Source organism: Burkholderia reimsis (genome assembly GCF_003294055.1).
In the GTDB taxonomy this organism is placed as follows: domain Bacteria; phylum Pseudomonadota; class Gammaproteobacteria; order Burkholderiales; family Burkholderiaceae; genus Burkholderia; species Burkholderia cepacia.
On record NZ_QMFZ01000011.1, the window covers coordinates 1 to 57,671 of the forward strand.

Consider the following 57,671-nt stretch of genomic DNA (forward strand, 5'->3'; position numbering starts at 1 on the left):
GATATACTAGACTTACATGGTGCATTTTGGGCATTTATTAGTTCAATCGAATTTGATTATTTAGTTTATATTCTAGTTGCTTTCTTTTTAATCTCGTTCACGTGCCGGCGGTCAAGGAGCTTGATTATGTCGTCGACATGGGATGTGTCGACTATTACGAAACCGATGCGAACGGCAATGCGGTCCTCGACGAATCGACGCATGAACCAATACTCAACCCAATGGGGAATTCCCACGCGAAGTACGATATCGAGTACTCGCCTGCGACGTCGACGTTGACGGCGACCGTTCGCATCAAGATCCATTTGAAGGACCAGCATGCGGTCAAGTATGGCGCGGACGTGTTCGACAAGAAGACGGGCAAACGACGTTCGATACCGTTTAACAGCAACGGGCCGGCGCTGGGAGTCATTCTGACCGTGGTTGATCGTCCGGGAGAAATGAAGGACCCGCAGGGCGTCAAGAAGCTGATTGAAGATTGTCTCAATCGTAATGGCTACACTATGCGGCCGAAACAGTGCCCGCTTGGCAAGGCATGTACCTGCGTTGTCAAGGTGAGGGCAGAGGTGGAGTTCGTCAAGGACGGGCGGTTCCATGAGGAGGTCAATCTGTTTCCGATGGAATCGAGAGCGGATTCCGGAAACTGGGGCGAGCAATCGGTCATATGGGACAACAAGGTCGGAGACTATGTACCGGACGGCACCGTGAACGTGCGAGCACACGAAGTCGGGCATCTGTTCGGCTGGCCGGACGAGTATTTCGAACAAGGCGGCTCGGTGTACGGGAAATACATCAATTCCAAAAAACTTGTCGACGTGAAGATGAAGCAGCTCGTCGACAATTGGCAACGCACGACGGCCACGAACCTGATGGGGCAAGGTCTCGATAACCCGGTGTCGCTCGTGCCGAAGTACTATTTTTATGGTTTCCGTGATTGGTTCAACAGAAAAACGAATATCGACTGGGAGGTGCTGGAATGAGGCGATGTACGTGGGTCTGGTTGATATCGGTTTTTCTATTCGGGATAACGGAAATGGCATTGGCTGAAACAAAGGCAGACTACTTCACGATCGCAAGCAGCCCCGGGCAGATCAAGCCTGCGCCTCCGATGGCTTTCGCGTTCGACGGCAATCGTGCCGTCTACTATTCGCGTGGGCTGGATCTTGATCTCATGCCGCCGGCGAAGTATGTGGGAATCGGAAAATACACGGGAGAACTGAACGATCGATATCGACCGGCGATCGATCAGATCAAGCGAGTTCTGGCCAATCACGAAATTGCGTCGGTCCCGGGGCGGAATATCGGATCGGTCCTGAGATACTCGTTCGAGCAGGGTGGGACGCGTTACCAAGGCACGCTTCAGTTTCGATTCAACGACGAGATCACCGAGAAGCTGTCGTTTTTTTATGAACTTGCGGAAGATCTGCTTCAGCACGGCACGCCGGAAATCAATCTGCATCCGGAGCTCGCCGTGCATTCCGAGTCGGGAAATCTGGTGGTTGACCTCGTGTTAAAGAATGATGGGGTACAGGATGTCGTCATTGACGGTCCCGAGAATTGGTCGCCGCTACTTGTCCGCTCGAACGTGCAATACGTCCAGGTCGGCGGACTCAGCGACTCCGGTGTCGGGTTCGAGGTCAGACTGGACGAGAAGTATCTGAGTGCCGCTTCCCGACCCTATGCGTCGACGATTGCCGTCAAACCAGGAGCGCCGGTCAAGGTCAAATTCGTCGTGCCCTACACGGCGCTCACGTTCGATCCGGGTTCGTCCGCGCGACAAGTTCATTCGGGCACGTACCGGATCGTAGGCACAGCCAACTTCAACATTCAGTCGCCCGACGAAATGAAGGGCAAGGTGTTTACGCGGATGGACCTGCTGCCGGCCGTCGAACTGACCGAGCGGTAATACGGGCTTCGGGCATCCCGAAAGCCTTGATTAGAAACACCACCCCCCGCGAACCCCGAACCCACCCATCATGTCGACCCAATCTGACCTCATCCAGGCGTTCTTCCGCGGCTGGTCGCAGCACGACCGGTTTCTGTGGCTGACCACGCCGCTCGGCGCGGACAAGCTCGTCGCCGAGAGCCTGCACGGATGGGAGTCGCTCGATCGCGGCGGCTTCCGGTTCCAGGTCACCGCGCTGACCGAGCGTCCCGACGTGCCGCTCGACAAGCTGATCGGTGCGCCGATCCTGATCGAATGGCAGGCTGCCGACGGGCAGGACGCACGGCGCCCGTTCCACGGCCATGTGATGGCCGCGGAGCTCGTCGGCTACAACGGCGGGCTCGCGCGCGTGCAGCTCGTCGTCGAACCGTGGCTCGCGCTGCTGCAGCAGCGCGTCGACAGCTACAACTTCGTGAACGCGAGCGTGGTCGAGATCAGTGAACAGGTTTTCGCGCACTACGCGCGTGGCGCGGTCGCGCCGGCCTGGCGCTGGGCGCTCGCCGACCCCACGCGATATGCGAGCCGCAGCCTGACCGCACAGGCCGGCGAATCGGACTTCGCGTTTCTCGAACGTCTGTGGGCGGAAGAGGGCATCTTCTACTGGTTCGAACACGAGGGCGACGCGCAGTCGACGAACCTCGGCAAGCACACGCTCGTTCTCGCCGATACGAACCAGCGTTTCGACCCGGCTGAACCCGAGGTCGTCGGGTTCCACCAGACGAGCGACGGCGATCCGCGCGGCGGCATCCGGCACTTCCTGAACGCGCGCCGCTGGCGCATCGGCAGCGTCGCGCGCGCCAGCTGGGATCATCGAAGCCTGTCGACTCGTCCATCCGGCGTGCGCGCGAACGGCGCGGTCGTGCCGGGCGAGGATCGCGACGTCGCCGGCCCGTACGCGTTCCAGACCACCGGGATCGGCGAACAGCGCGCACAGCAGCAACTCGACGCGCAGCGCGTGGCGGCGCTGCAGGCCGAAGGCAGCGGTACGCGTCGTGATCTGCGGCCGGGGCTGCACTTCGCGATGTCGCAGCATCCGTCGCTCGATGCATCGCGCACGTTCGTGTGCCTGCGTGTCGAGCACGACGCGCGTGCGAACGTGGGCGCCGACGTGCACGGTGCGATCGCGCAGCGACTGGGCGAGATTCCGTCGATGCCCGACGCCGCACCCGGCGAGGCAGTCGGATACGGCGGCGCGCAGGCGCTGCATGCGGCAATCGACGCCACGACGCACGCTGGCGGCGCGCTCGTGGACGGCAACGAGGTGTACCGGAACTGCTTCGCCGCGTTGCCGTTCGACCAGGCCTATCGGCCGCTGGCGTCGAACGGGCACGGTGCGCGTGTGCATCCGGTCGCGGTGATGCCGGGCGCGCAGACAACCGTCGTGGTCGGCGCGGGCGATCCGGTTCACACCGAACGCGATCACCGGATCCGGATCCAGCATCACGCGCAGCGTGGGCAGAATTCCGCGAGTCGCGAAGCGCATCCGCGCGCGGCGAATGCGCCGGCCGATCGTGGCGCCGGCACCTGGACGCGCATGGTGACACCGGTCGGCGGCGACAACTGGGGCGGCGTGAGCGTACCGCGCGTCGGCCAGGAAGTCTGGACCGAGTGGCTGGAAGGCCAGCCGGACCGGCCGGTTGCGGTCGCTGCGCTGTACAACGGGCGGGGCAACGCCGACGCGCAGCACAATGCGCTCGCGGGCGGCCCGAGCGGCAGCACGGCCAATGCGGCGGCCTGGTTTGCCGGCAACGAACATGCGGCCGTGCTGACCGGCTTCAAGACGCAGGACATGAGCGCGAGCCAGACCGGCGCGGGCGGCTCGCGGCAATTCATGCTCGACGATACGGCGGGCCAGTCGAGTGCGCGCCTTTACACGACCGATCACGGCAGCGGCCTGACGCTCGGCCACATCAAGCAGGTGCAGGACAACCGGCGTCTGGCCGATCGCGGCTACGGCGCCGAATTGTCGACGCAGGCGGCCGCTGCGCTGCGCGCCGGTGCAGGCCTGCTGATCAGCACGGCGCCGGGCGTGAACCAGATGGACGCGAGCACGGCGAGCCAGGTGCTCGCGCAGCAACGCGAGATGCTGCAGGGGCTCGCGGATTTCGCGCGCAAGCAGGGGGCGGAGCCGGGTGTGAGCACGGCGCAGCCCGGTGTCGCGAGTGCCGGCGCGAGCGCCGCGTCACCGCTCGCGGCGATCGACGGGCTGCAGCAGAGCGAGGCGTCGATCGGCGCGACGCGTGAAGGCAATGGCGCGGGCGGTGCCGGCGGCGGCGGTGCGGTAGCGTGGCAGCATCCGCATCTCGTCGCGCACGGCGAGGCCGGCGTCGTCGCGATGACCGCGCGAAGCCACGTGTGGGCATCGGGCACGCAAACCGCGCTGAGCGCAGGACGCGACGTGCAGGTTACGGTCCACGGCAAGTCGAGCATCGTCGCGAAGGAAGGCATCGCGCTGTACACGCACGGCACCTCGGGCGGCAGCCGCCCGGTGCCGGCCGTCGGCATCGCGCTGCACGCGGCGACGGGCGCCGTCACCGTGCAGGCGCAGAACGCCGGGACGCTCGACGCCAATGCGCAGCGCGCGGTGACGGTGTCGAGCGCGCAGGCGAGTGTCGCGCTGCAGTCGCCGAAGCGGCTGCTGCTGACGGCCGCCAACGCGTTCCTGAAGATGGAAGGCAACGACATCGTGATCGGCGCGCCCGGCAAGGCGACGTTTCATGCGGCCCAGCACACGCTGGCCGGGCCGCGTTCCGCGAACGTGCAGTTGCCGTCGATGAACAAGCCCGCGTGCGTCGAATGCATGCGGGATCTCGCGCATCGCCACGAAGCGATCGCCACGCGCGGGTGACGCCGATGACAACGCTGCTTCAGACCTGGGAAACGACGGCCGCCGCGGAGCACACGGCGTTTCCGGATACCCATCGCTATCTGCTGGCCGATGCTTCGCAACTGCCGATCAATGCGGCGCCGTGGCGCGAGCTGATCGCGCAAGGGCAGGTTCACAACCTGCTCGCCGGTCAGCCGGAAGCGAGCAACCCGGAAGTCTGCGCGCTGGTGTGCGACTATCGTGCGCCGCACGTGTCGGCGTTGCTCGAACGGCAGTTCGCGCGGCGGCCGTTCGCGTTTCTGTCGCTGGTCAGCATCTATCCGCTCGACGAACTCGCGCCGAAACTTGGTATCCGGACGCGCGTGACGTTGCCCGACGATCGCGACGGCCTGCTGCGGTTCTACGATGCGGCGGTGTTCCAGACGCTGGCCGGCGCACTGTCCGGGTCGCGCTATCAGGCGCTGTTGTCGCCGTGCGTGTCGTGGACCTGGGTGTGTCGCGATGGAACCGTCGGTACGGTACGGCATCCTCGCCGGCACGAGCGGATCTTCTACGCGCGCGTGGACGCCCGCGAGCTCGACGCATTGCGCCGCGGCAGCCGGCCGGACGCCGTGCTGGCCGAGTTGCGGCGCAACGGCCGGATCCCGGCCGACGCGGATCCGTTCGACACATACGCGCGCATGCTCACACTGTTCGGCATGCTGGATGCACAGGGGCTGAACGACGACAGGCTCGCCTACCGGATTGGCGCGACGCTCGCGATGGTCGGCCACGTGCGGCTCGACGATGCGAGTGTCGCCGAGTGCATCGCCGCGCATCGGCACGATCACGACGCGTTGTGCGACGCATTGCTGGATCGCCTGCTCGAGCACGGCGAGGCAGCGAATGCCGCGACGGAACAGGAGGCGCAGCGATGAACGTGCCCGCGCTGTTTTCGTTGCGCGGCCGGGCCGGGCGCATGCAATGGTGGAGCGTGACGGTGCCGTTGCTGGTCGCCGGTTCGGTGTTCGACGCGCTCGCCGATCTGCCCGCCGCGCAGCGTGCGCAGACGATCGTCGACCTTGCCGGATGGGCATTCGCGATCGTGATGATCTGGCTGCTGGTCGCGGTGTCGGTGCGGCGCTGGCACGACATCGGCAAGTCCGGGTGGTGGACGCTCGTCCATGCAATTCCCGTCGTCGGCGCGTTCGTCGCGATCGCGATGAACGGGTTCGTCCGTGGCGACGACGTACGTAACCGGTTCGATCCGCCGTCGCGCGGTGAAGGCAACAACGACGCAAGTTTGCGAGGGTATCGATGAAATTCAGGGCAGGGATGCACGTTTTGGCGCTCGTCGGGCTCGGTGTGCTCGCCGCATGCAGCAAGCACGGCGTCGACGTGTCGGCGGAGCCGCATAACGTGTGCGTCACCGGATACAACGAGTACGGCCGCAAGCTGCACGAATTCTGGCTCGACAACGAGCACAAGTCCGGGTGCTTCGGCAATCCGGCGGCGCGCGAGGACGGCGAGGCATTCGGCGGCGGCGGCGGCTTCGCGTGTGGCTGCAAGGTGACGCCGGGGCAGAAGGTGAAGCTGTACTGGGAATTCGCGCAACCGCTGGCCGACATTCAGCGCGGCATCCAGCCGGAGCGCAAGACGATCGACGTGACCATTCCGCAGCCGGAATCGCCGACGTCGCGCTATCTGCGCGTGTATTTCCGCAAGAACGGTACCGCCGAGCTGCAGTGGGTCGACGACATGAACGCACCCGAGCTCAAGCCGACCCAGGAGAAGTGAGCGCCATGGCCGAAATCAACCTGAAGAAGGATGCCGCAAGCGCGGAGACGGATCGCGTCAAGGCGGAAGCCGAGCAGATGTGCCCCGCATGCGAGCACATGCTGTGGGTCAGCTTCTATTTCGACGGATTCGGTTTCGGCGACAAGGAAGGACCACGAACCAATATCCTGAAGCTGTTCAACGCCGCATACGACAAGAAGAACAAGAACATGCGGCGCTTCTACTATCCGGGGCTCGGCGCCGATTTCGACCCGGAAGCCGGCGTGCTTCGGCAGGTATTGAAGGACAAGGCGCTCGACACCGCCGGCGAAAAGGCCGGCGACAAGCTCAAGGAGATGACCGTCGACAAGGCCAAGGAGAAGGGCATGAAGACGGTCGAGGACGCGTGGAAGCAGAGCGGCAGGAAGGGAAATTCCACGCTGAGCGGCCGCGTCGGCGACACGGTCGGCACGGTGTTCGACAAGGCGAAGGAAGGCGTGGGCGACGCACGGAAGCGGCTCGAGCGAGCCGTCGCGCGGCCGGGGGCGGAAAAGAACCGCGCGTTGCGTTACCTGAAGCGCGAATGGCGAGGGTTCTGGCGCGATGTCGTCAAGTATCCGTACCGGATTCCGAAGACGGTCCTGAAGGAGGTCGGCAAGGAAACGCTCGGCGCGCTGGCCGAGTCGTTCCAGCTCTCGCGCGACACGAAGCTCGGCGCCGCGCTGTTCAATACCGGCGTCGATACGCGCCTGAAGGCGGCGGACGAGGATTTCAAGGCGGCCGTGGCGGGCGCGAAGCAGGCGGGCACGATCAACAAGATTCATGTCGCGATCTTCGGGTACGACATGGGCGGCGGCCTCGCGCTGGCCTTTGCCAAACGGTTGCTCGAGGAAACCTGCAAGGGCGGGAAGTACGACGGCGTGGCGGTCAAGATCAAGTTCATGGGCCTGTTCGACTGCGTGACGAACCGTTTCGACGACAACCTGCTGACGGGCTACATTCCGTTGAGCAACGCGGTGTCGTCGGATCTGATCTTGTCGCCGGACATCGAGAAATGCGTGCACTACGCGGCCGCGCATGAACTGCGGGTGTACAAGCCGTTGACGATGCTCGGCGTCGATCCGGCCGACATGCGCGGCAGGCGGCAGGAGCGCCTCTTTCCCGGTGCGCAGGTGGACGTGGGAGGCGGCGCGATCGAAGGCGAGGACGGCATTTCCGACAAGCTTGCGCGCGTGCCGCTCGAGATGATGTACCACCGCGCATACGGCGCGGGCATTCCAATGCCGAGCCTGACCGCGCTGGCGAACGAGGACGGCGCACTATATCAGCAGATCGTCGCGCCGCAGGAGGTCCAGGCCTTCCAGCTCGACTACCGGGTGACCGTCAAGAAGCTCGTGGCGACGACGCGCGAGATTCCGCCGCTGTCGCCGCTGTCGCCGCTGGGCGCCGGCATCGGCTATCCGTCGGCGGCGCCCAGGCCGTCGACCGGGCCGCTCGATTTTCTCAATCCGAAGCCGCTGCCCGACATGACGGACGGTTGCCGTGTACCCGACCGGACGCCGCCGCGCCCGGTCGTCGTGACCGACCTGCCGAAGGACATCCAGGGCGAGCTCAAGGGCCACATGGTCGTGTACATCCAGTGGCTGCGCATGTGGTACGACCGGGCCGAGAATCGCACGGCCGCGACACAGCGCAAGCCGGGGTGGCTCGGTGGCGCGGCGAATCCGCTGGCGTACGGCCGTTACGAGAAGCTGGTGCGCGAAATCGACTACCAGAAGCAGCACGGCACGCGCCCGGGATACGGGTTCGATCGGAAGCAGGCGATGAAGCAGCTCGGCGGCGAGTTGCCGGCGTCGATGTTCAATACCGACCCGCAGGCGCAGGCGCTGTTCTGGCTGTGGAACAATCCTGGCGAGCGCCTGCCGCAAGTCGAAGCGATGTATCCGCTGTTCGTGAAGCACGTGCACGACAGCATGGCCGAGAGCGATATCGAGGCCGTGTGGAGCCACCTGGTGTCGATCAAGAACTACATGAATACGCGGGCGATGCAGAAGATCGCGACCGCGCCCGACAAGTCCTTCCTGGATCGCGTCGCGGACGTGTACCACTCGCTGGTGTCGACCGTATCCGCACCGTCCGGCACGACGGTCGTTCGATAGTCGGCCGGCCGCCGACCCACGCCGGCCGCCGACGCGCGGCCGGCCCGTGCGTTACTTCGAGATGTACCAGAGCGCGTCGGTGCTGACGCGCGCGGCCGGCTTCGTCGTGGACGGCACCTGAGGCGTCGCAACGGGGGGCGGCGTGTTCGACGTCACCGCGGTGGGCCACGTCGCCGGCGTAGTCGACGGGGGCGATGCCGTCGACGCATTGGCGGTACTCGCGGTCGGTGCCGAACCCGACGTCGACGCCGTGTCGATGTACCAGAGCGCATCGGACGATGCGGTCCGCCTGGTCGACGCATTCGCTGCCGCCTGTTTCGCAGCCGGCGCGGCGGCAGCCGTTGCCGCCGTCGCGCCCGAACGCGGCGTTCCCGCCGCAGCCGTTGCCTGCGCCGTCGTCCCGGCTCCGCCACGCTGCGCACGCGCCTCGAACGGCCCGAGCTGGAAGATTAACGTTTGCGCGGGACGCGTCAGGACGGCATACGGGAACTGCAGCTCCCACGACATCAGCACGCGGCCCGACGACGTTTCGGTGAAGATCGCCGGCAGGTGCTTCATGTCGCTGAACTGCACGTAGACCCGTGCGCCGTCGTCGAACACCTGGGTCGGCTTGGCCTGGTCGGCCCCGGTGACCGTCCAGCCGAAGTTGTACGTGCCGGCCGGGCCGGCGGGGCCGCCCTGCGGGGGCGCCGGCGGCGGAGCCGACGAGATCGTGCGCGGGCGCGTGACCTGCTGCGGGGCGGACACGCTCAGGCTCGCGAACGGGTTGTACGCCTGGGCCTGTTGCGGCGGCGTAAAGGACGGTGGAAGGATGGGCATGGGAGTATCCGGCGAATCCGGCATGGTCCGGATTGCATCATAGACCTTGCGCGCATAGGCGAGGCGCTTGTCGGGCGACGCGGAGTTGTACGCGCCGATCGCGTTCCAGTTGGCGCCGAGCTGGCGGATGTTCTGCGACAGGATCCACGCGCCGACATACGCGTTCGTGCACGCATCGAACAGGCTCTCCCGCGTGATGCCTTCGCGCGCGAGCGTCGGCAGCCAGGTGCTGTTGATCTGCATCAGCCCGATGTCGACCGTGCCGTTCGTGTTGGTGTTGACGGCGTTCGGGTTCATGCCCGACTCGACCTGTGCGATGCCACGCATCAGGCTGACGCTCACGTGCTGGAACGCGGCCGCGTCGTCGAGGCAATCGGCCCGCGCGACGCCGTGCAGCGCGCACGACAGCGCAATCGTCGAGGCGATTTTCAGCGTTTCTCGGCTGATCGAACGGGTGGTCTGACGCGGCATGGCAGGATGGGGCGGAATCCGGGCGCCCGGTGCAAGGAAATTACGCGAGACGCGAAGTTTGCCATAGCGAGCAGGCAAATGGCTCGCGTCAAACTTTCCTTTGCATTTGCCCATGCGCCCGACACGCCTTTTTATCGTGTCCGATCACGGCGTGCGGCGAAGCATTATCGGTAAATATGGCCGGATTTCCCGGTGAATGGCGGGGCAATGGCGGCGCCGGAATACTGACGCATCGCGTCATTCGTCCCGGGAAACCGGTGCTGAATCAACCCGGATGAAAATCGGCAGGCAGCCGATATCCGCGGTGAAACGGGCGATGAAAAGGCGATCGGGAAATACGCCGGCGGCCGGTGCCGCCGTATCGGTCGATGCGGATTCGGCCGGCCGCACGGTGGGCAGCCGGCCGTTCTGCATCAGAAGCGGTGACGCAGGCCGAGGTTGACCATCGTCTGCGAGCTCGTGCCCGCGTAGCCGTACGAACCGATCGACGCCTGCGCGCCCATCGAGCCGCCGTTGCCGTCGCCGGTCCGGCCGCTTGCGTGCTGGTACGCGGCGGTCAGGTAGACGTCGGTGCGCTTCGACAGGTTGTAGTCCGCGCCGGCCGATACCTGGTGATAGGTGGCCGACGTGTCGCCGCCCGAGCGCGTATAGCTGTAGCCGAGGCCGACCAGCAGCGCGTTCGTCGCCTGGTAGTTCACGAAGCCTTGCCCGGTGTTGTAGTGCTCGTTCGAGTTGAATACCGAGCTCGCATCGCGGCGGTACTGCGCGTTGCTGTAGCCGACGCCGAACGTGAACGGGCCGGCGACGTACTGGCCCGCGATACGCGCGATGCCGATCGAGTGCGCGCTCGCATAACCGTTGTTGATCGGGCCGTCGAAGGTGCCGTCCGACGAGCTGGTCCAGCCGTTGCGCAGCGTGTTCGACGCGGGGCTGTTGGTCGCGTGGAAATACCCGCCCGCGACGCTGAACGGCCCGTTGTTGTACGACACGGCGGCCGAATACGATTGCGCGGCGCCGGTGCTGCCGGCGATGCCGCCGAACGAATACATCGCGGAGAACTGCAGGCCCGCATAGACGGCCGACGTGTACTTCACCGCGTTGTCGACGCGGAAACTGTTGTCGTAGTTGTCGACGTCGCCGGGCGTCGCGAACACGCTGCCGAGATAATTGTCGGCGGTGATGCCCTGCACGAGATCGACGAGCGGATCGTACTGGCGGCCGAACGTGAGCGTGCCGTAGCGGTCGCTCGTCAGGCCGACGAACGCCTGCCGGCCGAACATGCGGCCGCCCTGGCCCTGCCGGCCGTTGCTCGGGTCGAAGCCGTTCTCGAGCTGGAACAGCGCCTTCAGCCCGCCGCCGAGATCCTCGGTGCCTTTCACGCCAAAGCGGCTGCCGGCCAGGTTGCCCGCGCTGCTGTTGCCGAGCATCCACGCGTTGTCCTTGCCCTGCGCATGGTTCACGTAGGTGATCGACGTGTCGATCACGCCATACAGCGTGACGCTCGACTGCGCATGCGCGACGGGTATCGCCGCGAATGACGCGATCGAAATCAGCGAGAGGGTCGTGCGTTTCATTTCATCTCCTTGCGCATTGGCTTGTGTTCGTGATCCGGAATGGCAGGAGACTACCGAGTGCGATTAAAACGGAAAAACGAAATTCTCTTTTGTGGCTTGAGGCAGACAGGGATGTGCTCCAGTCTCGACGATCGAGGGATTTGAATTATTGAAAATTACGTATCAATTGATTGTCATTTCGCGATTTGGCCATTTCGGCTTGCATATCCCGCGATAATTTCGACCGATTCGACGGGGAGTCGAGGTGGCCCGGATATTGTTATCGATCCGTCAAATAACTATTTAACGAATCGATTTGGCCGCGGTGTAATGAATGTGTTAACGACGCATCGGGCGACGGCATCGCGGCGGCGTCTCCCTTCCTGTCGCGTTGTCGTGGCGCGCGTGGCACGCATGACACGCCGGTCGTCGACCCGGTTTTGTATATAATAATCATTCTCATTTACAAGATCGTTGACGCCTGCGCACCCCGGAACCCGGCCATGTCTGCTGACCAGCTGTCTCTCCATCGAGAAATCGACGCCCTCTATACCGGCCACCACGCGTGGCTGCGCGGCTGGTTGAGCCGGAAGCTCGGTTGCGCGCACCGCGCGGCCGACCTGGCGCACGACACCTTCATGCGCCTGCTCGCACGCGACGAGCCGATCGGCGCCGACGAGCCGCGCGCGTTCCTGACCACGGTCGCGCAGCGCGTGCTGAGCAACCACTGGCGGCGCGAACTGATCGAGCGCGCGTATCTCGATGCGCTCGCGCAGCGCCCCGAAGCGTATGCGCCGTCGCCGGAGGAGCGGGCTGTCGTGCTCGAGACGCTGCTCGAAATCGACCGGCTGCTCGACGGCCTGCCGCTCGCGGCGAAGCGTGCGTTCCTGCTTGCGCAACTCGACGGGCTCACGCAGGCCGAGATCGCGCGCGAACTCGGCGTGTCGCTCGCGACGGTGAAGCGTTATCTCGTGAAGGCCGGCACGCAGTGTTTCTTCGCGATGGCGGCCTGACCGATGGCCGCCCCGGGAGCGCCGGCGGTGCCGCCGCAGGTTGCGCGTCGCGCGGTCGAATGGTGGGTCGACCGGCAGGCCGGCCGCACCGGCGAAGCGTTCGACGCCGCGCTCGCGCGCTGGCGCGCGGAGGATCCGGCGCACGACGCGGCATGGCGCCATATCGAAACGATGCAGCAGAGGTTGGGCGGGCTCACGGCCGGGCTCGACCCGCAGGCCGCGCATGCGGCGCTGCTGTCGCCGCGTGCGGGCCGCCGCCGCGCGGCCGTGAAGGCGCTGGCCGTGCTGCTGTTCGCGGGCGGCGCGGCATGGATGGCCGAGCCCGCGCGGCGCGCGGCGATCTGGCCGACGGACCTGCGAACGGCGGTCGGCGAGCGGCGCACGGTGACGCTCGCGGATCGCACGGTCGTCGTCCTCGATACCGACACGGCGCTCGACGTGCGCTTCGACGCCGCCGCGCGCGGCCTGCGCCTGCTGCGCGGCACGATCATGGTGACGAGCGGCCACGACGATCGCGTGCCCGCGCGGCCGCTCGTCGTCGCGACCGCGCAAGGCGAGTTGCGGCCGCTCGGCACACGCTTCGCGGTGCGGCAGCGCGACGGCGCGACGCGGGTCGAAGTGTTCGCCGGTGCCGTGCGTGTGCAGCCGGACGATGCGGCGGCAGGCACGCGCGTGATCGCGGCCGGGGAGGGCACGGATTTCACGCGCGATGCGATCGACGTGTCGGCACCGCTCGATGCGTATGCGTCCGCGTGGACGGGCGGCATGCTGGTCGCGTCGCGCATGCGGCTGGCCGACCTCGTCGCCGAGCTCGACCGCTATCGCCGCGGCAGCCTGCGCTGCGATGCGGCCGTGGCCGACCTGCGCGTGTCGGGCACCTATCCGCTCGACGATCCCGCGCGTGTGCTCGACACGCTGAAGGCGACGTTGCCGATCGATGTGCACTACCTGACGCGCTACTGGGCGACGGTCGTGCCGGCCCGTTCCTGAGCGTGTCGAAAAAAATTTCCGCCGACCTGAGCTGTTTCTCGATGTTCGCGTGACATGGGTAATGAAAGCAGCACTGGCCCATCGTCCACCGACTTCCCGATCATGGTTTCCATCCGTCTCACGTATCGGCGCCGTCCGGCGCCCGACCGACATCTGCCGCGCGCCGCGCGCCCGGCCGCACCCGCCGCGCCCGGGCACCTCGCGCGCCGGCTCGCCGGTGCCGTGCTGGTGTCCGCGCTGCTGCCGCTGCCCGCGCTGGCCGACACCGGCACCGATGCGGCGCCGGCCGCGCAGCGCGCGGCACGCCGTGCATTCGACATTCCGGCCGGGCCGCTCGAAGCGGCGCTGAACCGGTTCGGCCGCGACGCGGGCATCCTGCTCGCGTTTCCGGCCGAGCTGACGGCCGGCCTGACGAGCGGCGGCGTGCAGGGCCGCTTCGACGTCGACGGTGCGCTCGACCGCCTGCTGGCAGGCACGGGGCTCGTCGCGTTGCGGCAGCCCGGCGGCGGCTACACGCTCAAGCGTGCGGACGGCACGGTCGCGCGACCCGTGGCGGCCGGCGTGGCCGCGGGCGCCGAGTTGCCGGCGATCACGGTGCGCGACAGCGCGCTGCGCGCCGAAAGCTATCGCGCGCCGAAGGAGGCGGGCGTGCTGCGTTCCGACATTCCGCTGCTCGACACCGCGCAGGCCGTCAACATCGTGCCGGCGCAGGTGCTGCGCGACCAGCGTCCGCGCAATCTGGACGACGCGCTCGGCAACGTCAGCGGCATCACGCAGGGCAACACGCTCGCGGGCACGCAGGACACGATCATGAAGCGCGGCTTCGGCGGCAATCGCGACGGCTCGGTCATGCAGAACGGGATGCCGCTCGTGCAGGGGCGCGCGTTCAACGCGGCGGTCGACAGCGTCGAGGTGCTGAAGGGGCCGACGTCGCTGCTGTACGGGCTGATGGACCCGGGCGGCGTGGTCAACGTCGTCACGAAACAGCCGCAGCTCGTGCGCTACAACGCGATCTCGCTCGGCGCGTCGACGTTCGGGCACGGCAAGAACGGCGGCAGCGCGACCTTCGATTCGACGGGGCCGGTCGGCGATTCGCGGCTCGCGTACCGGCTGATCGTCGATCAATCGAACGAGCAGTACTGGCGCAACTTCGGCGAATACCGGCAGACCTTCGTCGCCCCGTCGCTCGCGTGGTACGGCCGCGATACGCAGGTCGTGGTGTCCTACCAGTACAGGACCTTCCATTCGCCGTTCGATCGCGGCACGGCGCTCGACCCGCGTACCAACGCGCCGCTCGACATTCCCGCGCGGCGGCGCCTCGACGAGCCGTTCAACAACATGGACGGCGAATCGCACCTCGCGCAGCTGAGCGTCGATCACCAGTTCAACGCGGACTGGAGCGCGCATCTCGGCTACAGCTACAACCGCGAGACCTACGACGCGAACCAGTTGCGCACGACGGGCGTCGATCCAGTGAAGGGCACGCTGTCGCGCAGCAACGATGCGACGCACGGCTCGCTCAGCACCGACAGCTACGGGATCGGCTACGTGAACGGCAAGCTGACGCTCGGCGGGATGCGGCACGACGTGCAGGTCGGCTTCGATACCGAATACCGTCGCATCTACCGCAAGGACATGCTGCGGCAGGCCGTGAAGACGCCGTTCAGCTATGTCGATCCCGTCTACGGGCTGCTGCCGCCGTCGAGCACCGTGTCCGCGAGCGACAGCGACCAGACCGACACGCTGCACGATGCGTCCGCGTTCGTGCAGGACACGATCCACCTGACCGACAAGTGGATCGTGTCGGGCGGGCTGCGCTACATCACGTACAACCAGGTCGCGGGACGCGGCCGGCCGTTTACCGCGAACACCGATCTCAGCGGCTCGAAGTGGCTGCCGCGCGCGGGCGTCGTCTACAAGTGGACCGATACGTTCTCGCTGTACGGCAGCTATTCGCAGTCGCTGAAGCCGTCTTCGTCGATCGCGCCGATGACGGGCTACATCATCGACGGCGCGACGCCGCCCGAGGAAGCGACCGCGTGGGAAGTGGGCGGCAAGCTCGACCTGCCGGGCGGGATGACGGGCACGCTGGCATTCTTCAACATCGACAAGAAGAACGTGCTCGTGTCGCAATACAACGATGCGACCAAGCTGACCGACTGGCGCACGTCGGGCAAGGCGCGCTCGCGCGGGATCGAGCTCGACGTGTCGGGCCGGATCGGCGAGCGCGTGAACGTGATCGCGAGCTACGCGTACATCGACGCGAAGACGACCGAGGATCCGCTTTACGCGGGCAACCAGCTGTGGAACGTCGCGCGCCACACGGCATCGCTCGCGGCCGTCTACGATTTCGGCACGCTGGCCGGCGGCGACGACCTGCGCATCGGCGCGGACGTGCGTTACGTCGGCGCGCGGCCCGGCGATTCGGCGAACAGCTTCACGCTGCCGTCGTACGTGCTCGCCGACGCGTTCGCGACCTACGACACGCGGATCGGCAAGCAGAAGCTGTCGTTCCAGCTCAACGTGAAGAACCTCTTCAACCGCACCTATTACCCGTCGAGCGCGAACCGTTATTTCGTCGCGATCGGCGATGCGCGACAGGTGTCGCTGCTCACCACGCTGCAGTTCTGACCACGCAATCGCCGCGCGGCCGTCACGGCGGTGCGCGGCTTCGGAGAAGATCCAGATGAACCGGAACATGAAAACGGGCGCTGTGCGCGCCATTGCCACCGGTGTCGCCGGTGTCGCCGGTGCACGGCGCCGCGCGATGCGCGCGATCGCGGGCTCGGTGCTCGCGATCGGCGCGGGCCTGGGCCTCGGGGCAGGGGCGGCTGCGCCCGCGCGGGCGGCCGATGCACCGCAGGCCGTCACGCGCGTCGCGATGCTCGTGCAGCTGCGCGGCCCGAACCTGAAGGTCGACGAACGCATCGGCCAGCATCTCGGCGAACGCGGCTACGCGGTGCGCCTGATCGACGAGTCCTCGACGCCCGACGCGGCGCGCGACGCCGACCTCGTCGTGATCTCGTCGACGGTGTCGTCGAAGAACGTGCGGCCCGGCTGGCGCACGCTCGACAAGCCGCTCGTCACGTGGGAAAACGACCTGCTCGACGATCTCGCGATGACGGGCAAGCGTCATGACGTCGACTTCGGCGAAACGGGCAAGGAGCGCTACCTGTGGCTCGTCAATGCGCCGCACCCGATCTCGGCCGGGCTGCCGGCCGGCGCGACGAACGTGTACGGCAAGCGGGCGCCGATGAGCTGGGGCAAGCCGGGGCTCGGTGCGATCACGATCGCGACCGTGTACGGCCAACCCGACAAGGCCGCGATCTTCGCGTACGAGAAGGGCGCGACGATGGACTACGAAGCGCTCGCGCCGGCGCGCCGCGTGATGTTCTTCCTCGACAACGACACGTTCGCGAACCTGTCGCCGGCCGGTGTCGCGCTGTTCGATGCGGCGGTCGACTGGGCGGCCGGGCGGCGCTGACCGACGACGTCGGCGTTATGCCGCCTGCGGCGGCGCGTGCCGTCGTGACGCCGCTTCGATCAGTTGCGCGAGCTGCTGCGCCGGCTCCGACATCGTCCGCCGCGCGCGGTGCACGAGCCCGATGTCGCGGTGGAACGTATGGTGTCCAAGGTCGATCGCGCGCACGCCGGCCGGCCAGCGGCGATAGACGGCGGTCTGCGGGACGATCGCGACGCCGACGCCGTTCCCGACCAGCTTGACGATCGCGTCGAGTTCGTCGAGCTCACACGTGTCGCGCACCGCGAGGTGCATCTTTCTCAGGAAACGATCGACCTGGCGCCCGCCGAACGATGCGCGGTCGTAGCGCACGAACGGTTCGCGCGCGAGCAGTTCGGCCCAGTCGTTGCCTTTCACGCCACGCGGCACGATCAGCCGGAACGGTTCCTGCGCGAGCGTCGTCCAGTGCAGGTCGCTCTGCAGCGAAAACGGCGGCCGGATGATCGCGGCCATGTCGATCTCGCCCGCGTCGACCCGGTTGACCAGCTCGATCGACAGCCCCGGTATCACGCGCGTGCGGCACGCGGGATGCCGGCGATGGAAATCGGCGAGCGCGGCCGGCAGCAGTGCGCTCTGCACCGACGCGATCGCGCCGATCGTCACGCGCACGGCGGCCGGCGAGCCGGGGGCCGTCGAGCTCAGGTTCTCGTACAGGCCGAGCAGCGCCTGCGCCTGGCCGAGCACGTGATGGCCCATTTCGTTGAGCCGCGCCGACCGGCCCTGCCGGTCGAACAGCGCGAAGCCGAGCTCGGCTTCGAGGCGCTGCATCTGCGCGCTGACGGCCGCCTGCGTGAGCCCGATACGGTGGCCGGCCGCGGCGAACGTGCCTTCCCGGGCGACGGCGACGAGGGTTCTCAGTTCGCGGATCATTCATCAATTCCGTTTGTGAATGACGAAACTATATATTGATTTAATTTTCGCTCGACCTTGACTACCATGGTGCCGTCCTCGCGCCACGCGAGCGTTCCATCACGAGGCAACCATGAGTCTTTCCCCGTTTCACCTGGCGATTCCGGTCTACGACTTGCCGGCCGCGCGCGATTTCTACGGCCGTGTGTTCGGGCTGGCGGAGGGGCGTTCGAGCGCGCAGTGGGTCGACTTCGACTTCTACGGGCATCAGCTCGTGATCCACGAGCATCCGAAGACCGCATCGCAGGAAGGCGCGCATACGAACGCGGTCGACGGTCACGACGTGCCGGTGCCGCATTTCGGGATCGTGCTCGACTGGGCGAGCTGGGAAGCGCTGGCCGAGCGGCTGGGATCGTTCGGCGTGACCTTCGTGATCGAGCCGTATGTGCGCTTCCAGGGGCAGGTCGGCGAACAGGCGACGATGTTCCTGTTCGATCCGTGCGGCAACGCACTCGAATTCAAGGCGTTCCGCGATATCGGCCAGTTGTTCGCGAAGTGACCGGCGGCGTTGTCGGCACCGATTGAAATTGGGTGCGAGAATGCGGCCTTCGGGCCGGCTGCGCACATGCCCACCTGCGCACCGGCCGGCGCCGCGCCGCACGGCATCCGTCCGTGCGCGCCGTTCTCCAGGGAATCCGTATGGACAGTCACATCGCTCCGGTGGAGCTGAAGAAAGCCTACCGTCTCCTCAACCACGGCCCGACCGTGCTCGTGTCGGCCCGCCACGACGGCGTCGACAACGTGATGGCCGCCGCGTGGGCGTGCGCGCTGGACTTCCTGCCGCCGAAGCTGACGGTCGTGCTCGACAAGTCCGCGAAGACGCGCGAGCTCGTCGAGCGCAGCGGCACGTTCGTGATCCAGGTGCCGACGGCCGCGCAACTGCAGCTCACGCACGCGGTCGGCAGCCACAGTCTCGCCGAGCGTCCGGACAAGCTGCGCGAGGCGGGCGTCACGCTGTTCGACGTCGAAGGCCACGACCTGCCGTTCGTCGCCGGCTGCTCGGGCTGGCTCGCGTGCAGGCTGGTTCCGGAGCCGCACAACCAGCAGACCTACGACCTGTTCATCGGCGAGGTGGTCGCGGCGTGGTCCGACACGCGCGTGTTCCGCGACGGTCACTGGTATTTCGAATCGGCCGATCCGGCGCTGCGCAGCCTGCACTACATCGCGGGCGGCAATTTCTATGCGATCGGCGAATCGCTGCACGTCGATCCGGACGCGCAGTAAGCCGAACCCGGCATCACGCGCGGGCGGGCTGTCCCGATCCGGGCGCGCGGTTCACGCGCGCTTTTTCAATTCCGTCAGCATGGTTTCCGCGAACGCCTGCGCGACGCGCGGCAGCGTGCGGCCGCGCTTCGTGACGAGCGCGATCGGCCGCACGAACGCGGGATCGTCGATCGGCTTCGCCACCAGCTCGGGCTCGGCGCGTACCTCGCGCGCGGTCGCGGGCAGGATCGTCACGCCGAGCCCGCCGCGCACCATCGCGACGGCCGTCATCATGTAGGTCGGCTCGCACGCGATGTCGGGCGTGCAGCCGGCCGCGTCCAGCGCGGCATCGACGACGCTGCGCACGCTCGTGCCCTGCGCGGTGAGCACGAGCGGCACGGCCGCGACATCGGCGGTGCTCACGCGGCGCTTGCGCGCGAGCGGATGATCCTTCGGGCACACGGCGACGAGCCGGTCGGCGCCCGCATACAGCACCTCCAGCGACGCATCGAACGTGTCGCCGCCCGTCAGTCCGAGATCGGCCTCCTCGTTGCGCACGAGCGCGGTGACGAGGCTCGCGACGCCGTCGCGGATCTCGAAGCCCGCGCGCGGCACGTCGCGCCGGAACGACTGGATCAGCTCCGGCAGCACGCTGGACGCGAAGGTCGGCAGGCACGCGAGCCGCACCGTGCCGCTCGTGCCTTCGCCGAGCGCGCGCGCGTCGCGCAGCACGCGCTCCATGTCGTCGAGCGAACGCTGCAGCAGCGGCAGCAGCTCGCGCCCGGTCTGCGTGAGCGCGACGCTGCGGCTGTTGCGGTCGAACAGGCGCGCGCCGACGATTTCCTCGAGCCGGCGGATCTGCACGGTCAGCGCCGGCTGCGACAGGTGCAGCCGCGCGGCGGCGCGCGTGAAATTGCCGGCGTGCGCGACGGTGACGAACGCGCGAATGTCGCGAAGATTCAGATCCATAACGGTTCGTGATTGCTGCGATCAAATCATTTCAATTGTGCTATCGCTGCGCCGACCTTACGCTCGTCTCCAACAAAAGACAAGGTAGGAGACACGGATGCTGCCGTTACTCGGGCTTGGCACGATCGTCGTGCTGCTGGCCGCGATTCTGTCGAAGCGGATGTCGCCGCTCGTCGCGCTGATCATCGTGCCGATCGCCGCATCGCTGATCGGCGGCTTCGGGCTGCACACCAGCAAGTTCGTCGTCGACGGGCTGAAGGGCCTCGCGCCCGTGGTCGGCATGTTCGTGTTCGCGATCCTCTATTTCGGCACGATCACCGACGCCGGCACGCTCGACCCGATCATCGACCGCATCCTGCGCGCGGTCGGCACGCGGCCGACGCGCATCGTGATGGGCACGACGCTGCTCGCGCTGCTGATCCACCTCGACGGCTCGGGCGCCGTGTGTTTCCTCGTGACGATTCCGGCCGTGCTGCCGCTGTGCGACCGGCTGAAGATGGACCGGCGCGTGCTGGCCGCCGCGGTGTCGATGGCCGCGGGCATCAACTTCCTGCCGTGGACGGGGCCGATGATCCGCGCGTCCGCTTCGCTGCATCTGCCGGTGTCGGCGCTGTTCAATCCGCTGATCCCGGTGCAGGCGATCGGGCTCGTGTTCGTGTTCGGCGTCGCGTACTGGCTCGGGCGGCGCGAGGAGAAGCGGCTCGGCCTGTCGCGCGACGATGCGTCGATTCCGTTGCCGACCCGCGAGCTGACGCCCGACGAGCAGGCGCTGCGCCGGCCGCACCTGTTCTGGTTCAACCTCGTGCTGACGTTCGTCGTGCTCGGCACGATGGTCGTGATGGGCGAGAAGATCCCGCCGGCGATCATGTTCATGGTCGGGCTGTGCATCGCGCTGATGGTGAACTACCCGGACGTCGACATGCAGAGGAAGCGCATCGACGCGCATGCGCGCGCGGCGCTGATGATGGCCGGCATCCTGCTCGCGGCCGGCGTGTTCACGGGGATCATGCAGGGCAGCGGGATGCTGAAGGCGATGGCGCAGGCGGCGGTCGGCTTCGTGCCGCCGTCGATGGCCGGCCACATCCCGGTCGCGCTCGGCCTCGCGTCGATGCCGCTCAGCATGCTGTTCGATCCCGATTCGTTCTACTTCGGCGTGCTGCCCGTGATCGCGGAGGTGGCCGGCCAGCTCGGCGTGCCGGCCGTGCAGGTCGGGCAGGCCGCGCTGCTCGGCCAGATGACCACCGGTTTCCCGGTCAGCCCGCTGACGCCCGCGACCTTCCTCGTCGTCGGCCTGTGCGGCATCGAGCTGGCCGAGCACCAGAAGTTCACGTTTCCGCTGCTGTTCGGCGCGTCGATCGTGATGACGGTCGCGTGCGTCGTGCTGGGCATCTTTTGATTTTCACCGGCGGCGCACCCGCCGGACGACGACGGTATGGACATGACAGCAAAGCAACCTGAACGGCGCGTGCGCATCGGCGCGGGCGCCGGCTACTCGGGCGACCGGATCGAGCCCGCGGTCGAGCTGGCCGAACACGGGCAACTCGACTATCTCGTCTTCGAATGCCTGGCCGAGCGCACGATCGCGATCGCGCAGCAGGCGCGGCGCCAGGACCCGTCGCTCGGCTACGACCCGTTGCTGGACGCGCGGATGCGCGCCGTGCTGCCGGTTGCCGCGCCGAAGGGCGTGCGCATCGTGTCGAACATGGGCGCGGCGAATCCGCGTGCGGCCGCACGGCGCACTGCACGGATCGCGCAATCGCTCGGCGTCGCCGGGCTGAAGGTCGCGGCCGTCGAAGGCGACGACGTGCTCGACGTCGTACTGCGCGGCGCGTTCCGCTTCGAGGAATCGGGCGACGACGTCGCCGCCTATCGCGACCGCATCGTGTCCGCGAACGCGTACCTCGGCGCCGCGCCGATCGTCGACGCGCTCGCGGCCGGCGCGGACGTCGTGCTGACCGGGCGCGTCGCCGATCCGTCGCTGTTCGCCGCGCCGCTGATCCACGCGTTCGGCTGGCGGATGGACGACTGGGACACGCTCGGGGCCGCGACGGTCGTCGGCCACCTGCTCGAATGCGCGGGGCAGGTGACGGGCGGTTATTTCGCCGACCCCGGCTACAAGGACGTGCCGAACCTCGCGCGGCTCGGGTTTCCGATCGGCGAAGTCGCGGCGGACGGCTCGGTCGTGATCACCAAGGTGCCGCACGCGGGCGGCCGCGTGAGCGCGGCGACCTGCAAGGAACAGCTGCTCTACGAGATACACGATCCGGCGCGGTACCTGCAGCCCGACGTCGTCGCGGATTTCACGCAAGTCACCGTCGCCGAGGAGGCGGCGGACCGCGTGCGCGTGACGGGCGGGCGCGGCACGGCACGGCCCGACACGCTCAAGGTGTCGGTGGCGTATGTCGACGGCTGGATCGGCGAAGGCCAGATCTCGTATGGCGGCCCGGGCGCGCTCGAACGCGCGCGTCTCGCGCTGGGGATCGTCCGCGAGCGGCTGGCATTGACCGGCGTCGCCGCGACCGAGCTGCGCTTCGACCTGATCGGCGTCGATGCGCTGTATGGCGACGCGACACCGGCCGTGCGCGGCGAGCCGGCCGAGGTGCGTGTGCGGGTGGCCGGCCGCGCGGCGAGCGCCGGCGAAGCGGCGCGGATCGGCAATGAAGTCGAGACGCTCTATACGAACGGGCCGGCCGGCGGCGGCGGCGCGTTCAAGTCGACGCGCGAGGTGATCGCCGTGCAGTCGGTGCTGCTGCCGCGCGCGGCCGTGACGCCGTCGTTTTCATTCGTGGAGGCATGATGCAACTGCGTGAACTCGCGCATGCGCGCACTGGCGACAAGGGCAATACGCTGAACGTGTCGGTGATTTGCCGCGATCCGCGCCATTACGATCATCTGCGCACGTATCTGGGTGCCGATGCGGTGAAGGCGTGGCTCGCGGGTATCGTGCACGGCGACGTCGTGCGGTACGAACTGCCGGCGCTCGGGGCATTCAATTTCGTGCTGCGCGATGCGCTCGGTGGCGGCGTCACGCGCTCGCTCGCGCTCGACGCGCACGGCAAGTCGGTCAGTTCGGCGCTGCTGGCGATCGACGTGCCGGAGCCGGCGTGACGGGCGTGACGGGCATGACGGATGGCGCCGCCCGGGCGGGCGAGCCCCGTCACGGAATCAGCAACTCGCGAAGCCCGTCCGCATGCTCGATACGTTCGCCGGCGATGTGCAGGCACTGGTCCCTGCGATAGTCGTAAACCGCGCGCGACGCGGCGAGCTGGTCGAAATCGAGCTCGATCGCATGGCGCGATTCGCCGTTGCCGGCTTCGAAGATCAGGTTGCCGAACGGATCGGCCGCGAGGCTGCCCCCCGCGAACACGACGTCGTGCGTGCTGCCGCCGACGCGGTTGGCGACCACCGTGAACACCTGGTTCTCCATCGCCCGCGCCGTTGCCGACGTGCGGTGGACCGGGCGGTACGGTTCCATGTTGCCGTCGGTGATGAGGATCAGCTCGGCGCCGAGTTCGGCGAGCGCGCGGCCGGTTTCGGGGAATTCGTTGTCGTAGCAGATCAGCAGGCCGATCCGCACGCCGTGCCATTCGATCGTCGCGTAGCGGTCGCCGGGCAGCACGACGCCATGCTCGCTTACCCACAGGTGCGTCTTGCGGTAGCGCAGCGCGATGCCGTCCGGCGTGACGAACACGGTGGTGTTGTAGAAGCGGCCGCCGTCGTTCTCGATCAGCCCGACCACGACGGCAACGTCGCGCGCGCGTGCGGCCGCGATGACCGCGCCGACGCTCGGGCCGTCGAGCGGCTCGGCGCATTCGGCCAGGTTCGACGGATCGAGGAAGCCGGTGAGCTGCGCTTCCGGAAACATCACGATGTCGGTGCCCGGCGCGCAGGTCGCGATCGCGTCGAGCGTGCGCTGCAGGTTGTAGTGCGTGTCGCCGTCGCGGCCGGCGAGCTGGACGATGTCGAGCTTCAGTTTCATGGGCGATTTCGGTGGGCGGGGCCGGCGCGGCCGGCTCCGCAACGTTGGACGTCGGAACGCCCGAGTATGCGCCGAACCGCCGGCTTTCCCATCCCGCCGGCGTGTTAACCCGTCGGGGGTATTGATCCCGCGTACTGTCGCCGGCCCGGGCTCAACTTTTTTTGCCGGTCTGACCAGTCGAACCTCAAGTTGCATCGCGTGCGGTCGTTAAGGACGGTTGAGTGCCCATTTGACCAACCGAAAACAACGCGGCAACCGGAGATCACCGTCATCATGCTGTCATCGATTCGCGCCCGGATTCTGGCGACCTGCGTCGCCATCGTGGTCACGGCCCTGGCCGTGACAGGCGGCCTTGTGTACTACGTCGTCAAGCAGCACAACGACACGACCATCGACCAGAACCTGCAGTCCGTCCTGACCGGCCACGCGCTCGCGCTCGACGAGTGGGTCGCGAGCCGCGCGCAGCAGACTCAGGCGCTCGCGGACACGCTGACGCCGGGCGAAGGCGATCCGCTGCCGGCGCTGACGCTGCTCGGCAAATCGGGCGGTTTCCAGGTGCTCACGCTCGGCCTGCCGGATCGCACCGCATATTCGAACGTCCCGCTCGCGGCCGGCTACGATCCGACCGCGCGCCCGTGGTTCAGGCAGGCGGTCGACGCGGGCCGGCTCGTCGTCACGGCGTTGTACCGCGACGCGTCGACCGGCAAGCCCGCGTTCGCGTTCGCCGCCCCGATCGTTCGCGGCGGCACGCTGAAGGGCGTGCTCGCGGCGAGCCTCTACATGGAGCGCGCGAGCGCGATCGTGGCGTCGATGCATCCGACGCCGTCGAGCTTCGCGTTCCTGGTCGACAGGAGCGGGCGCCTGATCGCGGGCGCGAAGACCGATCTGATCATGAAGCCGGCCGCCGAGCTGTCGCCCGAACTGACGCCGGAGCGTCTCGCCGGCCTGCAGACGGCGACCGAACCGGTGGCGATCGACGTGGACGGCGTGACCAAGCTGCTCCGCGCGCGCCCGATCGCCGGGACGGACTGGTCGCTCGTCATGGCGCTCGACCGGTCGGACGTGACGGCCGGCATGCGCGCCGTCGCGACGACGACGCTCATTGCGATCCTCGTCGTCGCCTGCGTCGCGGCGGCACTCGTCGGCGCGTTGACGAACGCGGCATTCAAGCGCGTGCTGCTCGTGCGCGACGCGCTGACCGATGTCGCGAGCGGGAGCGGGGACCTGACGAAGCGGCTGCCGGCCGACGGCGGCGACGAGGCCGCGCAGATCGCGCGGGCCTTCAACCTGTTCGCCGAAAAGATCAGCGCGATCCTGCTGCAGATACGCGGATTCAGCGAATCCGTGAGCGTGGCGAGCGCGGAGATCGCGCAGGGCAACCAGGACCTGTCGAGCCGCACCGAACACGCGGCATCGAGCCTGCAGGAGACCGGCGGCGGCGCTCGAGGAGATCGCCGGCACGGCGCGCAACTCGGCCGACGCGGCCACGCAGGTGAGCCGGCTGGCGGAATCGGCGTCGGGCGTTGCCGTGCGCGGCGGCGAGGTGGTGAGCGAAGTGGTCGCGACGATGGACGAGATCACGAAGGCGTCGGCCGAGATCTCGAACATCATCGGCGTGATCGACGGCATCGCGTTCCAGACCAACATCCTCGCGCTGAACGCGGCCGTCGAGGCGGCGCGCGCGCACGAGCACGGGCGAGGCTTCGCGGTCGTCGCGGGCGAGGTGCGCACGCTCGCGCAACGCAGCGCGGTGGCCGCCAGGGAGATCAAGCAGTTGATCCAGTCGTCCGTCGAGAAGATCGAAGGCGGATCGGGGCTCGTGAAGACGGCCGGCACGACGATGGACGAGATCGTCGAGGGCGTGCGCGGCATCACGAGCGTGATCGCGGAAATGACGGTCGCGGCGAACGAGCAGAGCACCGGGCTCGCGCAGGTGAACCAGGCCGTGTCGCAGCTCGATCACTCGACGCAGCAGAACGCTGCCCTCGTCGAGGAGTCGGCTGCGGCCGCCGCGCTGTTGCGCGAGCAGGCGGCTCAGCTCGCGCAGACGGTCGGCGAATTCAAGCTCGCGGGTTCGCACCGGGCCGCGACGGCATCGGCATGATCCGGCCGCGGCCGTCGAAGGCCGCCGCAAAGATGCAGGCAGGGGAGCGAAAACGGGCGCGACGGAGCGCGCTATCCGTCGGTCTGCGCCTTCAGGAACAGTGAAAACAGTTCCGATTGCGAATTGATCGCGAGCTTCCCGTAGATGTTGCGCCGATGCACCTTGACCGTTTCGGCGGAAATCGACAGCTTGTTCGCGACTTCCTTGTTCGAGCGGCCGCTGAGGATCAGCCGGATCACGTCGAGTTCGCGCGCGGTGAGCGGCGTGCCGAGCCGCGCCATCGCCTGCTCGAAGCCATCGTGCGCGCCGGCCCGGCGCGGCGGCGCCTGCTCCGCGGAGGCGGGCTCGAACGCGAGCCGCTGCCGCATCAGCGCGGCCACCCACGGCCGGATCAGGTCGAGCAGCGCAACCTGCCCGGGGCTGAAGCGTCGTTTGCTGCCGAGCGACAGGCACAGCGTGCGCGCATCGTCGAGCACGACGTTGAACTGCACCTCGTCCTCGACGACGTTGTGCGTGAAATAAAGCGTGTAGTACTCGGTATCGCGAAAGCATTCGGGGGCGACGTCCGACAGCCGGAACAGGCCGCTCCTCGGCGCGTCGCGGTTCGCGATGTAGAACGGGTCGAGCTGGTACAGGCCCTGCACGTAGTCGCGGAACAGCGGGTCGGGGCCGCCGCCTTCGTACGGGCATTCGGCGAACACCTGCGGGCGGCCGTCGCCGAAGGTCAGCACGACCCAGCTGTCGACCGCGACGTATTCCTCGATCAGCCGGATCAGCGCCAGCCAGAAGCCCGGCTGGTCGAGCGACTCGATGAGCCGCCCGACCGAACGATGCCACGCGACATCCTGCAAGGTGAGGTTCATGCGGTTTCCGGGTCGGCGGGACCGGTCGGCGCGCGTCGCGCCGTCGCACCGTGCGCATCGACCTGTCCGGGGATGAAGAACGAGATCGTAACGCCGGGCGACGCGAATGGCGAGGCCGCGCACGGTCGCCGTCTCCTGATAAGCTATCGCGATTCCGAGATGGAGAAGTCGATGACTCCCAGCGCCAATACAACTACAAACGCCTATTCCAATATCGATATGACGACGATGCCCCTGACGGGCCAGCCGCTCGACACACTGATGAACCGGCTCGAAGCCGATCTCGAGGAAAGCGATTCGAGCCGCGAGAGCGACCTTGCGGCACGACTGCGTGCGCAGCCGTTGCGTGCCGATTCGCTCGACGCGATCGCGCGCCTGCACACGCTGTGGATGCGCGCCGGCGATCCGGCCGCCGCGCGCGCCGTGCTCGACGAGGACGGCGCGGGCGTGCACGACGCGGCGCCGCCCGAGGCGCGGCCCGACATCCGCATGCAACTCGCGCTATACCGGCTGCAGGTCGCCCGGCACCTCGGCGAGAACGACGCCGTCACCGAGGCGATCGGCCAGATGCACGACGTCCTGCGCACGTCGCCGACGCTCGATGCCGATCGCTACGTCCGCGCACGCATTCTCGATACGCTCGAATTCGACCACGCGGAGCATGCGCTCGACGCGATCGAACTGCGGCATGCGCTGCACCGCGCGATTGCCGACCGCGCCACGTTTCGCGCGTGGGACGAGGCGAACCGGCAATGCCTGCGTGCGTGGGCGCTGCGGCGTCTCGACCGGGACGACGACGCGCGTGCGGCGGCCGAGGCCGCGGTGGCTGCGATGGCATCGGCCGGCGCGGACCAGGACATCGACGCCGACGACTGGCTGCGGATCGGCCGGGCGATGATCGAGATCGCGCCGCTGCAGCTCGACACCATTCGCCAGGCCGTCGAGTCGCGCATTGCCGACTGGGCGCTGCCGCCGCGCCGCGAGGCCGAGGTGAGGCTGGCGCGGCTCGCCGCGCGGGCCGCACACGCGCAAGGCGATCTCGCGGGCGCGCTGGCCCGTTGCGAGATGGCGCGCCACAGCCTCGAATCGGATGGCAGCGACGACTTCATCGAATACGAACTGCCGTGGCTGCTCGAGGCGGGCCGTTTCGACGACGCGGGGCGCCGGGCGTTCTTCCACGTGTACCAGATCGAAAGCGGCATGCTCGACCGGGTCGGGCAGATCATCCATGCGCGCCTGGCCGAGCCGACCGACACGTCGGTCTGGTGGCCGCTGTGCGCGATGCGCGCAGCGGGTTTCCAGCCGACGCTCGAGCGGTTCGTCGAACTCGGCGCGGAAGGGCCCGACGCGCTGGCCGCGCGTTCGCCGACGCATGGCGAGATCTTTGCCGCGTTCGGCTCGCTCGAAGGCGACGCGTTGCGCTACGCGATCGCCGACGCCGCGCGCGAGGTCGCACTGCGGCGCGCGCCCGGCCATCCGTGGATCGCGCGGCTCGCGGCCGTCTACGACGGCGAAACCGGCCGCATCGACGCGACGACCCAGGCCGCGCGCCTGCTCGCGGCCGCGCAGGAAGGCGAGATGTACGACAACCGCACCGGGTTCATGCTGACCGATGCCCGCATTCGGGCGCTGGGTGTCGCCGCCGCGATGAAGCTGCCGCCGCCGCCGCTGCGCAGCGGCTTGTGGAGCTACGGCTACGCGTGCTCGATCGAGGACAGGGCCGAGGAGGCGATCGACGCGCTGCCGGCCGCGGAACAGGCGCCGGTGCGCGCCGATCTCGAGCGCCTGAAGATCGCCGTGTACGAGCAGGGCCGCGCCTGCATGGAGCGCTTTTTCGAGACGGGCAACGGCCATCCGTACGATGCGTGCGCGCACCTGTATTCGATGCTCTGCAACAACCTCGCGATCCTCTATCGCGGCGAGGAGCGCTACGACGAAGCGCTGGTCCTGCATCGCAGCGGGATCGCGGCGAGTTCGTTTGCCGAGCATTACGACGGCGTGCGCTATGTGCTCGCGTGCCAGGAGAAGGATGAGGAGATGCTCGAAGCCGCCGAGCAGCTGTGGCACTACGCCGCCGAATTCGGTTACAGCCGGCACGAGCCGAACTGGTACGTGCGCGACGTGGTGCGCGCGCTGTACCGCGTCGATCGCTGCAACGAATTGCCGATCTGGCTCGAGCGCCTGGTCGGCTGGCAGCGCGAGCACGACCAGCTCGACGGCAGGTTGCCTAACGAGGCACTGATTGCCCGCCTCGTGTTCGCGGCCCACATGTCGGAGTCGCATCCGGACCAGGCATCGGCGCTATACGATGCCGCGCGTGCGCAGGCCGACGCGTCGCGCGATCTGGACGTGCTGCTCCGGGCCGCCGACGCGGCGTACGAACTGGGCCGCCAGCCGGACGTGAAATATTTCTACGAACGGGTGCTCGCCGGCAACCGGCACGCCGCCGAACCGCTCGACCTGAAGGTGGACGTGATCGAGCGGCGGATCAGCGAGGCCGGTGCGCCGCCCGCGTCGCCGGGCCCGGCGACGGCCGCGCCGGGCAAGCGCTGGTGGAAGTTCTGGCAATGACGGCCGTCGGTCGGCGGGCCGGCTATGCGCCGCGCAACGCGCTGAACGCCGATGCGCTGAAAGCGGCGATCGCCGCGCGCAGCACCGCGCGAGGCGATGCCGACGCGGTGCGCGCGTGGCTGCTCAACCATTTCTACCGGCACGTCGTCGCGAACTTCGAGCCGGCACGCACGATCGGGTCGCTCGACGACGCGCGGCAGGCGCTCGGTAATGCCGCGCCGCCGGCGTGGGTCGCGCGGCGCTTCGGTGCGGACGCGAAGACGATCGGCGAGGCCGACGCCGGCAGGCTGGCGCCCGTCGTCTGGGTCGACCCGGGCGATCCGCAGCTTCTCGCGCTCGAAACCACGCTCGTCGAGTTCCTCGAGTCGCGCAAGGGGACCGGTCTCGACGGCAAGCTCGACCGTGTCAATTGCCCGCAGGCGCTCGCGATGTGGGAACGCGAGCATGCGGAGATGGCGGCCCGGATTGCGCGCGGCTGGCGCGAGAGCCAGCCCGACGCGCTGCGCACCTGGTGTGAAACCGCGAACGGCCGCTTCGTCGAATTCCTGCCCGACAGCGCGCTGCTGCGCGCCGAAATGGCGTTCGAGAGTTACGTGATGCGCCATTGCCTCGGGCAGTTCGCCGACCGGCAGGCGCTGACGGGCGGCTACGGCGGGCGCTACGCGGAAGCGATCGAGGCGCGCGCGCTGCGGCTGCTGAGCTTCCGGGACGCGAGCGGCCAGCCGCACATCACGATCGGTGTCGCGGTGCGCGCGGACGGCGGCCTCGACGTCGATCAGGTCAAGGGCAAGCAGAACCGGCCGCCGGTCGAGCGCTATGTCGACGACGTACTGGCGTGCCTGAATACGCTGGGGACGACGGATAACACGCCGCCCGACTGCATCGCGCTCGGTGTGGTCCATACGGCGTCGGGATGGTGCAGGATCGAGGACGTGACGGATGCCGCGTCGCAAGCCCGGCTCGTCGCGCGCCATCCGCAATTGTTCGGGCGGCTCGCCGAGCCGACGCCGACCGTCGAGTGGCTGGTCGCCGCGCGGCAGCCCGAACTGTTGCAGGCGCGGCCGCCGCGCGCCGGCTCGGTGCGTTACGCGGTGCGTGCGACGCTGGCTCCCGCGGTGCCGTCCGCGCAGCGGGACGACACACGGCCCGCCTTTGCAACCGAGAACGTGCGCTGGCCCGGCTACGACGCGCCGCATGGCGCCAGTGCCGGCGAATGACGGGGCGAAGACCATGACATTCAAGCTGATCGTCGCGTTGTTCATTTTGTGGCGTATCGTGCGCTACTTCCGCCGGCGCGGTGCGCGCCATTCGACCTTGTCCGCCCGCAAGCACTGGGCGCTGCTGCTCGCGCATCCGTACGTGGAGGCGACCGGGTTCTCGGGTTTCGACGATGCGGATACGAGCCACCTGAACGACACGTCGCGCAAGTTCCTGCGCGCGCAGATGCTGCATCAGATGGAGTTGCGCACCGACGCGACGGACGACGATGCGCGCGCACACCTCGCACGCGTGCTCGAGACGCAATGGTTTCGGGCCGACCTGCATGCGCTGCAGCCGACCGACGACCCGCGTGCCGCACTCGCGTTCGCCTGTGCGCGGATGGCGTTCCTCGCGCGCGTGGCGATGCTGATGGGCTGGACCGAGCCGGACACCGCATGGCGTGTGCTGTTGCTCAACGCGCAGCGCGCGCAGGATTGTTTCGACAGCTGGACGGATTTCGGTAGCGCGTATATCGCGGGCCGCAAGCAGTGGGTGGCCGGGTTTCGCGCCGATCCGTTCGGCAAGGCGTTCGACGACGCCACGCTGCAGCGCTGGCTTGCACCGGGTGACGGTGCGTGGGGGCGGGCGGCATGGCCGGGGCTGGCGGCGTTCGATCCCGAACCAGTCGCGCAAGCTCGGTGACGCGTCGATGCCCCCACCCGTTCACTTCGCATGCCGCTTTCCGTTTCCGCCGACGCCGACATGATTTCATCCGTTCATCCCCTGTTGCGACGCCTGGCGCTGTCCGTTGCGTGTGCGGTGCCGGCGTCGGTGCTGCCCGCGACGGCGCAGGCGGTCGAGCCGGTCGCCGCCGACCGCCTGCTGCGCACGTTCCTCCACGACCACTACGGCAACTGGCGCGCGGACCGCAAGGGCTGGCAGTCGGACGCGGGCGATTTCATTTATTCGCCGTGCGGATCGCTGCGCGTCGCGACCGCCGACGGCCCGCGGTATCTGCTCGCGGTGTGCGGCGAGACCGAGGCAGCCGTGCAGGACGGCACGCCGGGGATGGATTCGGACGGCACGACGGGCACCATCGACCTGTACGTGCTGAAGCCCGCGGCGGACGGCAAGACGCTCGAGCCGGTGGTGAAGAAGACGGATATCGCGTCCGGGAAGCGCGGCGAGCCGGGTACGGTGCGCATCGAGCGGTACGGCCCGCACCTGTTCGGCTTCACGATCGGCGACGGCGTCACGCTGCAGGGCTATACGATGGCGATGCGATCGATCTGGCTGCCGGTCGGCAACGCGATCGTCGAGGCGGCGCCGCGCATCGACGAAGCGCTCGACAACACGGGGTCGCTCGATTGCGGGAACGCGAAGTCCCGTTGCGAGAGCCGCACGTTTTCGATCGTGCCCGACATGACCGGCACCGGCGACGTCTATCCGCTGACGGTCACGGAAACGGGCTCGCGCGGCGACAAGGAGATTCACGCGCGCTACACGGTGAAGTTCGACGCGGCACGCGGCCGCTACGTGGTGCCCAAGGCATTGCGCGCAGGATACTGACCGTTCGCGCGAAGGAGCGGGCGGCGCGGTGCCGCCCGAGCGTCACACGTACAGGTACCGTACGAGGTGAAAGAACACCGGCGCGGCGAAGCAGATCGAGTCGACGCGATCGAGCATCCCGCCGTGGCCCGCGATCATCGAACCCCAGTCCTTGGTGCCGAGCGAGCGCTTGACGGCCGACAGCACGAGGCCGCCGACGAAGCCCGCGATCACGATCGCGAGCGAGATCCCGAACGCGGCGCCGAAACTGAACGGCGTCACGCGATACAGCGACGCGCCGCACAGCGTCGCGAGCAGCCCGCCGCCGACGAACCCCTCGACCGTCTTGGACGGCGACAGCTGCGGCGCGATCTTGCGGCGCCCGAACAGCTTGCCGACGACATACTGCAGCACGTCGCTGATCTGCACGACGAACAGGAAGAAGAACAGCAGCAGCGCGTTCTGTCCCGTGTAGCGCGGAATGTCGAGGATCAGCACGGCCGGCGCGTGGCTCAGCCCGTACACGCACACCATCAGCGCCCAGTTGATCTTCGCGTTGCGGCTCAGGAATTCGCGCGTGTCCTGCGTGAGCGCCGACACGAGCGACATCGCGAAGAACAGGTGCACGGGCACGAAGATCGAGTACATCCCGTACCAGTCGATCCCGAGCAGCAGGTATTGCACGGGGATCGCGACGAAGAACGCGATGAACAGCGTCGTGTGGTCGCTCGCGGTCGTCGGCGTGAGCGTGATGAATTCGCGCAGCGTCAGGTAGGACAGCACCGCGAACACGAGATACGTGACGTTGTTGCCGAGGCTGATCGCGATGACCATGATCGCGATCATCGCCCACCACGCACGGATGCGCTGGTTCAGGTTGACGATGGTCGCGCTCGTGCCGCCGCTGCGCGCGCCGAGGATCGCGCCGATCACGGTGGCGATGACGAGCACGCCCGTGACGCCCGCGACCAGTTCCCAGAAGAGAGTTCGCATGAGGGATATCCGGAAAAGGGGAGAAGGGGGGCTGCGTTCAGCCGGCCGGCCGCTGCGGCGGCGCGAGCGCGACGATCGCGTCGCGCATGCGGGCGAGGAACGTCGGCTTGTCTTCCTGGGCACCGAGCGCATCGTTCGCGCCGAAGTGCACCTTGCAGATCAGCGGCACCGGCCAGATCGCACCCTTCGGCATGATCCGTTGCAGGTTCTCGAGATAGACGGGCGCGAGCGCGACGTCCGGAAACTCGGTCGCGAGGTGGAACAGCCCGCTCTTGAACGGCTGCGGCAGGATCTCGGCGCCGCGCGTGCCTTCCGGGAAGATGATGATCGAATGGCCCTGCCGGAGCGCGTCGCGCACGGGGTCGAGCGGGTCGCCGCCGGACTCGCGGTGGCGATCGATCAGCACGACGTTCAGCAGCTTCTGCGCGATGTGGCGCTTCGCGTCGCTGCTGTCCCAGTAGTCGCGCGCGGCGACGGGCCGTACGACCGCGCGCACGTCGCGCGGCAGCGCGGCGAGGATCGCGAGCGTGTCGATGTGGCTCGTGTGGTTCGAGAAATAGATCTTCTGCGTCGGGGACGGCGGCCCCTGATGCCAGACCGGATACGCGCCGGCGACGAGCCGCACGATGGACAGCAGGAAGTCGCGCTGCCAGACGTTGAGAATGTTCATCGGCGCTGCGCCTCCTGCCTGCATGCATGGCCCGCGGCGCTTGCGCGGCGGGCGGGACCCCGGAATGCCGGCGCGGCAGGATGCGCGCCGGACGGCCCTTGTTTAAATTTTTTCAAATTCGTGGCTGCCTGTCGCAGGTCCGCGATAATCGGACGATTCGCCGCCACACGCTGTTGCGTCTCGGCGAATGCGCCGGTCGGCGGCGTGATAATCGGCTGTTGCACGAGTGCCCGTTTGCAGTTCGAATGGATCGTGCTGCGTTCGGGCCAGCGGATTATCGCGAGTTTCCGTCAAAAACGCCAGATTGGCGCCGTGCTGGCGGGCCGGGCGCTGCTTGACGCATCGGGGCCGCTCGGCGACGATTAGGGCCGTCCATGGAAGGCCGTCCAGGGCCGTTTCGCCGCCCGGGGCATGGCGGCGGGAAATGTGTCCGACTGTGCCGCGTGAATAGAACGAATACGAAACGATGAGCCTCTACGCACTCAAACCCAAATTCCAGAACCGCCTGCGCCCGTTCGCGAACTCGCTCGCCGAGCGTGGCGTCACGGCCAACCAGGTCACGCTGTTCGCGGCCGGCGGCTCGATCGTCGTCGGCGCGCTCGCCGGGCTCGGCGTGTTTGCCCGCGCGCTGTTCCTGCTGATCCCGCTGTGGCTGTTCGTGCGGATGGCGCTCAATGCGATCGACGGGATGCTCGCGCGCGAGCACAACCAGAAGAGCACGCTCGGCGCGTACCTCAACGAACTCGGCGACGTCGTGTCCGATATCGCGCTGGTGCTGCCGTTTCTCGCGATTCCGGCGTTCGCTCCGGCAGACGTCTGGCTGTTTGCGCTGACGGCGGTGATCGTCGAATGCGCGGGGCTGATCGGCCCGCTGGTCGGCGTGAGCCGCCGCTACGACGGCCCGTTCGGCAAGAGCGACCGCGCGCTCGCCCTCGGCGCGTTCGCGCTATGGATCGGGCTCGGCTTTCCGGTCGGCGGTGTCGCCGCATGGCTGTGGCGGCTGCTGATCGTGCTGTCGATCGTGACCGTGGTGCGGCGCGTGCAGGCCGGCATCGCGGAAAAGGGTAGTCAAGGGTAGTTGAAGCAGTGGCGGTACCGGGCGCCGGAGGGCGGCGCACCAAGATTCGAATAACGAAACGAGAGAAAAATACATGAGCGCACGCACGGCACGTGAGGCCGATTTCATCACGCACGACGGCGAAACGCTGTTCTATCGTCACTGGCCCGCAACGGGCCCGCGCTGCCGCGGCGCCATCGTGCTGCTGCATCGCGGCCACGAACATTCGGCGCGCGTCGCGCATCTCGTCGACGAGCTCGACCTGCCGGATTTCGCGTTCTTCGCGTGGGATGCGCGCGGCCACGGCCGCTCGCCCGGCGCGCGCGGCTACAGCCCGAGCGCGGCCGCGTCGGTACGCGACCTGCAGACCTTCGTCGAACATATCCGCGACACGCACGGCATCGCGATCGAGGACATGGCCGTGGTCGGCCAGAGCGTCGGCGCGGTGCTCGCGGCCACCTGGGTGCACGACTACGCGCCGCCGATCCGCGCGCTCGTCGTCGCGTCGCCGGCGTTTCACATCAAGCTCTACGTGCCGTTCGCGCGGCCGGGCCTGCGGCTGATGCACAAGCTGCGCGGGCTGTTCTACGTGAACAGCTACGTGAAGCCGAAATTCCTCACGCACGATCCAGAGCGGATCGCGAGTTATGCGTCCGATCCGCTGATCACGCGGCCGATCGCGGTCAACATGCTGCTCGACCTGCACGACACCGCGCAGCGGATCGTCGCCGATGCGGCCGCGATCACCGTGCCGACGCAACTGCTGATCTCGGGCGCCGACTGGGTCGTGCATCGCGGCCCGCAGGACCGCTTCTTCGAACGCCTTGGCGCCGCGCGCAAGGAGCGCATCGTGCTGCCGGGCTTCTATCACGACACGCTCGGCGAACGCGATCGCGCGCAGGCGCTCGCGCCGCTGCGCGCATTCGTGCTGCGCGAATTCGATGCGCCGAGCCCGCGCGTGTCGCTCGCCGATGCCGACCGGCGCGGCGCGTTCCACGACGAATACGCGGCGCTCGGCCGCCCGCCCGCGAATGCGTTCGCGCGTGCGTACTGGGCGCTCACGCGAGCCGGCCTGAAGGCCGGCGGCGCGCTGTCGGACGGTATCGCGCTCGGGCTGCGGCTCGGTTTCGATTCGGGCTCGACGCTCGATTACGTGTACCGCAATCGCGCGCAAGGGCGGCTCGGCATCGGTGCGCTGATCGACCGCACGTATCTCGATTCGCCGGGCTGGGTCGGCATCCGCCAGCGCAAGGTGCATCTGCAGGAGCTGATCGGCGCGGCGATCGGCCGCCTGCGCGGCCACGGCACGCCGGTGCGGATCGTCGACATCGCGGCCGGTCACGGGCGCTACGTGCTCGACGCGATCGCGTCGGCCGCCGAGCGCGACGGCGCGGCGCCCGACGACATCACGCTGCGCGACTACAGCCCGCCGAACGTCGAGGCCGGGCGCGTGCTGATCGCGCAGCGCGGCCTCGAGCCGATCGCGCGCTTCGAGCGCGGCGACGCGTTCGACGAGGCGTCGCTTGCGACGCTCGAGCCGCGTCCGACGCTCGCGATCGTGTCGGGCCTCTACGAACTGTTCGGCGAGAACGCGCTGATCGAGCGCTCGCTGCGCGGGCTCGCGCAGGCCGTGCCGCCGGGCGGGTATCTCGTTTATACGGGGCAGCCGTGGCATCCGCAGCTCGAATTCATCGCGCGCGCACTGAACAATCACCGCGGCGAGGCAACCTGGGTGATGCGCCGCCGCTCGCAGGCCGAGATGGACGAACTCGTCGCGCGCGCGGGGTTCCGCAAGCTCGACCAGCGGATCGACGAAATGGGCATTTTCACGGTCAGCCTCGCGCAGCGGGTCGACGCGTCATGAGCGAGTTCGGCGGCGACGCGCGCGGCCTGACGGCGCAGGCGTCGGCGGCCGGCGCACGCGACGCGTCGTTCGCGCTGCGTGTCGGCTGGCTCACGGTGATGGGCGCCGTGTTCTTCTCGACCTACGGCTTCGCGAACTGGCTCGCCGAGCGCCGTGCGGCGGTGCCGACCTTCGCGTTCGGCTGGGAACACGCGATCCCGTTCGTGCCGTGGACGATCGTGCCGTACTGGTCGATCGACCTGCTGTATGCGCTGTCGTTCTTCTTCTGGACGCGCCGCGCCGACCTGCTCGATCACGTGAAACGGCTGTTGACCGTGCAACTGGTTTCGGTTGCATGCTTCATCGCGTGGCCGCTGCGCTTCGGGTTCGAGCGGCCCGACGCGGGCGGCGTGGCCGGTGCGCTGTTCACGCTGCTGATGGGGTTCGACAAGCCGTTCAACCAGGCACCGTCGCTGCACATCGGGCTGCTCGTCGTGCTGTGGGCCGTCTATGCGAAACACGTGCGCGGCGCGCTCGCGCGCGTCGTGCTTCACCTCTGGTTCGCGGCGATCGGCGTGTCGGTGCTGACGACCTACCAGCATCACGCGATCGACGTGCCGACCGGTGCGGCCGTCGGCTGTCTCGCGCTGTTCCTGTTTCCGCTGCGCGATGCCGCGGGCCGGCTGCCGGGCGCCGATGCGTCGCCGGGCGCGGCCGGCCGCGCGCTTGCGCGTCGTTATGCGCTCGGCGCGGCGGCGGTCGCGCTCGTGGCGCTCTGGTGCGTGCCGCGTGCGCCCGGCTGGGCGCTGGCGGCCGGGTGGGTCGCGCTGGCGCTCGCGTGTGTCGCGTGGATCTACCGGCGCGGCGCACCCGGCGCGTTCCAGAAGGATGCGCACGGGCGTTTCCCGGTCGTCATCCGCTGGTTGCTCGCGCCGACGATCGCCGGCGCATTCGTCAATTCGCGGCTGTGGACGTTCCGGCAGCCGGCGCCGGTGCGGATCGACGAACGCGTGTCGCTCGGCCGCACGCCGACCACGTCCGACGTGCGCCGCCACGGTTTCACGGCACTGGTCGACCTGACGGCCGAAATGCCGCGCTGGGCGGCGGCCGATGCATCACTCGCCTATGCGAGCGTGCCGCAGCTCGACCTCGTCGCGCCGACGGCCGCGCAACTCGCGCAGGCCGTCGCGGCGCTCGAACGCCTGCACGGGGAAGGGCGCGACGTGCTGGTCTGCTGCGCGCTCGGCTACGGGCGCAGCGTGCTGTGCGCGGCCGCGTGGCTGGCGGCGCGACGCGGGTTCGGCGATGCGCGCGACGCGCTGGCCGCGGTGCGCGTGGTGCGGCCGCATGCGGTGTGGTCGGACGACGGCGTGGCCGTGCTGCAGCACTGGATCGATGGCCATCGCGGCGCGGGAGGTGTGTGATGCGCGACCCGTCCGCGCCATTCAGGATTGCCGCCGCGCGCGGTGCGCTCGATGCGGGCGCGTGGGCGATCGCGGCCGCGCTGGCCGCGGCCGGCGCGGGCTGGTGGATCGCGTCGGGCTGGGCGCCGGCGACGGTCGCGCGCGTGCTGCTGGCCGTCGTCAGTACCGGGTCGGGGATCGCGGCGCTGTGGGTTGCGGTGCGGATCGAGATCGACCGACGGCTGTTTGCCGCGCTTGCGCGTGCGGCGGCCGGCGACGCGTCGGTCGACGACGCCCTCGCCGCGCTCGACCGCGCGCTCGCCGATCTCGGCTGGATCGACGCATCGAAGGCCGGCCGCGCGCTCGACGCACGCGTGCGCGGCGCGGTCGGGCTGTGCCGGGCCGGCGTGCTCGTCGCGATCGTGCAGTGGCTCGTGGTCGGGCTTGCGATCGCTGTTGCGCAGGTGGGCTAGTCAGCGGCCGTGCGAACCCGCCGTGCGTGGTCGACGCTGTCGTTCCGGCTACGGGTTCATCGAGGAAGCCGCCTCGGGATGTGCGTTACGCGTGAGCCGTCCGCTGCGACCGCGTGCGCTTCACCTCATACATCGCCTGGTCCGCATGCTCGATCAGCGCGGTCATGTCGGTGCCGTCGTCGGGCAGCAGCGCGATCCCGACGCTGACGCCGAGCCGCAGCGGGCGCCCCTCGAATTCGAACGGTTCGCTGACCTGCCGCGCGAGCCGCGTGCTTTGCGCATGCGCGTCGTCGCGGTTGCCGATGTTCGGCAGGATCACCGCGAATTCGTCGCCGCCGATACGCGCGACCGTGTCCGAGCGCCGCACTGCGCCCTGCATCCGCGTGGCGATCTCGCGCAGCGCCGCGTCGCCCGCGCGGTGGCCGAACCCGTCGTTGATCGGCTTCAGCCCGTCCATGTCGATGTTGAGGATGCCGAGCCGGCCGTTCGCGCGCAGCGTCGTGTGCATCGACTGCCGCAGGCGGTCGTAGAACAGCGCGCGGTTCGGCAGCCCCGTGAGCGCGTCGTGCGTCGCGCGCATGTAGAGTTCGTTCGCCTCGTTGCGTGCCGCGTGGAACATCGCGGCGGCGATCAGGTCGGCCGTCAGCCGCAGCGTGCCGGCATCGGCTGGCGAAAAGCCGTCGACTTCCGGCGACATCACCTTCAGCACGCCGACCGTCGTGTCGGCATGGGTGAGCGGCATCACGAGCATCGAACGCAGGCCGACACGCCGGCATGCGTCGCGATCGACGCGCGGGTCGGTTTCCGAATCGATGCAGTGGAGCAACTCGCCTTGCTGCACGCACAGGCCGGACAGGCTGCCCGAGCGCCGCAGCCGCAGGCCGAGCATCCCGGCCGCGGTGCCCGACGCGGCGCGGTACACCATGTCGTCACCCTCGGCGAATTCGACCGCGGCGGCGCTCGCACCGGTGAGCTGCGGCACCTGCTCGGCCACATACGCCATCACGCTGCCGAGGTCGAGGCCGAGCTTCGCGATCTCGGTCTGGGCGGCAATGATGCGCAGCAGGGTGTCGGGGGACGGAGTGACGGTGTCGGCGATTTGATTCAAGTCAGTTTTCCGTGAAAGAAAGCACGTCCGGCGGCACGGGATTGCGGTAGCATACGCGCCGCTTCGCGGCGGCGCGTTCCGGGGCGGTCTGCAACGGACCGCCGCCGGCCGGCCGAACCGCGCCGGCAGTATGCCGTTCGGCCCGTCGGGCGACAACGGCGCAATTCTTACCATTCATCCCTCTCGCGCAGCATTTTCGACTGGATTGAGGTTTTTTTCGCTTCATCGTCGCGAATCGGGGTAAGTTTTGTCCTATTTTTGAGATAGTGTGACGAATGAGCGTGTGCCGGTGCCAGGCGCGCGCGCAGCATGATGACAGGCGATTAAAGAAATCGCCGCATCGTTTCGATAAATGATTCAGGCCAGTTGGATAGATATGAGGGGAAGCAGTGGGATTGTTCACTCACGGGCATAGCTGCTTTGCGCGCATCGGTTCCGATGCAACGAATGACCTGACGATCCTGATGAAACGGAGCGGCGCATGAAGCCGGCCGTGTCGCTGTTCGTCCTGTCGGCCGCCATGGTCGGCGCATTTCATGCAGCCGCGCTGTCGGCCGCGCCGATGCCGGCGGTGCCGGCAGCCGCCGCCGCGGCCTCGGGCGCGATGCCGGCGCCGGTGCTCGCGGCCGCGCCCGCGCCCGCGGCGGCCAGTGCGCCGTCCGCCGGCTTGCCGGCGACGACGGTGCACCTGCCGTTCGCGTCGCTCGGTGCGTTCGATCCGCTGCGCCTGCGCGGCGCCGACGACGCGCGCACGATCAACGCGGGCGTGCGGCTCGACCGCGTGGTCACCGGCGCGCGGCTGCGCCTGACCTACGCCTATTCGCCGTCGCTGGTGTTCCCGATGTCGCACCTGAAGGTGTCGGTGAACGGCGAGGTGATCGCGACCGTTCCGTTCGACGCCGCGCAGGCGGGCCGGACGGTCACGCAGGAAATCCCGATCGATCCGCGCTATTTCTCGGATTTCAACCAGATCGGCCTGCGCCTGATCGCTCACTACACGCTCGACCATTGCGAGGATCCGTCGAACTCGGCGCTATGGGCCGACGTGAGCCCGAAGAGCGAGCTGATCCTCGACGAGTCGCCGGTGCGCCTGCCGAACGATCTCGCGCTGCTGCCCGCGCCGTTCTTCGACCGGCGCGACAACGGCCGTGTGCGCTTGCCGTTCGTGCTGCCGGCGTCGCCGGATTCGGCGACGCTGCGCAGCGCGGGCGTGCTCGCGTCGTGGTTCGGCGCGCTGGCCGACTACCGGCATGCGCGGTTCCCGGTGTCGTCGGGGCTGCCGACGGATGACCAGGCGGTGGTGATCGGCACGGCCGCGACGCTGCCGGGCGGCCTCGCGCTGCCGGCGATCAACGGGCCGCTGCTCGCGGTGGCCGACAACCCGGCTGCGCCGGGGCGCAAGCTGCTCGTCGTCACGGGCCGCACGGCGGCCGAGGTCGACGATGCGGTCGCGACGCTCGTGCTGGGCCGCGCGGCGCTGTCGGGGCCGGCGGCGACGGTCGCGCACGTCGATCCCGGCGCGCCGCGCAAGCCGTACGACGCGCCGCGCTGGTTGCCCGTGAACCGGCCGATCGCGTTCCGCGAGCTCGTATCCGATACGCGCCAGCTGGAAGTGCGCGGCACGACGCCCGACGCCATCCGCCTGAACCTGCGCGTGCCGGCCGATCTGCATTCGTGGAACGGCGCGGGCGTGCCGATCACGCTGCGCTACCGCTACACGGCGCCGACCGTGCAGGACAACTCGACGCTCGCCGTCGAGATCAACGAGCAGCTCGTGAAGTCGTACCGGCTCGGGCCGGCTCATGCCGAGGACGCGCACGGCCGCATGCAGCTGCCGCTGCTGTCGGTGCCCGAAGGGCGCGTGACGAGCGACGTCGACATCCCGGCGTTCCGGGTCGGCAGCGGCAACCAGCTGCAGTTCCGCTTCACGCTCGACTCGCAGAAGACGGGCCTGTGCTCGAGCACGGCGACCGAGCCGCAGCGCGCGGCGATCGATCCCGATTCGACGATCGACTTCTCGCACTTCGTCCATTACGCGCAATTGCCGAACCTCGCGTTCTTCGCGAACAGCGGCTTCCCGTTCACGCGCTTCGCCGACCTGTCGCAGACGGCCGTCGTGATGCCCGACCGGCCGTCGCCGCAGGAGCTCGAGGCCTACCTGACGATGCTCGGCCACATGGGCGAATGGACCGGGTTTCCGGCCCTGCGCGTGCAGGTCGCGCGTCCCGGCGACGTCGCCGCGCTGTCGGGCAGCAAGGACCTGCTCGTGATCGACGGCTCGCCCGCGTCGCCGCTGCTCGCGCACTGGCGCTCGGCGCTGCCGCTCGTGATCGGCGAGCAGGGCGGCGCGGGCGGCGAAGGCACCGCGCGCATCGCGTTCTCGGTGAAGGAGCGCTGGCGCAACGGCGTCGGCCTGGCCGAAGGCGGCGCGCACATCGAGCAGACCGGCTCGCTCGCGGCGCTTGCCGGGTTCGAGCTGCCGGGCAGCCGGGGGCGCAGCGTGGTCGCGCTGACGGCGACCGACCAGCCGCGCCTCGGCGACCTGCTCGACGTGTTCGAGAACGCCGGGCTCGTGTCGCAGCTGCAGGGCGACCTCGCGCTGGTGCGGCCGGGGCAGGTCGACAGCCTGCGCGTCGGCGAGCCTTACGTGGTCGGCTTCGTGCCGTGGTATGCGCGCGTGTGGACGGAAGCGGCGCGGCATCCGGTCGTGCTCGGCGCGGTCGGCGTGGTCGCGGGGCTGTTGCTCGCGCTCGGCGTGTTTAGCGTGCTGCAGAGAATCGCCGCGCGTCGACGGGGGATGTAACGGATGGCGCGGGTTATGGCGAAGCGACGGGCAACGCGGCCGGCGCGGCGCGTCGGCGCGGTACTCGCGCTGGCGGTGGCGATGACGTGCACGGCAGCCGGCATGGCCGCGCGCGCGCACGCCGCGGGCACGGCTGACGCGGCCGACGCGGGATGCGGCGCCGCGTGGCCGCGCTGGGACGCGTTCAAGCGCGATTTCATCTCGGCCGACGGCCGCGTGATCGACGTCGGCTCGGCCGATTCACGCACGGTGTCGGAGGGGCAGGCGTATGGACTCTTCTTCGCGCTGGTCGCGAACGACCGGCGCATGTTCGACACGATCCTCGCATGGACCGAGAACAATCTCGCGCAGGGCGACCTGAGCGCGCACCTGCCGGCGTGGCTGTGGGGCCGTGCGCCCGACGGCGCGTGGCGCGTGCTCGACGCGAACGCGGCGTCGGACGCCGACCTGTGGATCGCGTATGCACTCGTCGAGGCCGGACGGCTGTGGCACGAGCGCAGCTACACGGCGCGCGGCGCGCTGCTCGCGAAGCGCGTGCTCGACGACGAGACCGCGACCGTGCCGGGCCTCGGCCTCACGCTGCTGCCGGGGCCGACGGGGTTCAAGCTGGCCGACGGCCAGTGGCGCGTGAACCCGAGCTATTCGCCGCCGCAGGTGATCCGCGCGCTCGGCGCGCGCCTGCCCGACGACCGGCGCTGGGCCGCGCTCGCCGCCAGTACCGGCCGCGTGCTGCTCGACACGGCACCGAAGGGCTTTTCGCCCGACTGGGCGCTGTATCGCGCGGGCACGGGTTTCGGGCCCGATCGCGACACGCATGCGGAGAGCGCGTACAACGCGATCCGCGTGTATCTGTGGGCCGGCATGCTCGACCGCGCCGATCCGCTCGCCGCGCCGTTGCTCGCACGCTTTGCGCCGTTCGCCGACTACATCGCCGCGCATGGCGCGCCGCCGGAGAAGGTCGACACGACGACGGGCGTCGCGGGGCCGAACGACGGCAACGGCGGGTTTTCGGCGGCCGCCGTGCCGTTTCTCGACGCGCGCGGCCAGCGTGCGCTCGCCGATGCGCAGGCGGCGCGTGTCGATACGCTCGCGCGCCAGTCGGCGCCCGGTTACTACACGAGCGTGCTGACGCTGTTCGGGCTCGGCTGGCGCGACGGGCGCTACCGGTTCGGCGCGGACGGCACGCTCGACGCCCGCTGGGGAGGCCGCTCGTGCGCCGCCCGCTGAAGCGCGCCGCGCCGCACGTCGCGGGATTCGCGTGGCTCGCGTCGTCGGTGTGCGCGGCGGCACCGGGCACCGCGCCGGGCACGACGATGGCATCCTCCGCGACGCCGGCGGCCGCCGCGTCCGCCGATGCGCAGCGCCAGCTCGACACCGCGCGGATGTGGGGCGTCAAGCATCGCGACGACCTTGCGCGCGACGCGCTGCGCAAGGGGCTGCTGATCGCGCCGGGCGATCCCGGGCTGCTGGCCGAACAGGTTCGCGTGCTGCTGCGGCTCGGCGATGCGAAAGGCGCGCAGGCCTCGCTCGCGCGCCTGCAGGCACAGTCGCCGAATGCGCCTGCCACGCGGCGGGTCGCCGACGAATATCGCGTCGCGACGAGCGGGCGCGGCGAGATGGCGCAGATTCGCCTGCTCGCGCGCAGCGGCCGTGCCGACGAGGCGGCACGGCGGATCGTCGCGCTGTTTCCGAACGGTGCGCCGGACGGTGCGCTCGGCGCCGAGTACTACCAGATCGTGTCGAATGCGCCGGGCGGGCGCGAGCCGGCGATCGCCGCGCTGCGCCGCGCGGTCGCGGCCGATCCGCAGGACACGAGCGCGGCGATGGCGCTCGTGCGGCTCCTGAACCAGCGTGCCGACACGCGGCCGGAGGCGAACCGGCTCGCGTGGGCGCTCGCGAAGCGCGCCGACGCCGACCATACGGAGGCGATGGCGCAGTGGCGGCGTGTGCTGCAGTCGGCCGGCAGCGATCCCGCGTATCTCGATGCGCTGCATGCGTACCTCGTGCTCGTGCCGGACGACACCGAATTCGTCGATCGCGCGGCGGCACTGGATCGCCAGCGCGACGCGCAGCGCCGGCTCGAGCGCGATCCCGACTACATCGCGCAGCAGCGCGGCCTGCAGGCGCTCGCGCGCGGCGACCTGGCCGGCGCCGATCCGCTGCTGACGCGCGCCGCGCGCGCACGCGCGGACGACGCCGACGCGGTCGGCGGCCTCGGCCTGCTGCGCCTGCGCGAAGGGCGGCACGACGAGGCGCGCGCGCTGTTCACGCGCGCCGCGACGCTCGCGACCGACCAGCGCGGCAAATGGCAGGGCCTCGCGCGCACCGCGCAGTTCTGGGGGCTGCTCGCGCAAGGCCGCGCGGCGGCCGCCGCGGGACGTCCGCAGGACGCGGAGCGCGCGGCGCGTGCGGCACTCGCGATGCAGCCGGACAGTCCGGACGCGAAGCTGCAGCTTGCCGATGCGTTGCTCGCGCAGCGCGACTGGGCGCGCGCGGAGCCGTTGCTGCGCGAGCTGCTGGCCGCGCGTTCGCCGAGCCTCGCGGCCGTGCGCGACACGGCCACGCTGTATCAGAACACCAGCCGCGCGGACCGGATCGGCCCGCTGCTCGACGCGCTGCAAGGCCGCGTGACGGGCCGCGACGACCGGCACGCGCTCGACGGCCTGCGTGCCGACCTGCTCGCGGACCAGGCGCGCGCGCTGGCGGACAAGGGCGAACGCGGGCCCGCCGCGCAGCGCTACGAGGCGGCCGTGCGCGCGGCGCCCGACGCGCCGTGGACGCGCTTCGCGCTCGCGCGCCTTTATCGCGACATGGGGCTGCCGCAGCTCGGCCGCACGGTGATGGACGACGGGCTCGCGCAAGGCGCGACGCCCGAGATGCGCTACGCGACCGCGCTGTATCGCAACTCCGTCGACGACGCGGCGGGCGCGCAGGCCGCGCTCGCGCCGGTCGACGACGCGCATCGTACGGACGGAATGCGCGCGCTCGCGCGCAAGCTCGATGCGCAACGCGCGCTGGCCGACGCACGCGATGCGCTCGCGCGCGGCGACCGCACGGCGTTCGCCGCGTCGCTCGCGCAGGCCCAGGCGAGCGCGCCGGACGATCCCGACATGCTCGCCGCGATCGGCGCGCAGTGGATCGACGCGGGCGAACCGGATCGCGGCCTCGCACCGCTGCACGACTGGATCGCCGCGCACCCGCGTGAAGCCGATACGGACGTGCGGCTGCGCTATGGCGACCTGCTCGGCAGCGCGGGGCGCGACGACGCGCTTGCCGCGTGGCTCGACGCGCTGCGCCGGGAACCGTCGCTGACGCCCGCGCAGACGGCGCGGATCGAGGACCAGTCGCTGCGGCTCGTGTTGCGGCAGACCGACGAGGCGATCGCACGGCAGGACTACGCACAGGCGCGCAAGCTGCTCGATCGTGCGAGCCCGGCCGGCCGCGCGGACAAGCGTCATGCGCTCGAACGGGCCGATCTCGAGCGCGCGCAAGGCCGTTACGACGCGGCGCGCGATGCGCTCGCGCCGGTCGTCGCGCGCACGCCGGACGATGCCGATACGCAGCTCGCGCTGGCACGCATCGACGAGGACAGCGGCAACCGTGCCGCCGCGCTGGCGCGCGTGCAGGCGGTACTCGCGCGCACGCCGGACGACGACGTCGACACGCAACTGTCGGCCGTGCGCCGCCTGAACGCGCTGCGCCGCGCGGACGAAGCCGCGCAGGTGACCGACCGGCTGCATGCCGCGTATCCGGCGCGCGCCGACGTGACGGTCGCGGCCGGGCGCGTGGCCGAGGCGCAGGGCCGCTATGACGACGCGGCGTCGCTGTACCGGTTGTCGCAATCGCAGGAGCGCGCGACGGGCGTGAGCCCGGGCCGTGACGGCCTGACGCCCGCGCAGGCCGCGTTCGCGGATCTCGAGCAGCGGCGCAATCCCGAGATCGAGACCGGCTGGACGCCTGCCTACAAGTCGGGCGACGAAGGCATCTCTTCGTATCGCGCGCAGCAGGTGCCGATCTACATGCAGATGCCGGTCCGCTACGACGGCCACGTGTTCGCGCAGATCGACACCGTGCATCTCGACCCGGGCACGCTCGATACGAGCGACGCGAATGCGTATTCGCTCAAGACCTTCGGCACGTTCGCGGCGCTCAAGGCGCAGAACGCGCTGACGCCCGCATCGATCGCGAATCCGCCGGGTTCGCGGCACCAGTCGACGACGGGCGTCGCGCTCGGCGCCGGTTATCTGTCGGACGCATGGCGCGTCGACCTCGGCACGTCGCCGCTCGGTTTTCCCGTGCATTACCTCGTCGGCGGCGTGCGTTACCGGTTCGACGCGGGCCCGGCCAGCTTCTCGGTGAACGCGTCGCGGCGGCCGGAAACGAGCAGCGTGCTGTCGTACGCGGGGATGCGCGACCCGTGGACGGGCGCGGTCTGGGGCGGCGTGCGCCGCGACGGCGTGAACCTGCGCGCGTCGGTCGACGTCGGCCGCACGAACCTGTTCGCGGAACTCGGCGCGGGCGTGCTGTCCGGCCGAAACGTCGAGCGCAACGCGGAAGTCACGCTGCGCACCGGCTTCACGGTGCCCGTGTACGAGCGCGCGACGATGAAGGTCAGCACGGGGCTCGTCGGCAACGCGTGGCATTACGCGCAGAACCTGCGCTACTACACCTACGGGCAGGGCGGTTACTACAGCCCGCAGCGCTACCTGTCGCTCGGCGTGCCGATCGAATGGGCGGGCCGGCACGACGCGCTGTCGTGGGACCTGACCGTCACGGGCGGGATCTCGAACAGCTACGAGAAGGATTCGCTGTATTACCCGACGTTCTCGGACCAGCGGGCCGCGCAGGTGGCGGCCGGGTTCGTGTACGCGGGCAGCTCGACGCGCGGCGTGTCGTTCTCGTACGGCATCAACGGGATCGTCGAGTATCGCGTGAACCCGCACCTGAGCGTCGGCGCGCAGCTGCACGTCGACCGGTCGCACGACTACGCGCCGAGTTCGGCGCTCGTGTACCTGCGCTATGCGTTCGATGCCCGTGCGCAACGCAGCTGGCTCGTCACGCCGACACCCGTGCGGCTTTATTCGGATTACTAGGGGAACGCGCCGTGAATACGGAAATCGATGCCACCCGTCCCGCGCTCGGCGCCGCCGGCCTGCTGGGCCGCCTGCGTGCGCTGCTGGGCGCGGGGCCGGCCGGCGGCCGCGCCGGCACGGTGAGCCGGCTCGCGATCGACGGCTTGCCCGACGCGTGGACACAGCTGGAAGCCGGCGGCCTGTACGCGATCTACGCGGCCGGCGGCACGCCGGCCTGCGATGCGCTCGTGTGGGAGAGCGCGCGGCAGGCGCGCACGCGCGACGTGACGGTCGTGCTCGCGCGCGACGCGGCGCACGTTGCCGAACAGATGCGGGCGCGCGGTTTCGCGGACGGCGCGCATCCGGCCGGCTGGCCGCGCAACCTGAACGTGCTGGCGATGCCGCCCGCGGCCGAGCCGGCCGGCGGTGACGGCACGGGCGCAGGCGCGGGCGCGACGGCCGACGCACCGCGTCGCGCGGCACCGGGCCCGTTCGCGCGGCTGACCGGAGGCCTGCGCGCGATGAAGCGTTACGGCTTTCGCGCACGCTCGCTGTATTTCGTCGAGGGCGCGCAGCGCTGGTTCAGCTGGGACGACCCGATCGCGCTCGCCGACGAGGCGCACGCGCTCGCCGACTGGTGCCGCACGCGCCGGATCGCGCTCGTGCTGCTGCTCGATCCCGAAGCGACCCGCGCGGACGACGCGGCACGCACCGACGATGCACCGCTCGTGCGCGATGCGGATCGCACGCCGCGCAGCGGTTTCCACGGTATCTGCTCGGGCGTCGCGCAGTTGCAGCGCACCCACGGCGAGCTGCTGTGGATCGTCGACTTCTGGCGCGCGGGCGATACGCTCGCGGCCGGCGAGGTACGGCCGCTGCGTTTCGCGCCGGGCGGCCGGCTGTCGGCGAGCATCGACGGCGGCGCGACCGAGCCGGCGAACCGGATGAAGCTCGCGAGCGACGAGGATCGCGTCGTCGTCAGCCGCGCGGTGCTCGACGGCACGAACCGCGCGCCGCAGGGCTGGGAAATCGTCGAGGACAACGCGGCCGTCGTTGCCGCCTGTGCGCATGCGCAGGCCGCGACCGCGGTGCTCGTGTTCCGTTCGCATGCGCAGCTCGAAGCGCTGTGCGCGGACGTGCACACGCTGCGCCGGCAGTGCGGCGGTGCGCTGAAGATCGCGGTCGTCGAGCGCGGCGAAGTGCTGCGCCAGCAGTTCGAGATGCTCGTGCTGAGCGTCGGCGCGAGCCGCGTCATCGCACGCGACCTGCCGGTATCGCGACTGCAGGGGGCCGTGCATGCACTGCGCGGCCAGCTTTATGCGCGGCCCGTCGCGGCCGACTATCGTGCGGCGCTCGCGGCCGCGCTCGGCGATTCGGTGCTCGGTTATCTGGCGGTCGGCGCGTTCTGCCTGCGGATTCGCGCGGTGCTCGATCGCGGCGCCGTGCTCGCGCTGCCGCACACGCTCGCGAAGATCGCGCTGCTGCCCGGCGTGTCGCACGTCGACGCGCTGCGGCATTGCCGCCCGCGCCGCGCGGGCGACGTCGTGACGGCCGATGCCGCGCACCTGTACGTGTTCCTGTTCGCGTGCGAACCGGCGGACGCGGAGGACGCGCTCGCGCGCATCTTCGACGTGCCGGTCGACACGCTGTCCGACCGCGTCGTGTGTCTCGGGCAGGGCAGCATCGATACCGAACTCAACGCGCTGAAGGCCGAGAACCGGCGTGCGCCGATCGCCGATTACAGCGACTTGTTCGGGGCCGCGCAGCCGGCGGGCGCCAGTCGCGCCCCGCTCGCGCGCACCGGGCCCGGCGACGCGTTGCCCGACGCGGGCGAAGTGAGCGGTGCGATCGACGCGATCGATACGATCGTCGCGCTCGAGGCGATCGGTGCGATGCCGGCGGCTGCGGCGGCCGCGGCTGCCGACGCTTCGGCGCCGGAACCCGTCATACTCGCCGCGCGCAAGCGCAGCGCCATCCGCAGCGCGATGCCGCTGCGCAAGGAGGGGGTCGCATGATCGCCGAACTCGTCATCGGATTCATCGTCGGCATCGCGATCGCGGTGCCCGTGTGGATCGTCGCGCAGCATCTCGGCATCGGCCACGGTTTTCATGCACCGCGCGGGATCGACCGGCGTGACGCGGTGCCGTGCGAACTCGTGCCGGTCGCGCTGCGCGGGCGGCTGCTGCCCGATGCCGGGCGCGAGCGTGGCGAGCGTGACGAACGTCACGGTGAGGTGGCCCGATGAAGACGATCGCCATTACGTCGACGACCGGGGGCGCGGGCCGCACGACGCTCACGGCCGCGCTCGCGGTGCTGCTGGCGCGCCGCGGCCGGCCGGTCGTCGCCGTCGAATTCGATGCGCAGAACCTGATGGGCGCGACGCTCGGCCTCGACACGCTGGCCGAACACGGCCTCGCGCAGAGCGTGCTCGGCGGCGCCGAGCCGTGGCATGCGCACACGTGGCGCAACGCCGATGGCGTGCTGTTCGTGCCTTACGGGCAGGTCGACGCGGCCGGCGCGGCCGCATGCGATGCGCGGCTCGCGGCGGATCCTGCGTGGCTGTCGCGCGCGCTCGACGAGATCGCGTTGCCGGCCGACGGCGTCGTGCTGATCGATACCGCGCGCTATCCGTCGACGCAGGCCGAGCAGGCGATTCGCCGCGCGGACCTGACGCTCGTCGTCGTGCCGCCCGAGCCGGCCGCCTGTGCGACGACGGCCGCGCGGCTCGGTGCGCTCGGGGCGGGCGGCGAACTGCACATCGTCGTGAACCGGCTGAATCCGGCGCGCGACATGCAGCGCGACGCGCTCGCGATGCTGCGTGCGGTCGCGGGGCCGGCGTCGATGCTCGAGCAGCGCATCCACGTCGATGCGGCCGTGCCCGAAGCGCTCGCGCGCGGCAGCTGGATCTTCGACGATGCGCCGTATTCGCAGGCGTCGCACGACCTGAACGGCGTCGCGAACTGGGTCGATACCTGGCTGGCGGCACGCGCGGCCGTTCGCCGCGGAGCGGCGCGATGAACGCGCGCATCGCGCCGCGCCTGCGCGCATTCGGACGCCGCACGGCCGACTGGTTCGCGAGCGGCATCGGCTTGCCCGCGCAACGCACGCTGGTCGACTGGCTCGTGCGGCTGTTCTTCCACGCCCCGCCGCCCGGCCGGCCCGATCACGTGCGCCGCTGGGTGCGTGTCGCGTCGCTGCGGCTCGCGCAGGAGTGGGGCGTGCTGCAGCCGCTCAGCCCGCGCGAATGGCTGTGGCGCGCGATCGTGCGGGCGCCGCGCGCGGCCGACGGCCGCCCCGCGCGCGATCCGCTCGCCTGGTTCGACAAGTACGTCGTGCCCGTCTACGTGGCCGGGCGCGCGGTCGGCCGGCGCATCAACGCGTTGCTCGAGCGTCTGCCATGGGTGCGCTGGGGCGGCTGGCTCGACGCGCGCGCGAACGGCGTCGGCCGGCGCCGCTGGCTCGCGCCGCTGCTGCTGGTGGCCGGCGCACTGCTGTGGGCCGCGGCCGGCATGTCGCCGCTGATGCCCGGCGCGCAGTTCGCGTTCTTCGCGATCGTCGCGGTGCTGGCGCTCACACTGCGCCGCCTGCCGGGCCATCTGCCGACGCTCGCGCTCGCGTCGCTCGCGCTGCTCGCGACGGTGCGCTACGTGTGGTGGCGCACCACGCAGACGCTCGATTTCCGCGGCCCCGTCGAGGCCGTCGCGGGTTACCTGCTGTACGGCGCGGAAGCCTATACGTGGATGATCCTGCTGCTCGGCTTCGTGCAGACGGCCTGGCCGCTCGACCGGCCGATCGTGCCGCTGCCCGACGATCCCGACACCTGGCCGACCGTCGACATCTACATCCCGACCTACAACGAGCCGCTGTCGGTCGTGAAGCCGACGGTATTCGCCGCGCAGAGCATCGACTGGCCGAGCGCGAAGCTGCGCGTGTACCTGCTCGACGACGGCCGGCGCCCCGAGTTCGCGGCGTTCGCGGCCGAGGCCGGCATCGACTACCTGACGCGCGACGACAACCGCCACGCGAAGGCCGGCAACATCAACCGCGCGCTGCCGAAGACGCACGGCGAATACATCGCGATCTTCGACTGCGATCACGTGCCGACGCGCTCGTTCCTGCAGACGACGATGGGCGTGTTCCTGCGCGACCCGAAGTGCGCGCTGGTGCAGACGCCGCACCATTTCTTCTCGCCCGATCCGTTCGAGCGCAACCTCGGCACGTTCCGCGAGATCCCGAACGAGGGCAACCTGTTCTACGGCCTGGTGCAGTCGGGCAACGACCTGTGGAACGCGACGTTCTTCTGCGGCTCGTGCGCGGTGCTCAAGCGCAGCGCGCTGGAAGAGGTGGGCGGCGTCGCGGTCGAGACCGTGACCGAGGATGCGCACACGGCGCTCAAGCTGCACCGGCGCGGCTATACGTCGGCGTACCTGCCGACCGTGCAGGCGGCCGGCCTCGCGACCGAAAGCCTCGCGGGTCACGTGAAGCAGCGCACGCGCTGGGCGCGCGGGATGGCGCAGATCTTCCGCATCGACAACCCGTTCCTCGGGCGCGGGCTCGGCCTGATCCAGCGGATCTGCTACGGCAACGCGATGCTGCATTTCTTCTACGGGATTCCGCGGCTCGTGTTCCTGACGATCCCGCTCGCGTACCTGTTCTTCCACCTGTACTTCATCAACGCGTCGTCGCTCGCGCTCGCGAGTTACGTGATCCCGTACCTGGTGCTCGCGAACGTCGCGAACTCGCGGATGCAGGGGCGCTACCGCCATTCGTTCTGGGCCGAGGTCTACGAGTCGGTGCTCGCGTGGTACATCGCGCTTCCGACCACCGTCGCGTTCTTCAGCCCGAAGCACGGCAAGTTCAACGTGACCGACAAGGGCGGCAAGATCGACGAAGGTTACGTCGACTGGTCGACGTCGAAGCCGTATCTCGTGCTGTTCGGGCTGAACGTGCTTGCGATTCTCGCGGGCATCTGGCGGCTCGTGGCCGACCAGGGCGACGAGGCGTCGACGATCCTGATCACGCTCGGCTGGACCGTGTACAACCTCGCGATGCTCGGCGCCGCGCTGGCCGTCGCGCGCGAGACCAGGCAGGTGCGCGTCACGCACCGGATCGCGATGCGCGTGCCGGCCACGCTGCTGCTCGCCGACGGCTCGACGGCCGCATGCTTCACGAGCGACTACTCGACCGGCGGCCTGGGCCTCGAAGCGGTGCCGGGGCTCCCGGTCGCCGTCGGCGACACGCTGACGGTGTGCGTGACGCGCGGCGACCGGCCGTTCCCGTTCCCGGTGCGCGTGAGCCGCGTGACGCCGACCCATATCGGCGTGAGCTTCGAGGAACTGACGCTCGAACAGGAGCGCCAGCTCGTGCAATGCACGTTCGGGCGCGCGGACGCGTGGCTCGACTGGCACGAAGGCCAGCGCGTCGACACGCCGCTCCGCGGGCTGAAGGAAGTGCTGCGCATCGGCCTGGACGGCTATGTACGGATGTGGAAGGGTGCGGCGCGCGGCCTGCAGGCCATGCTGGCGCCGAAACTCGATCGGGCGCGCGACTGACGCGGCGCTCATCATGGAGTGGGTTAGATGACGTTCTGGAATCTGTATTTCATCCTGAAGTTCGCGCTGTTCGCGACCGGGCACCTGCAGCCGTTCTGGCTCGCGAACCTCGCGTTCGCGGTGGCGCTCGCGATGAGCGCGCCGATCCGGCGGCGTGCGTGGCGCATCGTCCGGCAGGTCGTCGCGATCGCGATCGCCGTGCCGCTGCTCGCGCGCGAGCTGCATGCGCCGCCGCTTGCCCGTCTCGCCGAGGCCGCGCAGGAAGTCAGCACGTTCCGCCTCGACTACTGGATGGAGCTGCTGCCGCGCCTGCTGCCGCCCGTGCTGGTGCTGACGGTGGCCGGCGTGCTGATCGTCTACTTCATCGTCAACCGCTGGCTGCGCGTCGCGACCTTCGTGCTGGCCGTGCTGGTCGTGATGCCGCTGTGGCAGGCCGGCAGCGGGCTGATGGCGCGCGTCGTCGCACCGCTTCCGCAGCAGGCGAACGCGGCGGGCACGACGCTCGCCGGCCAGCCCGAGGATCACAACGCCGCGCTCGCGACGTTCCGCACGCAGGAGTCGCAGCGACAGGTCGCGTTCGGCCACCTCGGCAGCGATCCGGCCGCACAGTTCGACGTGATCGTGCTGCACATCTGCTCGCTGTCGTGGGACGACCTCGATGCCGCGAAGGCGCGCAACCATCCGATGCTGAGCCATTTCGACTACCTGTTCTCGAACTTCAGCACGGCCGCGAGCTACAGCGGCCCGGCGGCGATCCGCGTGCTGCGCGCGAGCTGCGGGCAGGAAGCGCATGCCGACCTGTACAAGCCCGCACCGCAGCAGTGCCACCTGTTCTCGCAACTGGCGAGCGCCGGTTACTCGGTGCAGTCGCTGCTGAACCACGACGGCCACTTCGACAATTTCCTGCAGGTGATCCACGACAACATCGGCGTGGCCGACGCGCCGATGATCTCGAACGCGGCCGCGCCCGTTGCGATGCACGCGTTCGACGGCTCGGCGATCAAGGACGACTACACGACGCTCGCGAACTGGTATGCGCAGCGCGCGTCGGTGCAAGGCCCGGTCGCGCTGTACTACAACACGATCAGCCTGCATGACGGCAACCGGATCGTCGGCAGCTCGCTGACGAGCATCGACTCGTATCCGCAGCGCGTGACGAAGATGATGGACGACTTCGACCGCCTCGCCGACCTGATCGCGCAATCGGGCCGCCGTGCGGTGATCGTGTTCGTGCCCGAGCACGGCGCCGCGCTGCGCGGCGACAAGTACCAGGTCGCGGGCCTGCGCGAGATCCCGACGCCGCGCATCGTGCACGGGCCGGTGGGCGTGCGGCTCGTCGGCTTTGCCGGCAATCACGGCGCGACGACCGTGATCGACCAGCCGACCAGCTTCCTCGCGCTCGCGCAACTGCTGTCGAACCTCGTGTCGAACAGCCCGTTCAAGCCGGGCACGACGCTCGCGCAATACGCGGCCGACCTGCCGCGCACGCGGATGGTCGGCGAGAACGAGGGCACGGTGACGATGCAGACGGCCGAGGGTTACTCGGTGAAGACTCCGGATGGCGTATGGATCGACGAACAGTAATGCTGCACGGTGATGGCGACGACGATCGCCTGTCGCAACCGAACGACGTGCTCGGCCTCGCACGGCATCTGCCCGCGCTCGATCCCGGGCGTTATGTCGACGAGCAGGCGCGCCGTGCGTTCATCGAGTCGCTCGACCGCTGGCCGACACTGGCGAAGCTGATGGGATTGAAACCGTCGGCGTAACACGGACGGGACGACGGCCGGCATGCGTGCCGGCCGTCGGTTGCCTGTGGGCGATCCTGCCTGTCGTGCCTATTGCGTCTATTACGCCTTGCGTTCCGGCTGGCGCGTCCATTCGTTTTCTTCGCCCGGCACCTTGCCGAAGGTCTGATCGGCCCACGCGGCGCGGGCCGCGTCGATCTTCGCGCGCGCGCTCGACACGAAATTCCATTCGATGAAACGCTCGCCCGGCAGGTGCGCACCGCCGAGCAGCATCACGCGTGCGCCGCTTGCGCTGGCGAGCGCCACGGTCGCGCCGGGTTCGAGCACGGCCATCGTCGCGGGGGCGAGCGGCGTGCCGTCGATGGCGAGGTCGCCGTCGACCAGATATACGCCGCGTTCCTCATGTTCGGCATCGAGCGCGAGCGTGCCGCCTGCCGCGAATTCCGCATACGCATAAAGCGTCGGCGAGAACACGGCGACCGGCGACGCGAGCCCGAACGCGGTACCCGCGATCACGCGCACGGTCGTGCCGTCACGCGTGAACGACGGCAGCGTGTCGGCCGGATGATGGACGAACGCGGGCGCGGTGTCTTCATGCTCGACCGGCAGCGCGACCCAGGTCTGGATCCCGTGCACCGGCTGCTCGCGCGGCCGGTCTTCGTCGGGCGAGCGCTCCGAATGCACGATGCCGCGGCCGGCCGTCATCCAGTTCACGTCGCCCGGCACGATCTTCTGCCGGAAGCCGAGGCTGTCGTGATGCATCAGCGAGCCGTCGAACAGGTAGGTGACGGTCGCCAGGCCGATGTGCGGATGCGGCAGCACGTCGATGCCGCGGCCGGCCGGCAGCACGGCCGGCCCCATCTCGTCGAAGAAGATGAACGGGCCGACGAGGCGTGCGGCGCGCGCGGGCAGCACGCGGCGCACGACGAGGTTGCCGATGTCGCTTTCGCGCGGCGTGAGCAGGGTCTTGATCGAGGCGGACATGGTGGGGATTCTCGTGGTCGATGCAGGGCGCGTCAGGCGATCGCCGTGTCGATGGTGATCGGATGCGAGAGGATCTTGTGCACCGGGCAGGCGTTCGCGATCTGCAGCAGGCGTTCGCGCTGTTCGCCGGACAGGTCGCCGTCGAGCGTGATGCGGCGCACGATCGTGCTGCCCGCGCCGCCCGATTCGTGCGCGAGCTTCACGTGCACTTCGGCGAGCGGCCAGCCCTTGCGTTGCGCATACATCTTCAGCGTGATCGCGGTGCATGCGCCGAGGCTCGACAGCAGCAGCGCGACGGGCGTCGGCGCGGTGTCGCCGCCGCCGAGCGGCGTGGGCTCGTCGGCGCGCCACTGGTGGACGCCGTCGGTGAAGTGGACGAGGTAATCGACGGCGCCGATGCTTGCTTCGACGGACAGTTCGCTCATTGCAGTTCCATAAGGAGAAAGGGGGGAGGCGGCGGCTTGGCCGGGCTTCAGGGTTCGAGCAGGCGCTGCAGGCGCAGTTCCTCGAAATCGAGTTCCGATTCGATCCGGTGCAGCACCGTGTCGTCGACCTTGCCGTCGCGATGCAGGTCGAGCAGCGCGCGGCGCGACACGCCGACGAGGTCGAGTTCGACGCGCAGCATGCGCGCCCGCACGTTGGCCGGTTCGGTGCCATGACGAAACGCGCGTTCGTTGAAGGTCACGCGGTTCCGGTATTCGGCGAGCAGGCGGTCGAGCGAAGGGCGTTCGAGGCTCGACCCGCGCTGTTCGAGCGCGTCGAGTTCGGCGAGCGCCGCGCCGAACGTATGCGCGCGCACCGCGTGCTCGGACATCGTGTGCCGCGCGGCCGGGCGCAGCTTCAGTACGCGGATCAGCGGCGCGAGCGTGCCGCCCTGCACGACGAGCGTCGCGATGATCAGCAGGAACGTGCTGAACAGGATCAGGTCGCGGCCGGGGAAGGTGGCCGGCAGTGCGATCGCGGCCGCGAGGCTCACGACACCGCGCATGCCCGACCAGCCGAGCACGACGGCTTCGCGCCACGACCACGGCGCGTGGCCCGCGCGCGGCGCGCGCAGGCGGCCCGGCAGCCACATCGCGACGAACACCCATACGACGCGCGCGCCGATCGCGGCGGCGGTGGCGGGCAGCGCGACGCGCAGGCCGGCCATCAGCACCGCGCCTTCGTGGTTCACGCGTGCGAGGATCGCGTGCAGCGCGAGGCCGATCAGGATGAACACGAGCGCGTCGAGCACGAACACGATCGCTTCCCAGGTCGCCTTCGCCTTGATCCGCATGTCGGCGTCGAACACGCGATGCTGGCGCACGCCGAGCACGAGGCCGCAGGTCACCACCGACAGCACGCCCGAGCCGTCGACGGCTTCCGCGATCCCGTAGCTGCCCCACGCCATCGCGAAGGTCACGACGATGCCGAGCATCGGGTCGCGCAGGCGCGGCAGCATCCAGCACATCGCATGGCCGCACGCGAGGCCGACCGCGATGCCGATCAGCGTCAGCGAGAAGAACAGGCCGGTGGCGCTGGCGGCCGTGATCGATACCGCCAGCGCGGCCGACACGGCCATCTGGTA

At 69.2% G+C, this 57,671-nt stretch carries 47 protein-coding genes and 1 pseudogene (1 of these 48 running past the window's edge); 35 read left to right on the forward strand and 13 right to left on the reverse strand.

The genetic code is table 11. The annotated features are described in order from the left end of the window. Positions 1-101 precede the first annotated feature (101 nt). The 7 genes from DPV79_RS14865 (at position 102) to DPV79_RS14895 (ending at position 8,686) form a co-directional block, all read left to right on the forward strand. Positions 102-980, forward strand: coding sequence for a hypothetical protein (locus DPV79_RS14865; protein ID WP_165843516.1), 879 nt, complete (start codon positions 102-104; stop codon positions 978-980). Between the two features lie 53 nt (positions 981-1,033). Next, positions 1,034-1,906 carry a hypothetical protein gene (locus DPV79_RS14870; protein WP_113045829.1) on the forward strand — a complete coding sequence of 291 codons (873 nt, stop codon included), beginning with the start codon at positions 1,034-1,036 and terminating at the stop codon, positions 1,904-1,906. Positions 1,907-1,976: 70 nt separating this feature from the next. Next, positions 1,977-4,793: a type VI secretion system Vgr family protein gene (locus DPV79_RS14875; RefSeq protein WP_113045762.1), complete on the forward strand. Its 2,817-nt coding sequence runs from the start codon at positions 1,977-1,979 to the stop codon at positions 4,791-4,793. 5 nt (positions 4,794-4,798) lie between these two features. Beyond that, positions 4,799-5,689, forward strand: a complete 891-nt coding sequence (locus DPV79_RS14880) for a DUF4123 domain-containing protein (RefSeq protein ID WP_225723166.1) — start codon at positions 4,799-4,801, stop codon at positions 5,687-5,689. Next, on the forward strand, positions 5,686-6,072 hold the full coding sequence (locus DPV79_RS14885) for a DUF805 domain-containing protein (protein ID WP_113045763.1): 387 nt from the start codon (positions 5,686-5,688) through the stop codon (positions 6,070-6,072). The genes DPV79_RS14880 and DPV79_RS14885 overlap by 4 nt, the downstream gene beginning before the upstream one ends. Then, a complete protein-coding gene (locus DPV79_RS14890) occupies positions 6,069-6,548 on the forward strand; it encodes a DUF3304 domain-containing protein (protein ID WP_042973214.1) in 480 nt (159 codons plus the stop codon). Before DPV79_RS14885 ends, DPV79_RS14890 begins: the two co-directional genes overlap by 4 nt. Positions 6,549-6,553: 5 nt before the next feature. Then, a complete protein-coding gene (locus tag DPV79_RS14895) occupies positions 6,554-8,686 on the forward strand; it encodes a phospholipase effector Tle1 domain-containing protein (RefSeq protein WP_113045764.1) in 2,133 nt (710 codons plus the stop codon). A 51-nt stretch (positions 8,687-8,737) separates the two neighbouring features. On the opposite strand, the gene DPV79_RS14900 is transcribed toward DPV79_RS14895, so the two are convergent. The 3 genes from DPV79_RS14900 to DPV79_RS14905 all read right to left on the reverse strand — a co-directional run bounded on the left by DPV79_RS14900 (position 8,738) and on the right by DPV79_RS14905 (position 11,550). Then, entirely contained in the window at positions 8,738-9,976 is a 1,239-nt protein-coding gene (locus DPV79_RS14900) for a lytic transglycosylase domain-containing protein (RefSeq protein WP_113045765.1), read from the reverse strand. Between the two features lie 237 nt (positions 9,977-10,213). Continuing rightward, a complete protein-coding gene (locus DPV79_RS42660; protein ID WP_165843517.1) occupies positions 10,214-10,390 on the reverse strand; it encodes a hypothetical protein in 177 nt (58 codons plus the stop codon). Then, on the reverse strand, positions 10,390-11,550 hold the full coding sequence (locus tag DPV79_RS14905; protein WP_113045766.1) for a porin: 1,161 nt from the start codon (positions 11,548-11,550) through the stop codon (positions 10,390-10,392). The genes DPV79_RS42660 and DPV79_RS14905 overlap by 1 nt, the downstream gene beginning before the upstream one ends. A 482-nt stretch (positions 11,551-12,032) precedes the next feature. On the opposite strand from DPV79_RS14905, the gene DPV79_RS14910 reads away from it, so the two are divergent. From DPV79_RS14910 to DPV79_RS14925, 4 genes are all read left to right on the forward strand, one after another. Beyond that, on the forward strand, positions 12,033-12,542 hold the full coding sequence (locus tag DPV79_RS14910) for a sigma-70 family RNA polymerase sigma factor (RefSeq protein WP_048025893.1): 510 nt from the start codon (positions 12,033-12,035) through the stop codon (positions 12,540-12,542). A 3-nt stretch (positions 12,543-12,545) separates the two neighbouring features. Next, the gene (locus DPV79_RS14915) at positions 12,546-13,532 is read left to right on the forward strand and encodes a FecR domain-containing protein (RefSeq protein ID WP_113045767.1); all 987 of its coding nucleotides are present in this window, start codon (positions 12,546-12,548) and stop codon (positions 13,530-13,532) included. Between the two features lie 54 nt (positions 13,533-13,586). Continuing rightward, entirely contained in the window at positions 13,587-16,163 is a 2,577-nt protein-coding gene (locus DPV79_RS14920; protein WP_059677665.1) for a TonB-dependent siderophore receptor, read from the forward strand. Positions 16,164-16,230: 67 nt separating this feature from the next. Next, positions 16,231-17,016 (forward strand): hypothetical protein, encoded by a 786-nt coding sequence (locus DPV79_RS14925; protein ID WP_113045830.1) that lies wholly within the window; start codon positions 16,231-16,233, stop codon positions 17,014-17,016. 15 nt (positions 17,017-17,031) lie between these two features. Here the strand turns inward: DPV79_RS14925 and DPV79_RS14930 are convergent, their stop codons facing one another. Beyond that, complete coding sequence (locus tag DPV79_RS14930; RefSeq protein WP_113045768.1) at positions 17,032-17,922, reverse strand: LysR family transcriptional regulator; 891 nt, start codon at positions 17,920-17,922, stop codon at positions 17,032-17,034. A 112-nt stretch (positions 17,923-18,034) separates the two neighbouring features. Between DPV79_RS14930 and DPV79_RS14935 the strand changes: the two genes are divergently transcribed. After that, the gene (locus DPV79_RS14935) at positions 18,035-18,460 is read left to right on the forward strand and encodes a VOC family protein (RefSeq protein ID WP_113045769.1); all 426 of its coding nucleotides are present in this window, start codon (positions 18,035-18,037) and stop codon (positions 18,458-18,460) included. Positions 18,461-18,600: 140 nt separating this feature from the next. Beyond that, positions 18,601-19,185, forward strand: coding sequence for a flavin reductase family protein (locus DPV79_RS14940; RefSeq protein ID WP_021163062.1), 585 nt, complete (start codon positions 18,601-18,603; stop codon positions 19,183-19,185). Positions 19,186-19,236: 51 nt separating this feature from the next. On the opposite strand, the gene DPV79_RS14945 is transcribed toward DPV79_RS14940, so the two are convergent. After that, entirely contained in the window at positions 19,237-20,133 is an 897-nt protein-coding gene (locus DPV79_RS14945) for a LysR family transcriptional regulator (protein ID WP_027787799.1), read from the reverse strand. A gap of 97 nt (positions 20,134-20,230) precedes the next feature. On the opposite strand from DPV79_RS14945, the gene DPV79_RS14950 reads away from it, so the two are divergent. The 3 genes from DPV79_RS14950 to DPV79_RS14960 are packed head-to-tail and all read left to right on the forward strand — an operon-like array spanning position 20,231 to position 23,241. After that, positions 20,231-21,529 (forward strand): CitMHS family transporter, encoded by a 1,299-nt coding sequence (locus DPV79_RS14950; RefSeq protein ID WP_113045770.1) that lies wholly within the window; start codon positions 20,231-20,233, stop codon positions 21,527-21,529. 42 nt (positions 21,530-21,571) lie between these two features. Beyond that, positions 21,572-22,930 carry an acyclic terpene utilization AtuA family protein gene (locus tag DPV79_RS14955; RefSeq protein ID WP_059855206.1) on the forward strand — a complete coding sequence of 453 codons (1,359 nt, stop codon included), beginning with the start codon at positions 21,572-21,574 and terminating at the stop codon, positions 22,928-22,930. Beyond that, entirely contained in the window at positions 22,930-23,241 is a 312-nt protein-coding gene (locus DPV79_RS14960) for an AtuA-related protein (RefSeq protein WP_113045831.1), read from the forward strand. The genes DPV79_RS14955 and DPV79_RS14960 overlap by 1 nt, the downstream gene beginning before the upstream one ends. A 49-nt stretch (positions 23,242-23,290) precedes the next feature. On the opposite strand, the gene DPV79_RS14965 is transcribed toward DPV79_RS14960, so the two are convergent. Further along, a complete protein-coding gene (locus DPV79_RS14965; protein ID WP_113045771.1) occupies positions 23,291-24,112 on the reverse strand; it encodes a carbon-nitrogen hydrolase family protein in 822 nt (273 codons plus the stop codon). Between the two features lie 273 nt (positions 24,113-24,385). Between DPV79_RS14965 and DPV79_RS14970 the strand changes: the two are divergent. Continuing rightward, a pseudogene (locus tag DPV79_RS14970) lies at positions 24,386-26,216 on the forward strand (methyl-accepting chemotaxis protein). Between the two features lie 71 nt (positions 26,217-26,287). On the opposite strand, the gene DPV79_RS14975 reads toward DPV79_RS14970, so the two are convergent. Next, entirely contained in the window at positions 26,288-27,079 is a 792-nt protein-coding gene (locus DPV79_RS14975; protein ID WP_027787793.1) for a response regulator transcription factor, read from the reverse strand. A gap of 219 nt (positions 27,080-27,298) precedes the next feature. Here DPV79_RS14975 and DPV79_RS14980 point away from each other — a divergent pair, with 219 nt between their 5' ends. Genes DPV79_RS14980 through DPV79_RS14995 form a run of 4 tightly spaced genes read left to right on the forward strand, consistent with a single transcriptional unit; the run spans position 27,299 to position 32,419 of the window. Beyond that, positions 27,299-29,650, forward strand: a complete 2,352-nt coding sequence (locus tag DPV79_RS14980) for a hypothetical protein (protein ID WP_113045772.1) — start codon at positions 27,299-27,301, stop codon at positions 29,648-29,650. Beyond that, positions 29,647-30,867, forward strand: a complete 1,221-nt coding sequence (locus tag DPV79_RS14985) for a hypothetical protein (RefSeq protein WP_113045773.1) — start codon at positions 29,647-29,649, stop codon at positions 30,865-30,867. The genes DPV79_RS14980 and DPV79_RS14985 overlap by 4 nt, the downstream gene beginning before the upstream one ends. 13 nt (positions 30,868-30,880) lie before the next feature. Beyond that, positions 30,881-31,552, forward strand: coding sequence for a DUF1266 domain-containing protein (locus DPV79_RS14990; protein ID WP_059590159.1), 672 nt, complete (start codon positions 30,881-30,883; stop codon positions 31,550-31,552). 60 nt (positions 31,553-31,612) lie between these two features. Then, positions 31,613-32,419 (forward strand): topoisomerase IV, encoded by an 807-nt coding sequence (locus DPV79_RS14995; RefSeq protein ID WP_113045832.1) that lies wholly within the window; start codon positions 31,613-31,615, stop codon positions 32,417-32,419. A 42-nt stretch (positions 32,420-32,461) separates the two neighbouring features. Here DPV79_RS14995 and DPV79_RS15000 read toward each other — a convergent pair whose 3' ends face one another. Continuing rightward, on the reverse strand, positions 32,462-33,391 hold the full coding sequence (locus tag DPV79_RS15000; RefSeq protein WP_021163071.1) for a phosphatidate cytidylyltransferase: 930 nt from the start codon (positions 33,389-33,391) through the stop codon (positions 32,462-32,464). Positions 33,392-33,428: 37 nt separating this feature from the next. Next, entirely contained in the window at positions 33,429-34,061 is a 633-nt protein-coding gene (locus DPV79_RS15005) for a lysophospholipid acyltransferase family protein (RefSeq protein ID WP_021163072.1), read from the reverse strand. Between the two features lie 234 nt (positions 34,062-34,295). On the opposite strand from DPV79_RS15005, the gene DPV79_RS43640 reads away from it, so the two are divergent. The 5 genes from DPV79_RS43640 to DPV79_RS15030 all read left to right on the forward strand — a co-directional run bounded on the left by DPV79_RS43640 (position 34,296) and on the right by DPV79_RS15030 (position 38,837). Next, positions 34,296-34,427: a hypothetical protein gene (locus DPV79_RS43640; protein WP_258025710.1), complete on the forward strand. Its 132-nt coding sequence runs from the start codon at positions 34,296-34,298 to the stop codon at positions 34,425-34,427. Positions 34,428-34,527: 100 nt separating this feature from the next. Continuing rightward, on the forward strand, positions 34,528-35,139 hold the full coding sequence (locus DPV79_RS15015) for a CDP-alcohol phosphatidyltransferase family protein (protein ID WP_021163074.1): 612 nt from the start codon (positions 34,528-34,530) through the stop codon (positions 35,137-35,139). Between the two features lie 73 nt (positions 35,140-35,212). After that, complete coding sequence (locus tag DPV79_RS15020; RefSeq protein WP_021163075.1) at positions 35,213-36,982, forward strand: bifunctional alpha/beta hydrolase/class I SAM-dependent methyltransferase; 1,770 nt, start codon at positions 35,213-35,215, stop codon at positions 36,980-36,982. Further along, positions 36,979-38,385: a phosphatase PAP2/dual specificity phosphatase family protein gene (locus DPV79_RS15025; RefSeq protein ID WP_113045774.1), complete on the forward strand. Its 1,407-nt coding sequence runs from the start codon at positions 36,979-36,981 to the stop codon at positions 38,383-38,385. The genes DPV79_RS15020 and DPV79_RS15025 overlap by 4 nt, the downstream gene beginning before the upstream one ends. Beyond that, positions 38,385-38,837 (forward strand): hypothetical protein, encoded by a 453-nt coding sequence (locus DPV79_RS15030; RefSeq protein WP_048025904.1) that lies wholly within the window; start codon positions 38,385-38,387, stop codon positions 38,835-38,837. Before DPV79_RS15025 ends, DPV79_RS15030 begins: the two co-directional genes overlap by 1 nt. 85 nt (positions 38,838-38,922) lie before the next feature. On the opposite strand, the gene DPV79_RS15035 is transcribed toward DPV79_RS15030, so the two are convergent. Beyond that, the gene (locus DPV79_RS15035) at positions 38,923-39,945 is read right to left on the reverse strand and encodes a sensor domain-containing diguanylate cyclase (protein ID WP_021164184.1); all 1,023 of its coding nucleotides are present in this window, start codon (positions 39,943-39,945) and stop codon (positions 38,923-38,925) included. Between the two features lie 481 nt (positions 39,946-40,426). Here DPV79_RS15035 and bcsB point away from each other — a divergent pair, with 481 nt between their 5' ends. The 9 genes from bcsB to DPV79_RS15080 are packed head-to-tail and all read left to right on the forward strand — an operon-like array spanning position 40,427 to position 55,141. Continuing rightward, positions 40,427-42,748: a cellulose biosynthesis cyclic di-GMP-binding regulatory protein BcsB gene (bcsB, locus tag DPV79_RS15040; RefSeq protein ID WP_113045775.1), complete on the forward strand. Its 2,322-nt coding sequence runs from the start codon at positions 40,427-40,429 to the stop codon at positions 42,746-42,748. Positions 42,749-42,751: 3 nt separating this feature from the next. Further along, a complete protein-coding gene (gene bcsZ / locus DPV79_RS15045; RefSeq protein ID WP_113045776.1) occupies positions 42,752-43,975 on the forward strand; it encodes a cellulose synthase complex periplasmic endoglucanase BcsZ in 1,224 nt (407 codons plus the stop codon). Beyond that, entirely contained in the window at positions 43,960-47,841 is a 3,882-nt protein-coding gene (locus DPV79_RS15050; protein WP_113045777.1) for a cellulose synthase subunit BcsC-related outer membrane protein, read from the forward strand. Before bcsZ ends, DPV79_RS15050 begins: the two co-directional genes overlap by 16 nt. Positions 47,842-47,852: 11 nt before the next feature. Further along, positions 47,853-49,835 (forward strand): cellulose biosynthesis protein BcsE, encoded by a 1,983-nt coding sequence (gene bcsE / locus DPV79_RS15055; RefSeq protein WP_113045778.1) that lies wholly within the window; start codon positions 47,853-47,855, stop codon positions 49,833-49,835. Beyond that, positions 49,832-50,065 (forward strand): hypothetical protein, encoded by a 234-nt coding sequence (locus DPV79_RS15060; RefSeq protein WP_113045779.1) that lies wholly within the window; start codon positions 49,832-49,834, stop codon positions 50,063-50,065. Before bcsE ends, DPV79_RS15060 begins: the two co-directional genes overlap by 4 nt. Then, a complete protein-coding gene (bcsQ, locus tag DPV79_RS15065) occupies positions 50,062-50,838 on the forward strand; it encodes a cellulose biosynthesis protein BcsQ (RefSeq protein ID WP_021164403.1) in 777 nt (258 codons plus the stop codon). The genes DPV79_RS15060 and bcsQ overlap by 4 nt, the downstream gene beginning before the upstream one ends. Further along, positions 50,835-53,372 carry a UDP-forming cellulose synthase catalytic subunit gene (gene bcsA / locus DPV79_RS15070; protein WP_113045780.1) on the forward strand — a complete coding sequence of 846 codons (2,538 nt, stop codon included), beginning with the start codon at positions 50,835-50,837 and terminating at the stop codon, positions 53,370-53,372. The genes bcsQ and bcsA overlap by 4 nt, the downstream gene beginning before the upstream one ends. Positions 53,373-53,399: 27 nt before the next feature. Then, positions 53,400-54,956, forward strand: a complete 1,557-nt coding sequence (gene bcsG, locus DPV79_RS15075) for a cellulose biosynthesis protein BcsG (RefSeq protein ID WP_021160834.1) — start codon at positions 53,400-53,402, stop codon at positions 54,954-54,956. Further along, the gene (locus DPV79_RS15080; protein WP_042975818.1) at positions 54,938-55,141 is read left to right on the forward strand and encodes a hypothetical protein; all 204 of its coding nucleotides are present in this window, start codon (positions 54,938-54,940) and stop codon (positions 55,139-55,141) included. Before bcsG ends, DPV79_RS15080 begins: the two co-directional genes overlap by 19 nt. Before the next feature lie 81 nt (positions 55,142-55,222). On the opposite strand, the gene DPV79_RS15085 is transcribed toward DPV79_RS15080, so the two are convergent. The 3 genes in view from DPV79_RS15085 to DPV79_RS15095 are tightly spaced (at most 47 nt apart) and all read right to left on the reverse strand, a layout consistent with a single transcriptional unit that may run on beyond the window. Then, a complete protein-coding gene (locus DPV79_RS15085; protein ID WP_021160832.1) occupies positions 55,223-56,104 on the reverse strand; it encodes a pirin family protein in 882 nt (293 codons plus the stop codon). A gap of 32 nt (positions 56,105-56,136) precedes the next feature. Beyond that, on the reverse strand, positions 56,137-56,529 hold the full coding sequence (locus DPV79_RS15090; protein WP_048025920.1) for an OsmC family protein: 393 nt from the start codon (positions 56,527-56,529) through the stop codon (positions 56,137-56,139). A gap of 47 nt (positions 56,530-56,576) precedes the next feature. After that, positions 56,577-57,671: the 3' portion of a cation:proton antiporter gene (locus DPV79_RS15095; protein ID WP_113045781.1), read on the reverse strand. 486 nt of this gene lie beyond the right edge of the window; only the last 1,095 of its 1,581 coding nucleotides appear in the window; its start codon lies off the right edge, out of view — the gene reads right to left on this strand; the stop codon is at positions 56,577-56,579.

Coding starts and splice junctions, on each gene's coding strand:
- DPV79_RS14870 (WP_113045829.1), top strand. CDS start 1,034: ATGGCATTGGCTGAAACAAAGGCAGACTACTTCACGATCGCAAGCAGC.
- DPV79_RS14875 (WP_113045762.1), top strand. CDS start 1,977: ATGTCGACCCAATCTGACCTCATCCAGGCGTTCTTCCGCGGCTGGTCG.
- DPV79_RS14880 (WP_225723166.1), top strand. CDS start 4,799: ATGACAACGCTGCTTCAGACCTGGGAAACGACGGCCGCCGCGGAGCAC.
- DPV79_RS14885 (WP_113045763.1), top strand. CDS start 5,686: ATGAACGTGCCCGCGCTGTTTTCGTTGCGCGGCCGGGCCGGGCGCATG.
- DPV79_RS14890 (WP_042973214.1), top strand. CDS start 6,069: ATGAAATTCAGGGCAGGGATGCACGTTTTGGCGCTCGTCGGGCTCGGT.
- DPV79_RS14895 (WP_113045764.1), top strand. CDS start 6,554: ATGGCCGAAATCAACCTGAAGAAGGATGCCGCAAGCGCGGAGACGGAT.
- DPV79_RS14900 (WP_113045765.1), bottom strand. CDS start 9,976: ATGCCGCGTCAGACCACCCGTTCGATCAGCCGAGAAACGCTGAAAATC.
- DPV79_RS42660 (WP_165843517.1), bottom strand. CDS start 10,390: ATGCAGAACGGCCGGCTGCCCACCGTGCGGCCGGCCGAATCCGCATCG.
- DPV79_RS14905 (WP_113045766.1), bottom strand. CDS start 11,550: ATGAAACGCACGACCCTCTCGCTGATTTCGATCGCGTCATTCGCGGCG.
- DPV79_RS14910 (WP_048025893.1), top strand. CDS start 12,033: ATGTCTGCTGACCAGCTGTCTCTCCATCGAGAAATCGACGCCCTCTAT.
- DPV79_RS14915 (WP_113045767.1), top strand. CDS start 12,546: ATGGCCGCCCCGGGAGCGCCGGCGGTGCCGCCGCAGGTTGCGCGTCGC.
- DPV79_RS14920 (WP_059677665.1), top strand. CDS start 13,587: ATGGGTAATGAAAGCAGCACTGGCCCATCGTCCACCGACTTCCCGATC.
- DPV79_RS14925 (WP_113045830.1), top strand. CDS start 16,231: ATGAAAACGGGCGCTGTGCGCGCCATTGCCACCGGTGTCGCCGGTGTC.
- DPV79_RS14930 (WP_113045768.1), bottom strand. CDS start 17,922: ATGATCCGCGAACTGAGAACCCTCGTCGCCGTCGCCCGGGAAGGCACG.
- DPV79_RS14935 (WP_113045769.1), top strand. CDS start 18,035: ATGAGTCTTTCCCCGTTTCACCTGGCGATTCCGGTCTACGACTTGCCG.
- DPV79_RS14940 (WP_021163062.1), top strand. CDS start 18,601: ATGGACAGTCACATCGCTCCGGTGGAGCTGAAGAAAGCCTACCGTCTC.
- DPV79_RS14945 (WP_027787799.1), bottom strand. CDS start 20,133: ATGGATCTGAATCTTCGCGACATTCGCGCGTTCGTCACCGTCGCGCAC.
- DPV79_RS14950 (WP_113045770.1), top strand. CDS start 20,231: ATGCTGCCGTTACTCGGGCTTGGCACGATCGTCGTGCTGCTGGCCGCG.
- DPV79_RS14955 (WP_059855206.1), top strand. CDS start 21,572: ATGACAGCAAAGCAACCTGAACGGCGCGTGCGCATCGGCGCGGGCGCC.
- DPV79_RS14960 (WP_113045831.1), top strand. CDS start 22,930: ATGCAACTGCGTGAACTCGCGCATGCGCGCACTGGCGACAAGGGCAAT.
- DPV79_RS14965 (WP_113045771.1), bottom strand. CDS start 24,112: ATGAAACTGAAGCTCGACATCGTCCAGCTCGCCGGCCGCGACGGCGAC.
- DPV79_RS14975 (WP_027787793.1), bottom strand. CDS start 27,079: ATGAACCTCACCTTGCAGGATGTCGCGTGGCATCGTTCGGTCGGGCGG.
- DPV79_RS14980 (WP_113045772.1), top strand. CDS start 27,299: ATGACGACGATGCCCCTGACGGGCCAGCCGCTCGACACACTGATGAAC.
- DPV79_RS14985 (WP_113045773.1), top strand. CDS start 29,647: ATGACGGCCGTCGGTCGGCGGGCCGGCTATGCGCCGCGCAACGCGCTG.
- DPV79_RS14990 (WP_059590159.1), top strand. CDS start 30,881: ATGACATTCAAGCTGATCGTCGCGTTGTTCATTTTGTGGCGTATCGTG.
- DPV79_RS14995 (WP_113045832.1), top strand. CDS start 31,613: ATGATTTCATCCGTTCATCCCCTGTTGCGACGCCTGGCGCTGTCCGTT.
- DPV79_RS15000 (WP_021163071.1), bottom strand. CDS start 33,391: ATGCGAACTCTCTTCTGGGAACTGGTCGCGGGCGTCACGGGCGTGCTC.
- DPV79_RS15005 (WP_021163072.1), bottom strand. CDS start 34,061: ATGAACATTCTCAACGTCTGGCAGCGCGACTTCCTGCTGTCCATCGTG.
- DPV79_RS15015 (WP_021163074.1), top strand. CDS start 34,528: ATGAGCCTCTACGCACTCAAACCCAAATTCCAGAACCGCCTGCGCCCG.
- DPV79_RS15020 (WP_021163075.1), top strand. CDS start 35,213: ATGAGCGCACGCACGGCACGTGAGGCCGATTTCATCACGCACGACGGC.
- DPV79_RS15025 (WP_113045774.1), top strand. CDS start 36,979: ATGAGCGAGTTCGGCGGCGACGCGCGCGGCCTGACGGCGCAGGCGTCG.
- DPV79_RS15030 (WP_048025904.1), top strand. CDS start 38,385: ATGCGCGACCCGTCCGCGCCATTCAGGATTGCCGCCGCGCGCGGTGCG.
- bcsB (WP_113045775.1), top strand. CDS start 40,427: ATGAAGCCGGCCGTGTCGCTGTTCGTCCTGTCGGCCGCCATGGTCGGC.
- bcsZ (WP_113045776.1), top strand. CDS start 42,752: ATGGCGCGGGTTATGGCGAAGCGACGGGCAACGCGGCCGGCGCGGCGC.
- DPV79_RS15060 (WP_113045779.1), top strand. CDS start 49,832: ATGATCGCCGAACTCGTCATCGGATTCATCGTCGGCATCGCGATCGCG.
- bcsQ (WP_021164403.1), top strand. CDS start 50,062: ATGAAGACGATCGCCATTACGTCGACGACCGGGGGCGCGGGCCGCACG.
- bcsA (WP_113045780.1), top strand. CDS start 50,835: ATGAACGCGCGCATCGCGCCGCGCCTGCGCGCATTCGGACGCCGCACG.
- bcsG (WP_021160834.1), top strand. CDS start 53,400: ATGACGTTCTGGAATCTGTATTTCATCCTGAAGTTCGCGCTGTTCGCG.
- DPV79_RS15080 (WP_042975818.1), top strand. CDS start 54,938: ATGGATCGACGAACAGTAATGCTGCACGGTGATGGCGACGACGATCGC.
- DPV79_RS15085 (WP_021160832.1), bottom strand. CDS start 56,104: ATGTCCGCCTCGATCAAGACCCTGCTCACGCCGCGCGAAAGCGACATC.
- DPV79_RS15090 (WP_048025920.1), bottom strand. CDS start 56,529: ATGAGCGAACTGTCCGTCGAAGCAAGCATCGGCGCCGTCGATTACCTC.